This is a genomic window from Planktothrix paucivesiculata PCC 9631 (genome assembly GCF_900009265.2).
Taxonomy (GTDB): domain Bacteria; phylum Cyanobacteriota; class Cyanobacteriia; order Cyanobacteriales; family Microcoleaceae; genus Planktothrix; species Planktothrix paucivesiculata.
Genome location: NZ_LR735022.1, coordinates 132,371 through 190,041, shown reverse-complemented (window position 1 = coordinate 190,041; position 57,671 = coordinate 132,371). Strand labels below are relative to the sequence as shown.

Below are 57,671 nucleotides of genomic sequence, written 5' to 3'. Positions count from 1 at the left end.
TATCCTCTGCGTAAACCTGCCCCAAAATCAACTGTACCGACATTTCATCAATGGTATTTGGTACGGTTTGATTGGCATTGCCAGCCGCTTTCAGGGTATCCTGTAACAATCCAATGGCCGCTTCGGGACGTTTTTGTTGTAAGAATAAATTTGCTAAACCCTGTAGGGCTTGGATATCTCCGGGTTGACTAGCTAAAATTGTCCGATAGGTTTGGGCGGCACCCTCTTGATCCCCGCTATAGGCCTTCGCCTGGGCTAATAAGACACTGTAGCGCGTATCTTCCGGGTGTTTTTTAGACAGTTTTTCTAAAGGTTCAATCACATCCTTAACTTCGGCTTGTTTAAACTGAATTAGTTGTAACTTCGCCTCCAATAAACCCTTCAAAGCCGTTTCATTATCGGGTTCTCGCTGCAATACCAACTCATAACCGCGAGCTTGTGCTTGTAAATCCGATTGTTTCCCGGTTTGGGCTGATGGTGTTGTTGGGGTGGGAGTCGGTTGTTTCGACTGATTATTTTCCACGATCCCACCAATCAACGGCCCCATGGAAAATCCCACAAAGGCAATCACCGCTAAAACCAAGACCACACTAACGAACCCACGACGTTTATCTACCATGAAACTCAATCCTGTACCTATTAGGCCAACTTCCTTGCAGCTAATATGTTAACAGAAACAGTTGATGTAGAAAGCCGGGGGTTGATCCTATCCGCACCGAGATTAAGTAAAATAGGTAGGTTGACCCGTATTAATGTAATGGTCAGAGTAACGGTTGCCTCCTTCTCCAGAAGGGGTGCAAATATTGAAATGTCCTGATAGTGTTGATCCGTGACTTAATGTTTAGTATAAAGCCCTGGATCAATTTTTAGAGAAAAAGGGTTTTTGTTTTCTATGTCTTCGCTCCCATAAGGGATGTGTCTCCGCTAAGAGGTGTTATGAGTCCTTCTCCCAATCGTTCCTCTCGATCCAAACGTTCTTCAAGCTCAACTCCAGCTAGTGAGCCCGCCGTGAATATGTCTCAAGATGTCTCCATTGATACACCAAACGAAAGTGAAAGTGTTATCCTAGAAACCCCAGAAACCCCAGAAAATATCCCCCAGACGAGCCCTAGCACGTCTGAACCGGATCAAATCGATCAAACCGCAGAATTAGAACCCGACTCTCTCGACTCCATCGAGCGACTCTGGCAACATCCGATTCCGCCCCCCAGCGAAGCCCGTCAATATCGGGCGATTGGATTAGTTCATGGCCGATATATGGCTTCTGTGGATCAGTTTACCCAGGGAACCTTACTCACCAGTGAAGGTAAACTCCTGGATGCGGTGTTACTGGGTCGGGTCATGAGTTTAGTGAAAAAACATATTGACTTAGACCAAGATCATCTTTGGGTGGTTTATCCCCGTACACGCCAAGAAGAAGATAATCTGCACGTTCAAATTATGGGGGTTTGGGAACCCCAAACTCTCAGACCTGAGCCATCACCCGAGGATTCAACCGCCGTTACTTCTGAAACTGAATTAGCAGCATCGGAGGAGAAAAAGAGCCCTTTAGTGAATGTTCAGCAGGGCTATTTTTCTATCCGTGGCGAGGTGGTTTATCAATCTCAAGACGTTGAAAAGTATGTGATTGTTAAAATTCGCCAATCTCCCCGCAAAGATAGTGATAAACCTAAGTTTTTTAAACTGAAACTGATGGGAATTGCCGGGATGAGAGCCGTCGGTCATTTCTGGGATTTACACGTTCAGTTACAAGAAGATTATTTAGTCATCCAAGAAAGCCACGATATCGGCATGATTCCGACTAAAAAACGCAGACCTCCGTTCCAAAAAGGCGGCCCGAGAAGACCCTCCGGTCAAGGTCAGTTTAACGCGGGTTCTCGTCCTTATAAACCTAAATTCCCATCGGATGATGCTCCGCCTCCTGAGCGTCGAGAACCGATTCCTAAACCGTTAAAACGCAAATCTTCCTCGGAAGAAAGCTAAAATCAGATTTGTAGGGGCGGGTTCATCAAAATGCACGGTAATTAACAAAAATCTAAAAGAACTCGCCCTTACTTACCAGTTATTAGTTTCACTCTAAACTAATTTGAGAACCCCAAATATTTTGGGGTATAAAAGAACGATTATCAGACAGAGGAGCCACGGGTTCTGTGAGGGTAAAACTTCCAGACTCAATCCATTTTTTTAACTCTTGAGCAACTTCACGAGAACGGGAAATACTGGCTAGAGGGGCGGTTTTGATAGTTTTCCCTTCTATAGAAATTTTGCCTTTTTTCAGTTGGCTATAAGTGACTAAACCAAAGGTAGGGCGTACCCGCCGAGGAATCGCAAAATCAATCACAGGCGCCACAATATCTTGATCGGAAATGGCACAACGAACAATCACTTCTTGATTCAAAACGGGTAACGGAATTCCCACCCCTAACATTAATGAAGGGCCGTAATTATTGAAATAACAACCCCGTACCCAATAGGGATTCATTTGTTTTGCATCTCCAATTAATGCTAATGTCGCCGCCGGGCCGATGGGAGTCCGATTTTCTAAGCGTTTTTGCAAGGGAAAATGTTGGGTTCCTTCCCAAGTAATATAGCCAATTCCTCCTCCGATAAAAATTTTAGTCCCAATCCCAATTAGTTGTAAATCTGGATCGTTGAGCAGGGGATTTAAAGCGCCAGGATTAGAATATACCGCATTTCCTAAATAGGGTTGTAAGGGGCCAAGATAAGTGTAAAGTGGGCGATCGCCTCCATTAACTCCCACAATAAAATTTTGATACAGATTGCGAGGATTAAATAAATAAAATTGGTTAATCGTATCTCGGGTAATCGTGGTTTCAAAGGAATTGCGAGGATAGCAGTCAGAAACCACCCCAGAGGCTTTCAGATGAATCGATTTTCCCGCAATTAAATCTTCAATTACATGACCTCCACCGCGTTCTCGGGTCTCCTCGGCGTCGTCTATCATTTGTGCCGCCCCTAAATACAAATCCACCGCCCCAAAGCCACTATAGGCTGGAACCCCATCTAACCAACAGGTTTTAATATTAATTGGGGGGTCGGTATGACCTAAGTTAATCACAGCCCCGGAGCCCTCCATCGGTTCAAAAGTTCCGGTAGTGATCACATCAACCTGTTCAGCAATTTGGGCGATATTATCGGGGGTAACTCGGGCCTTGAGTTCTTCCACTGTCCAAACAACGGCACGGTTTTGAAGAATTTTATCGTTAATTTCAGTAATAGTTTTCATCAATTGCTTGTTTTTGAACTCTCCCTCATCTTTTTTTGCCAACTATTCCGGTTGTTGAGAATGTTGTCTAGCTCGCCAACTGAATAATAGGGCTAGAATCACCGAAGGTAAGCAAACGGCGACTAGGGCAATGGTTGAGGATGTGGGAATTGCCAGCAACGGGCCAACGAACTTAATCAAAACCGATAGTCCCAGGGACAAGAGTAGAACTTTGAGTAGAAATGTGATTTTGTTATCCATAGATGGCATTCTATAAAAATAGAGAGTGCGATCACAACTAGGCAGAAACCGGGTTTCTCACGCAAAAATATCGATTAAATGACTAAAATATTGCCGATAAACCGGGTTTCTTCGGTTTCGTGCGATCGCTCTTTCATAGTTTACTTGAAAAATACCCATGCAAAACCAAGACCCTGAATTATTAGAAAAAATTCGTCAACAGTTTGACTCAGCACCCTATCCTAGAATTCCCTTAGAAGACAACCCGAAAAATAACTATGAATTGCTATTTATCCATAATTTAGTCACTTCCTATTATTTAAAATATCAGAAGGTTATTAATACAGAGGGCAAAGTAATTTTAGATGCCGGGTGTGGAACCGGATATAAATCGTTAGTATTAGCCGAAGCCAATCCAGGGGCTAAAATTGTTGGGATTGATATTTCTGAACAATCGATTGAACTGGCTCGTCAGCGTTTAAATTTTTATGGGTTTGAAAATGCTGAATTTCATGTGTTGGCGATCGAAGACTTACCTCAACTCGGTTATCAGTTTGATTATATTAATGCGGATGAAGTGCTTTATTTATTGCCTGATATTGTAAGGGCATTAAAGCCGATGAAGTCGGTTTTAAAACCGGTAGGTATGATTAGAACTAATCTCCACAGTTTATACAGACGTTTTAATTTATTGAAAGCGCAGTCCCTTTTTAAACTGATGGGATTAATGGAAGGAACCCCTGGGGAAATGGAAATAACAATAGCCAGGGAGACAATTCAATCTTTAAAATATCAAGTGTTATTTAAATCACAATCTTGGGAAAAAGGCTTACAAGATAATGACGAATGGGTTTTAATGAATTACTTTTTACAAGGAGATAAAGGTTTTACAATTCCTGAAGTCTTTGAGATGTTAAAAAGGGCAGATTTAGAGATGATCAACATGGTCAATTGGCGACAGTGGGAACCCTTAAATTTATTTCAAGATCCAGAAAATTTACCTGCATTTTTAGCCCTTAGTTTGCCTGAATTGTCCATGGAAGAGCGCTTACATTTCTATGAATTGTTACATCCAGTTCATCGATTATTAGATTTTTGGTGTGGTCATCCCCTAGAGACAACGGTTGTAGATATTTCCGACTGGACGCAAACGGACTGGGAAACCGCAACGATTTATTTGCATCCGCAGTTAACAACTGACCAAGCCAAGCAAGACCTAATGGAATGTATTCGCACTCATCGACCCTATGAAATTAGCCATTATGTGAAGTTACCCACTCTTGTCCCCTTGCACATTGAGAGTCGTCGGGCTGGCTGTTTGCTGCCGTTGTGGGAGGGAAAACAATCGATGATGTCTTTAGTAGAGCGATGGAAACAGATCCAACCTGTAGATCCTGTTACCTTAGAATTGATTAATGATCAGATGGCTTTTGAGCAGGTAAAAGAATTACTCAGTGATCTGGAACGGTTTTTGTATATTCTGTTAGAGCGATCGCTTTAAAATGAATTAAAAAAAGGAAAAAAATTCCCGATCTCGACTGCTATAATTAACAGAAAAAACTATCATGGAAAATCACGATCCTGAATTATTAAAAAAAATTCGTCAACAGTTTGATTCAGCACCTTATCCGAGAATTCCCTTAGAAAAATCACCGAAAACTGATTATGAATTGCTGTTTATTCATAATTTAGTCACGCCTTATTATCTCAAATATAAAACAGTTATTAACACAGAAGGAAAAGTCATTTTAGATGCTGGGTGTGGAACTGGATATAAGTCCTTAGTCTTAGCCGAAGCCAATCCTGGGGCTAAGATTGTTGGAATTGATATTTCTGAGCAATCGGTAGAACTGGCTCGTCAACGGTTAGAATATCATGGCTTTGATAATACAGAATTTCATGTGTTGCCAATAGAAGACTTACCTCAACTCGGTTATCAGTTTGATTACATTAATCATGATGAATCTCTCTATTTATTTCCTGATATTACAGTCCCTCTGAAGGCAATGAAATCAGTATTGAAGCCAGAGGGAATGATTAGAACAAATCTTCATAGTGCATTTCAGCGAGTTAATTACTTTCGGGCGCAATCCCTATTTAACAGGATTGGATTAATGAATGGAAACCCGACGGAGTTAGAAATTAACTTCATCGGTGAACTAATGGAATCTTTTAAAAATCCAGTTTTATTAAAGTCCCAAACCTATAAGCCTGAAAAAATAAATGAAAAAGAATGGGTTTTAATGAACTATTTATTTCAGGGAGACAAAGGTTATACGATTCCTGATTTATTTTCAGCGCTGAGAACGGTTGATTTAGAGTTTATTAGTATGGTTAGTTGGCGACAGTGGGAACCCTTAGATTTATTTGAAGATCCAGAAAATTTACCTGCCTTTCTAGCCCTCAGCTTGCCCGAATTGTCTATCGAAGAACGCTTACATTTCTATGAATTGTTACATCCAATTCATCGGTTATTGGATTTTTGGTGCGGTCATCCCAATGATCATATGTCCGGTGTTCCGGTTTCAGATTGGGAGGATAGGGACTGGGAAACCGCAAGAGTTTATTTGCACCCTCAACTGAGAACTGTTCAAGCCCAGGAAGACCTGATTCAATGTATTACGACCCATCAACCTTATGAAATTAGCCAGTATGTCAAGTTGCCCACACTGGTTACTATCCATCTCGAGAGTAGTCGCGCTGCTTGTTTGCTGCCGTTGTGGGAGGGTGAACAGTCTGTCCTGTCTTTGGTGGAAGGATGGAAACAGATCCAACCGGTAGATTCTGTGACACTAGAATTGATTAGTGATCAGATGGCTTTTGAGCAAGTGAAAGAACTGCTTAGTGATCTGGAACCGTTTTTGTATATCCTGTTAGAGCGATCGCTTTAAAATGGATGTAAAAAAATAGTTCCTAGTTGAATTTAATGATAAAATTGATAATCTCTTTGTCAGCTTTTAATTAAGAAAAAAACATATTTTTACAGAAAAAACATTATGGAAAATCAAAATACTGAATTATTCAAAAAAATTCGTCAGCAGTTTGATTCAGCCCCTTATCCGAGAATTCCTTTAGATAAATCTCCTAAAAATGACTATGAATTACTGTTTATTCATAATTTAGTCACCCCTTATTATTTGAAATATAAAAAATTAATTAATACAGAAGGTAAACTAATTTTAGATGCTGGGTGTGGAACCGGATATAAGTCCTTAGTCTTAGCCGAAGCCAATCCTGGGGCTAAAATTGTTGGGATTGATATTTCTGAACAATCGGTAGAACTAGCCCGACAGCGTTTAAAGTTTAATGGGTTTGAAAATGCTGAATTTTATGTATTGTCAATAGAAGACTTACCTCAACTGGGTTATCAGTTTGATTATGTTAATGCGGATGAAGTTCTTTATCTGTGCCCGAATTTATTCAATTCGATGCAAGCGATAAAACAGGTTTTAAAACCACAGGGCATTATTAGAGCCAATCTACATAGTTTACATCAAAGAGCAAATTATTTTCGGGCGCAATCGTTATTTAAGATGATGGGAGTGATGGATGAATCTTCTCAAGAACTTAAGGCAGAGGTAGCCAGAGATACGATAAATTCTATCAAAAATGAAGTTTTACTGAAAGCTCAAACTTGGAATACGCCAGGTTATAAAAACGAAGAATGGTTGCTTGTCAATTACTTATTACAAGGGGATAAAGGCTATACAATACCAGAGGTTTTTGCTGTTTTGAAAGCAACTGATTTACAGTTTCTGAGTATGGTGAAATGGCAACAATGGGAACTAATGGATTTATTCAATGAGCCTGATCACTTACCTGGCTTTCTAGCCTTAAGTTTACCAGAAGCATCGGTGGAGGAGCAGTTACATTTATTTGAGTTGATTCATCCTGTCCATCGATTATTGGATTTTTGGTGTGGTCATTCTGAGCAGGAGTGTATTGTCCCGGTTGGTGAATGGACTGAAGCCAACTGGCAAACCGCACAAGTTCATTTACATCCCCAACTGAGAACCGATCAAGCTAAAGCAGACCTAATTGAATCTATCAAAACCCATAGACCCTATGAAATTAGCCAATATGTGAAGTTACCCACTCCCATACCTATTACTCTTGAGAGTAGTCGCGCAGCCTGCTTGCTGCCCTTGTGGAGTGGAGGACAGACGGTAATGTTCCTGGCAGAACGTTGGCAACACATCTATTCTGTAGATTCAGTTACCCTAGAACCTATTACTGGCCAGAGGGCATTACAGCAGGTCAAAGAACTCCTCACCCTTCTGGATGCCTTTCTTTATGTGCTTTTGGAGCGTTCAGGATCAAATTGAAAAAATTTTTTGTTGGGGTGATATGAACTTTCAATTAGGTGGGTAAGTTAGAACTACCAGATAAAAAGTTAAACATCCCCCCAAACGGAGAAAAGACTATGAAGACTGAATTTAAAGCTAAATTCCTGCAATACGTTTCTAATAGAAAAAAAGAAGAAGGTTTCACCTTAATTGAACTGTTAGTTGTTATCATCATCATCGGTATTTTGGCTGCGATTGCTCTGCCTTCCTTCCTCAGCCAAGCTAACAAAGCCAAACAATCCGAAGGAAAACAATATATTTCTTCCATTAACAAAGGTCAGCAAGCCTTCTTTGTGGAAAACAATGGTTTTGGATCTGATGTCACGCAACTAGGAATTGGCCTCAAAACACAAACCTCTAACTATGTTTATACAATCAGTGCGACTACAACCAGTAACGTCGGTAGTCTTGCTGCACCTATTAACACTTCAGCTTTGAAAGGGTATGCTGGTGGTGTTGGATTGGTGCTGGTTCCAGGCAGTGATGCCAAGACTGCTCAGAGTGTACTTTGTGAAACCACTGCCCCAGGAACTCCTGTTGCTACGACCAATGATGGAACTGTCGTAGGTTGTGCAGCTGCCATGACCGTCGTGACGAAATAGTAACTGTCAGTTTGAAGGAATTTCCTTGTTAAAAACAATAAGCAGGTGGAGTTGTTATTCCTACCTGCTTTGTTGTATGTATTTTTTAAATGATAGAATAGGATGATATGGTTGCTCAAGATTTACTAGCTATGACATCGGATTGGCAAGAAAAAGCTGAACAATTGTTATTAAAAAATAATTATACTGAGGCTGCAAAACTTTATGAACAAGCCATTGAAGTCCAACCGGAAATAAAATCTCATTATTGGTATTTAGGATTGGTGTTGCTATTGCAAGGGCAAGAAGCAGAGGCACAAACCACTTGGTTATTTGGGATGGCCGATGGGGAGCCGGAACAAATAGAGGAGTGGACTCAAGAATTAATTCAGGTCTTGGAAATCGAAGCCGAGCGACAACGCTTAGAATTAGAAGACTATGCCGTAGCTTGGGCTATTCGACAACATATCCGAGAAATTCAGCCGACGGATATTAATAATCTACTGCATTTAACCGGATTATCAATCTGTTTACGCACCTACACCGGTCGAGAACCGATTGAATTAGGTTTGCTGGAGTTGCTCAAACAAGAATCCGCAACGGTAGATTCAGAATTATTACTCGAAGTCATTAAAAGTGTTGTAGATAGTGCTCCCTTACTCACTTCATCCCTGAATTTAACAGAAGCCAGTTTAGTTCATATTCGGAACACCGATGTCTTTATTAATCAACTGATCATTCCTTTTGTGTATAAAATGGCTCACTCAGCCAAACAACTCAGTACCGCCGCCAAATTTACTGAACTGGGTTTGCGTTTAGCTCCTGAACATCCTGAATTACTCTGTTTTAGTGCTTCTGTCTATCAAGATAGCAACCGTTTTGACCAGGGAATCCAAGCTGCTAAACTCTATTTTTCCCTAACGAAAAATTTAGCCGAAAAATTTTTTGCTATCCACCTCATTATGCGGGGATTAATGAGTGCTGGGGGCTACTGGAAAGAATTTGTTGAAACCACGGAACAGCAAAAAGATTTATTAAAATTGTTATTAGAAGAACAGCCAACCGATTTATCGCAAGTGGAGACGATTAGATTATTTAATACAATGTTTTTTTCCCCTTACTTTGAAGATAATCCTCAAGAAAATACCAGGCTAAGAAGTGAAGTTTCTAACCTGGCTCAATTAAATATAGAAAACTATGCGAAGGAACAAATAGAACGATATCGCCACCGACAAACTACCCGTTTCCACCAGCCTGCTGTTGAACGACGCTTAAAAATCGGATATATTTCCCATTGTTTTCGTTCCCATTCCGTGGGTTGGCTGGCGCGGTGGTTATTTCAATATCATAACAAAGAAAAGTTTGAAATTTTTGGTTATTTTATTTGTTACGATCATTATAATTACAATCAAGTCCAAGATTGGTATGTTAATAATATTGAAAACGTTCGTAAATTAGAGTTCAGTGGTCTGGAAGCGGCTGAAAAAATTGATCAAGATGAAATTGATATTTTAATTGATCTTGATAGTCTGACTTTGACATCAACTGCTGAGGCTATGGCTGTTAAACCTGCACCTGTACAAGTCACTTGGTTAGGATGGGATGCGTCTGAAATTCCCACTATTGATTATTATATTGCTGACCCTTATGTGTTAACTGAAGACGCTCAAAGTTACTACAATGAAAAAATTTGGCGTCTCCCTCAAACTTATTTGGCTGTCGATGGCTTTGAAGTGGGTATTCCCAACGTTCGACGAGATCAGTTGGATATTCCCAGTGATGCGATTATTTATTTTGTGGCTCAACGGGGATATAAATATCATCCCCACACGGCCCAATTACAATTAGCAATTCTCAAAGCTGTTCCTAATAGTTATTTTATTATTAAAGGAGTAGCCGATCAAAAATCACTCAAAACTTTTTATTCTGAAATTGCTGACTCTGTAGGGGTAGATTGCGATCGCTTAAAACTACTCCCGTCGTCACCCACAGAAGCCGTCCATCGCGCTAATTTAGCCATTGCTGATGTGGTACTCGATACCTACCCTTATAATGGGGCGACAACCACCATGGAAACTCTATGGATGGGGATTCCGATGGTAACCCGAGTCGGACAACAATTTTCAGCCCGAAATAGTTATACCATGATGATCAATGCGGGAATTACCGAGGGAATTGCCTGGACAGATGAGGAATATGTACAATGGGGGATTAAGTTAGGAACGGATGAAAATTTGCGAAGTCAAATTTCTTGGAAATTGATCAAAAATCGACAAACGGCTCCGTTATGGAATGGGAAACAATTTACCCGGGAAATGGAGAATGCTTATGAACAAATGTGGTTAAATTATATTAATAATAAAACTTGAATTTGTAATTTATGCTTAAAATTTTGATAGTAGTAGGCGCGCCTCGCTCCTACAAAGGAATTGAGATATTTTTTTAAGACCAATAAATCTGTTAATTTTTTACTTAAACTACTCCAATGAATTTACTAAACGGGAATCAACAAGGGATTAAATATCTGGAAACAGGCGATTATGTTGCCGCTATAAATCATTATGAAGAACTGATTAATACTCAGCCAGAAATCACTTCCTCTTACTGGTATTTGGGTTTATTACTGTTGCTACAAGGACAGGAAGTTGAAGCTCAAACGACTTGGTTAGTAGCAATGGCGGAGGGAGAACCGGAAGAAATTGAACAGTGGACACAGGAATTAATCCAAGTTTTAGAAACGGAAGCCGAACGCCAACAGCTAATATTAGAAGATTATACAAAAGCCTGGGTAATTCGCCAGCATATTCGGGAAATTGATCCCACATATATTAATAATTTATTGCATTTAGTTCAATTATCTGCTATAGGTCAAACCTATACCGGTGAAGAACTAATTGAATGGGGAATTTTGGATTTACTGAAATCCGATCCTATTCCAACAACAGACATTAATCCTGAACTTTTACTTCAAGTTTTAGATAAAATTTGCCAGCAAGCACCTGAAAATCCTTTATCATACCAATTTGCTGAAACTTCTCTTAATTATATTACCGATATTCAATCTTATCTCAATTTTTTAATTCCATTTATTTATAGATTAGCTTACTCTCGACATCAAACAAATCTCTCGATTAAGTTTACAGAGCTAGGGTTAAGATTGCATCCTAAACATCCCGAATTACTCCGATGTCTGTCTATGTTTTATCAAGATATTGGGGAATATGCCAAAGGAATAGAAGCGGCGGAGTATTGTTACTCGATGGCGGAAGATTTCCCCGATCAAGTTTATGCGAGATTTTTATTACTTCGAGGTTTAATGAGTGCAGGTGGACGCTGGAAACAGGTCTGCTCGGTGATGGAAGATTACCACTCCCTGCTAACTCGGTTAGTCACAGAAAAGCCAACTTTTTCCTATGATTTAACGGTGGGTTGTTTTACCACAACTTTTTTCTTTCCCTATTTTCAAGATAAAATCCAGGAAAATTTATTAATTCGGCGCGAAGTTTCGCAATTTCTTCAGTCTAATATAGAAAGTCAAATTCCGCAGGTTATAGAGCAATGTCGTCAGTGGAAATCTCGGCCTAAAACCTCTAACTCTACGGAAAAACCCCTAAAAATTGGCTATGTTTCTCATTGTTTACGCGGTCATTCTGTTGGTTGGTTAACTCGGAGTTTATTTGAACACCATGATCGAGAAAAATTTGTTATTCATACTTATTTATTGGCGGCTTTAGATCAACCCGATGAATTGCAAAGCTGGTTTATTAATAAAAGCAATAAAGCCCATCAATTAGGGTTAGAAGGAAGGGAAGTCGCCCCAAAAATTTATGAAGATGAGATTGATATTTTAGTGGATCTTGATAGCTTAACTTTAAGCTCTACCTGTGAAACCTTAGCCATTAAACCAGCACCCATTCAAGTGACTTGGTTAGGGTGGGATGGGTCTGAAATTCCATCTATTGACTATTTTATTGCCGACCCTTATGTGTTACCTGAAGATGCTCAAAATTACTACAGTGAAAAAATTTGGCGTTTACCTCAAACCTATATTGCGGTGGATGGTTTTGAAGTCGCTGTTTCTAATATTCGTCGAGATCAGTTAGATATTCCTAATGATGCTATTATTTATTTTACGGCTCAACGAGGATATAAATATCATCCAGATACGGCTAAATTACAGTTACAAATTTTAAAGGAAGTTCCTAATAGTTATTTCCTGATTAAAGGCATGGCCGATCAAGAATCCTTAAAAACATTTTATGCTGAAATTGCTGAATCGGTGGGGGTAGAGGGCGATCGCTTAAAACTCCTACCCTTATCAGCCACAGAAGCCATCCATAGAGCTAATTTAGCCATTGCTGATGTGGTACTCGATACCTATCCCTATAATGGGGCGACAACCACTATGGAAACTCTGTGGATGGGGATTCCATTGGTAACAAGAGTCGGGCAACAATTCTCAGCCCGAAATAGTTATACGATGATGATTAATGCCGGAATTACAGAGGGTATTGCTTGGACAGATGAGGAATATGTGGAATGGGGAATTAAGTTAGGAAAAGATGAGAATTTACGCCAACAAATTGCTTGGAAATTAAGGAAAAATCGACAAACGGCTCCGTTGTGGAATGGGAAAAAATTTACCCGGGAAATGGAAAATGCTTATGAACAAATGTGGTTAAACTATATTGAGGGTAAAAATTAATTCAACGATAGTAGGATTTTTTGTAACCTATAGCAATCCTATTTGAGTTGTGTCCAAAATTCCTGGGCAATAGGGAACAGGGAATACTTCTGGCTGTTTCATGTCAGTATTAAAATGTTACAACCTATTTAGGATTACTATAGTTAACAGCCAATCGTTGTACCGTAGTAGATTGTAGATTTATATAAGTTCAATATGGCAAAAGTATCCCCTCAAACTTTGATGATTATTTTCAACCTGCAACGACGTTTAGTTGAATTGATAGATCAAGCAAAAACAGCCGAGTATAATTTGTTTGAAGCGTATGGTGAGACGGAGGAAACAATTCCAGAATTGGAACAATTACAAAATGGCGCAGAGCGTCTGAGAAATCCTTATTCACGTCTAGCTACTCTGACATTAGCGATCGCTGAGGCTCAACCTATTGCTCCTACTGCTATGATCAATTTATTGAGTCAAACTATTGAACAAGCTTCAGTAACGGCTGATGCGGTGGAAGCAACCACTCAAGAAAGTAAAAGGATCTGGAACCTACCATGAATAAACCACGCACAATACCTGATGCAGAGACAAGAGCACGTTCTGTTGCAAACTGGCGGGAGGCTATTTGCAAAATTGACGCTGTTACCCTCGCACTGGATGAATTAATTGCTATGGTGGAAGAACATAACCGTCACAGTCCACTCACTTTATACCGATTAGCTAAGTGCAAGGGTGAAGCGGTGGAAAACAAGAGTGAGACTTAATGTTAAAGAATACTTTTTAAAAAAGTCAGCCATGAAATCAATTTCGGTCGTAGAGATGTTCCATTTAACGTTTCTACGACCAGTTTTAAAGGGTTAATAAAGGCAAGTTTTTAGTGTTCTAAATCATAAATTGGGATGATTTCTGCTCCGACAGATGCGATCGCATTTTGATTTTCAGCATTTAACTTAATTCGACCCTGGAGTTGAGAACATAAAGCAGACCACTGGCTAGAATTTAGCTGACCTATTAAAACAATTTCTACACCTTCATCAAGCTCTAATTCTTCTTCCATTAACAAATTCATCATCACACTAGACAATGCTAAATTTGCATCTTCATCTGATAGGTTTTGATGATCAATGAGTAAGGTGATCTGGCTGCACTTGGAATGAGTTGTTAGCGTTTTAATTATACTTGTTAATTCAGGACAAAGCACTTCTTCCGGCTGGCTCCAATCGGGAAAAACAACTAAATTAATCTCTCTCAGGTTTAAACGCAGAAGTGTGGCATCAATTAAAGCAGAACTAATAATATTAGCCATTTTTGACCAAGAAAACTTCCGTATTTGTTCCAATCCCTTCGCCCTCAAAATATTACGGGATTTGAGTTTTTGTACCTCGCAAAGTGCATCAGTCATGGCATCAATATCATCATCTTTAATATAAATTGCTGCCTCTCCTGCCACTTCTGGAATCGAGGCATTTGCACAAGTAATAACCGGACAACCACAGGCTAAAGCTTCTGCAATGGGCATTCCAAAGCCTTCATATTTAGAGGGATAAACTAGGGCGGTGGCTCCTGAATAAGCGACCCTGAGTTCTTCATCACTGAGGTACAAAGAATGAACTGTACTACCTGCTGCTAACTCTCGATATTCGTGTCCTAATAAATAACCTGCTCCTGTACAGATCACATCAAATGCTGATTTGCTATAAAGTTGAGAAAACCCTCGAAAGAACAAAACAGCATTTTTATAATCACTACCGGCTCCAACTAATAGAAAATAGGGTTTATTAATTCCATATTTAGTTTTAAATTGAATAATTTCTCCTGGGGGTGCCGGATAGAAAGTCTGAGAAATTCCGCAGTGAGCAACCGTAATTTTAGAATTGATATTTGGAAATAATTTAACTAGGTCATTTGCCGTACTTTCTGAAATGGAAATATAAGCTGACGCATGGGCAATTCCTAGATGTTTTTCCCGCCACATCGGTTCATCTAGGTTCGCCCCTAAAATTTCAGGAATCATATCATAGGCTATAAAAACCGATGGTGTTGATAGGGGCGTTGTATAGTAAGTTGAAACAAATAAGTCTGCTGCTTCTTGATCACAAACTTCTTGAAGCATCTGGCGGTCAACTTCTGTTTTAGAATAGTCATAGGCTGGAACGGAAAGATACCTAATTCCTGCTATTTTGGGGGCTGTTTCTGCTCGATCTAAAACAATAATATTTTGACCAAATCCGTTAACTGCCCATTCTAAAAATAACGATTGCCAAACCCGGGCTATTCCGGTTTTAAACATTTGGAAAAAGACCCCATCAATCATAATATTCAGAGGGCTATTTAACCTTGATGTCTCTAAATTGGAGGACAAGGATGATTCTGTATTAATGCTGTTTACTGAATTAGAGGGAAAATATTTTTCCAGAATATTGTTAAAGTCTTGGCTAATTAAAGATGATTTTTCTACTTTTTTAAGTTGCTGACGGGATAATTGTTCAAACGGGTTACAAGGTAATTCTTTTTTTGTTAATAAATGTAATGAACTGCCATTAGAGTAAAAGTTTAAATCATATCGCTCTGCTAAAATTCTCAGAGAATGATGGGTATAAATTGAAATATGTTGACCTTCATGTAAAACATAATACCACCAGTCATTCGGTTTGGGATTGCTAACCGGGAGTAGCTCTGTACTCAATAAAATAGTTGAGGATATTTTTAAGAGATTTTCTAACTCAATACTAGGATTAATCAGATGTTCAAAGACTTCAAAAGCTGTTACAATTTCAAAGCTATTATTTTCAGCCGCATCTAAATTAATCTCGAAACTTTGAGCAAACAAATTATTACAAAATTTATCAAACCAATAAAAATCAAAACCATTATCTCTCATTAACCTAACAAATAATCCATATCCGGCTCCATAATCTAAAAATTTGCTCTGATGGTCAAAAAAATTAAAAATTAGTTTACTGGTAACATCAGAAAACATTAAGTTTCTGAACACCAACCCAACATCACTCATCGCTATTGCATTAGAATATGCTTCTTCTAACCAGTAAGGTTCTTCAGTTTGAATAAATCCGCAATTTGAACACTGGAAATAACTAATATCATACTTATTGAGAATTTGAGCCGTAGCAAAATAATTCGACTGAGAATCACAAACTTTACATTTCATAAATAATATTGATAAATTTGCTTAAGATTATGAGTTATCTTAGAGTTTCCCGATCTAAACTATAACTAAATTTTTATTTCTAGTTGATCAAAACTACTTTATTTCTAAGATACCCGATGCGACTGTAAAAACGATCACGTTCCCTCTTATCTTAATTGAACTTATTGATTAGGACAAGCTTTCATTATATTGTATAAACTCTGTTTAACATTGCCAAGCACTGCTATGGATAAGCAACACTTTCTTCAGGAATTACCCAAATAGGTAGGGGTTTTCCTCCCATAGATGAGATTGCAATTTTATCTTCATGCTCTAAAATTATCCGGGCAGTTAAACGAGAGTATAAAGCCTGACTTTGTACATCGCTTAATCGTCCGGTCAAAAGAATTTCTAATCCTTCGGTTATATCTACTTCCGTTTCCATGAATAAATTCATAAAGATACTAGATAAAATTAGATTCGCATCTTCATCAGAAATATTATGACTATTTAGATATACTGTAATTGAATTTTTGTTAGGTAGAGAAGCCACTAATTTAAATAGATTAGCTAACTCTAAATAAAGCGTTTCTTCAGGTTGCTTCCAATCTGGAAATGCAATGTAGTTTTTGTCTTTTAGCTTCCACAATTCCCAATGATTATTTTTTAACTGAAGACCCCGCCAATCGAGTAACTGTTCTAAGGGAAACTGAGGCATTTGCTCTGCATCAACAGCGTCAAGACCAGCTAAGTTTTCAGACTCTAAACGAATGCGACCTTGAGCAACAGACAGTAAATTGCTCCACTGAGGTTGAGTTAATTGACCCACGAGGGTAATATCTGGCCCCTGTTCTACATCTAATTCATCTTCCATCAACAGATTCATCATCATACTGGATAACATTAAATCTGCTTCTTCGTCACTGATTTTTTGATGATCAATCAACAGTTTAATTTGAGCTTTATCAGGGTGATTAACCAGGGTTTTAATAACAGCACTTAACTGGGAATATAGTTGATCTTCTTCTTGAGTCCAATCAAGGAATAAAAGCAGATTGATTTCTTTTAATTTGAGGTGACTAATATTCTCATATAATATAGAACCAAACATAATAGCCTCAGTCAAATTATTAGATTGAGTGTTACGCATCACAACAGTAGGATGTTGCAAGGGAAAACTCATCGGTTTTGTGGGTAAATTGGCAAATGGGGATTGATCTGTTGTATGGGTTGCATCTTTCCTAAAACCAATATTAGAAACCAAATTAACATGGGGAAAAATCGTTAAGCCTCCATGAACCCAACACGCAAATGTCCAAGCATGATCCCAGGTATTATATCCTTCATAAGCAGCTTGAAAAACTTCTTTACATTCAGCGACGTTTACAGCAGAATGTTCTAGTATTTTTTCTAAACCGTTGCTATCTCTTATTTCTGGCCACAATTTCATATCCAAATCATAGAATTTCCAGGCTCTGCGCCAAGTCGCCCAACCCCAGAGATGATTATATCGAGAAAAGTAGTAGCTTACCTGTTGATTATTTTGTCGAGATTGAAAGTTATTTCCTGAGATTGTCATGATGTTGGGCTCATGACGATAACGTTCTAATAATTCTTCACAAAATCGGAAAAAGGTAACATCCGGTAAGCAATCATCTTCGAGAATAATGGCTTCTTCAACGGTGTTAAATACCCAAGTTAATCCACTCGAAACCCGATGACGACAGCCTAAATTAATCTCAGAATAGTTGGTTAAAACTTCACAATCCCAATCCACCTGATTAATAATCGCTCGAGTCGCGGCACATTTTTCGGCTTCACCGACGACATTCAATCGAGGGCCATCAGCAATAACTAGAAGTTTTTCAGGTTGAATCTGACGAATCACATTAAACACTTGCTGTGTTGTGTCTGGTCTATTGAAAATCATTAAACAAACAGGAGTTTTTAGTTTTGGTTTTTGTTCACTTTTAAAGATAGCTGTTACTGGATAACTCGCCCCTGGTTTTATTGCTTCTGCATAAATTGACTCATGCTTTCTGGACTCTAAATCTAACCCTGGTTCAAAATCTCTGAGTTTCACATTTTCAAATCCACCATGAGCAATGACTTTTGGTAAATTTTCTTCATCAAAAAGATAACGATGATGACCGTCCATATAAGCAATATAGTTAATAAAATCTATTTTGGAATGATAGTGATAAGCCGGTGTATAAAGACAATATTTTTGAGGATCAAATTGTTCGGGATTTTCATAGGATTCTATATAGATTCTGGCGTTAGGAACAGCAATTTTAAAAAATCCTCTTGGTTTCAATATCCGATAACATTCGGACAGAAAGTTAACCATCGGATCAGGAAAAGAAAAGTGTTCAAGTAGATGGGATGAATAAATTTCTTCTACACAGTTATCAGGAAAAGGTAAGGGTTGTGATAAGTCCATACATAAATCACTTTTAGGATCTAAATCCATTGTGATCCACCCCTCCATTCTTTTTTGTGAAGAACCTAACTCAATTTTAATAGGTCTTCCGCTTTCTAAAAGAAACTTAATTAAATGCTGGTTTTTTGAAGCAATCTGTGATAGAAAGTTACTCATTCGTTAAACCCTCTTTACAATTTATAAATCTAATAATTAGAATTTGATCTGAATTTTATTGAGCTTGATTCGGTTTTGGATTCATGACGTGAAAACATCCTTTACCCAAAAGAGATTTTTTCTGGCTGGGAAGTTCCTGATTATCTAAAATATCAAGTTTTTTAAAGAATAGTGAAGTACAGTTTTTATAGGTATAGCAGGGAATTAGTCCCCAGAAATCTAAACGTTTATAACCTTCAGATGCTAATAATTTAACTGAGGGATCGTAATTATAATCATCTGTATTATCAAAAATGATTAGACCCGTTTCTTTGATATGATTTAAACTAAGTTCTAAACATTGGTTTCGATTGGCTCCATCCACAATAATAACATCAAAATAATCTAGGGGAAATTGTTTGATCATTTCCGCATACTCCGTTTCATTCTCTTTTAAAAAGAGTTGCACATTATTAGGCATTTTAGAGTTAATTTCTTGAAACCAATTGGGATCATTTTCAATGGAAATCACTTCTAAAACTCGCTCAGACCACCATAAGGTAGATTGACCGGCGCCAAATTCAAATACTTTAAAATCCGGCCTAACTTTATCTTCTAAAAATTCAATCGTCGGATAAGTATACCAGGGAATCGGTCGATTATCTTGGGTTACAGGTTTACTCTGATACAGTGAATTAAGCCACCCCGATGTCAGGAGATAATTAATTCCTGGGGAAAGATTAGCTGCAACCTCATACCAATTTAACGATAAAATTAGGCTGTGAGCTAGAGGAATCGAGAAACCTCTTTCTACTAACTCTGGATAATCTAAGAGTAAATTTCTGCCTAAATTCGCTGCTTCTGTAAATCTTTTAGCCTGAAAACATTGGTGTGCTAGTTGTAATTTAAATATTTTTTGCTCCTCATTTATAGTAGATAATAATTTATATTTTTCTGTATTTCTAATTGTTTCTAACGTAATTGAAGGGATTATTTTCAACCATTCATTGAGTTGCTTTTCGTCAACATTACTTCCTAAAATTTTGTAATTAACTGTTATAATAGCGTTAAACCATTCTTCAAAATTTTCTGGACTAATTAGGCTAATATCTAGCTGTGTTTCTAATTGTTCATCTCCTTCTAACAGTAAGTTCATCATTACACCTGATAAATACAGGTCAACCTCTTGACTAGAAATACCATTGTAATCAATAAGGACAGATAGATTACCTCTGTCATGATGTTGGAGAAATATTTTTGTTATTGTTTCCAGTTCCAAGAAAAGATCTGATTCTGCTTGTGTCCAGTTTAACAAAACTAAAAAATTCATAGACTAGGAGGATTTTAAAGATCGCTGTTTACAGTATACTATAATACCCTGTTGTTTTCGGAAAATGATCATTTTCGTTTGATTATAGTTTTTCCGATGTTCTGCTCTATACTCATTGATCTTTCGAGGGTAGAGTAAAACCTGGGACTCAATAATTGCTAAGGTGATTAATATGTTAGAATAAAATTAATTGATTTTTTATGATTCAATAACCCACTTACATTTTCTCTAAAAAAATGAAATATCTAAATTTATTTAAAAAATTATCACCCATCAATCAAAATCAAAATTTACTGGAGCATGGATCAATATTATTTAAAGACTTACAGCCATTTTCGGCGATTTTAGAAAACGAAGAATTAATTATCTTTTGTGTTCTATTAAATTGGGCAGTTGATGATTTAGAAGATGAGGAAATTTATTGTCAACTTGGGGTAAATTCTTTTAGCACTTTAATTGCTGCGTTAGTCAACCACCCTGACTGCATGGCTTATGCAGTTGATTCATTCTACCAGCAAAACAATTCAAGCAATTATGAAAATATAGTTGATAATTTAGATAATCTCAACTTAACTGAACAAGTCTTTCTCTTTGATCAAGATCCCGAAGAATTTTTATTAGAATTAAAAACTGTTGATTGTGAAAATAAAATTGGGTTATTTGTCTATGATTGGAAAAAAGATTATCGTTCTGTTCTGTATAGTTTATTGTTAATAAAATCCTTTTTATCTGATCAATCTTTAATAATTATTGAGGGAGTTAACCATCCATCTGTGCAGCAAGCGATCGCAGATTTTCTCAGTGTAAACCCTGAATTTATAATTGAGGAAGAATTTTTATCTCAGTCTTATCAATCTATTTTTGTTGGCAATGGAAGGGTTGTTTTAAGTCGAGATATTAATAGAAATATCAGCCTAGAGTCATCGGTTGTATTTAATTACCGTCAACCTCAAATCATTGAAAGAATTTCACAAATTGAGCAATTAGAAAACTTGTTAGAAACCATTTATCAAGAGGCTGTAAAATTACACCACGAATATAAATTTACTCAAGCTGAAAATAAATATAAAATAGTTTTAAACTGGAATAAAAATCATATGGAATCTTGGATTAATTTAAGTCAATTATATTATCAAAGTGAAGATTATCAGCAGTCTTTACAAGCAAGTTTTCAGGTTATTAAAGTCGATTCTGAAAGATTTGAAGGCTACTATAACTTAGGTCAATGTTTGGAAAAATTGAATCAAATTGCACAAGCGATCGCAGCCTACCAAAAAACAATCGTATTAAAACCTGATCATATTGATGCCTATAATAACTTAGGAAATCTCTTAACGCAACAGGGGCAATTTATAGAAGCGGAAACCCTTTACCGCCAGGGAATTAATGTTAACCCCAATCATTTTGGCAGTTACTTAAACTTAGGTAATCTTTTTCTATTGCAAAATCAAATAGAATCAGCCTTAGAAAACTATCAAATTGCTTTAGAAATTGTTCCTAATAATCCTGATATTCTGTACAATTTAGAACTGGCTAAAGAACAGCAAAAAAATCCCGCATCTTATTGTAGCAGTTTTGGCGATCGCTTGTATGAATTAGGGAATTATCAAGGAGCGATCGCCCAATATCAAAAAATACTTAATTTACAACAGCAAGAGGTTAATACTTATGAAAAAATTCATCAATGTTACTGGAATTTAGGAGAATATGATAGTGCAATTAATATCTTAAAAACAGCCCTAGAGCTTTATTCTCAATTTGCACCTCTCCACTTTACCCTCATTACAAATCTTCTCTATGAGGGAAGAACAGAAGAAGCCACTACACAAGCGAAAATTGCCTCGGAATGTTTACCTAAAGATTATACTTTTACATTACTGAAAAATTTAATAGTTCCGATGTTTTATCACTCCGTTGAAGAAATTAGTTATTATCAAGAACAGTTTAGAAAAGGATTAAAAACCTTAATTGAAACCACGAATTTTAATGATCCTGAAACCTTAGAACAGGCGTTTTTAGGAATGGGAAGATTTACTAATTTCTACCTAGGTTATCAAGCGAGAAATATTATAAAAGAACAACAGATTTATGGTAATTTCCTCCATCAAATGATGTCAGCAAAATATCCCCAATGGGTTCAAGCGTTAACCCTACCAACAGTTGAGGATAAAATCAGAGTAGGATATGTTTCTAATTATTTGCATTGTTATAGTGGGTCACTTTGGTTAACCGGTTGGTTGCGGTATGCTAATCATAATCAGTTTGAAATTTACTCTTATTATACTGGCAATTCTCCCGATCCAGTTACGGAACAGTTTCGACAATATAGCTACAAATTCTATCATATTCCAGACAATTTAGAAGCGGTTGCCGAACAAATTTTTAAGGATAAACTACATATTTTAGTCTATCCAGAAATTGGTATGAACCCCCCAACAATGGAACTCGCCGCGTTGCGTTTAGTGCCGATTCAATGCACCGCTTGGGGTCATCCCGTAACCTCGGGACTACCCACTATTGATTATTTTCTTTCTAGTCAATTAATGGAACCGGAAAACTCCCAGGAACATTACTCAGAAACCCTAATTTTATTGCCCAATATTGGGGTTGCTTATCCCAAACCACAAGATATTCCAGCCTTAGTTAAAACCCGTTCAGATTATGATTTACCCGAGGATGCGGTGATTTATTTATGTTGTCAAGCACCGTTTAAATATTTGCCTCAATATGATTATATTCTACCAGAAATTGCGGTAAAAGTTCCTAATGCTAGGTTTTTATTCTTCCGAGGAACCCTATTAAATGCTCGGTTGAAACAAGCATTTGCTCATTATGGGTTAAATGATCAAGATTATTGTTTACATCGAAACGTCCCTGAAAGGTTTGATTATTTGATGTTAAATTTGCTTTCTGATGTGTTTTTAGATACCTTTACTTGGTCGGGAGGAAATACATCTTTAGAAGCGATCGCCTGTAATTTACCCATTGTAACTTGTCCTGGGGAATTCATGCGCGGACGTCATGCTGATAGTTTCTTAAAAATGATTGGTTTAACCGAAACCATTGCAGAAAATGAAGCCGAATATATTAAAATTGCGGTTAAATTAGGATTAGATCCCGTAGGGCGCAAAACACTTTCTGAACAAATGAGCGATCGCCATCATCTGATTTTTGATGATCAAGTTTGTGTCACTGGGTTAGAGGAATTTTATCAAACCGTTATTGGGCTTTAGCCCTCTCCTATTGGGGCACTCATCCCAATAACTTTCATACTTCAAGAAACCGTGTTTCTGCATAACTCCTGATTATTCTAACTGTTCAGCGAGTTGTCTAAGCCAATTGATAAATTCTCGGAGTTCAAAGTTAACTTGATGCCAAACTGAAGGGTAATTTTCAACAAGTTTTTCTAGCCTGTTTGGATCTAATTCAAAACCATACAAATTTATAACAATATGCCTAAAACCTAGATACTCATTTAACATAATAACTGTGTCTGAAGTCAAAATGGCTGGCAACCCTTCTCTTTCTACACTCATTCTATTTAAAAGTCTTTTATGCCAATCAAAACTTGAGGGTAAAGAACCATTTAGTTCAGAAACAATGAGTTGAAAAATCCGCTCACAACCCGTATAAAAGTTATGTAACTTTAAGGCTAGACTTTCATGAAAAATTGTAGCCCGGTCTGGATCATTTTGAACTTCCTGATAGACTTGCGCGATCGCTAATTCCAACCTTCCTAAACGTTCTAACTCAATTTCAATATCAGTCGCTAGTTCTCTAATTTTACTTGCTGACATTGGCTTCATAAACACATTCTCCTGTGGCTAAAACCCTTTCTCGAAAGTGAGGTTCCAAGTCTTCTAGGGGTTTTAAATCAACCCATCTGGATGTTAAGTTATTAGCGATCGCAACGGCTGTAAAATAATCCCTTTTTGGTACTCCTTCTACCGCTAAATCAATATCAGAGTTTTCATTGAATTTTCCTCGAACTAAAGAACCAAACAGAATAATTTTTTTAATAGAAAATTGTTCTGTTAATACTTTAACAATAGCTTGAACTTCTGTTCTGGCTTGTTCTGTTCTAATTTGATCCTCTAACTGTTGCTGTTTTTGCTGTTTTATCCAGTAGTCTAAATGTTTCATAACTGGAATTTATTTTTTATTTTGCTGTTTTAATTCAGTTAATGAATTTTGATAATCCTGTCGATCAGGATATAGTTTGACCAACTTTTCTAAGGGTTCAATTGCTCCTTGAATATTATTTTGTTGTAACCTAACATTCAATAAACCTTCCAACGCCGTCGGGTTATTGGGTTCCCGTTTTAATACGGTTTCATAGCCTTTTTCTTGCTTTTGTAATAAAGCGGTTGCAGATTGTTGTTCAGTGGTTTGATTAACTTCAGGTTGTTTTTCAAATCCACTTTTAAACACTTTTGCTAATCCGAATATGCTACTACCAAAAAAAGCCAGCAGTGATAGGAACATAATCACTTTTTGTACCTGTTTCAAGCGTTCCATTCTGCGAATACGCTCTGCTCCATATTGTTTTTCTAATGATTGCTTTTCAGTGGGATTCATTGCTTATACCTTCCTCTGATTGTAGATTAGTTGGCTTTTTAATCGTACCTATTGTCAGAATACCCAATTTGATCTCAAAACTAATCAGAACTGGGTTCGGGTAATTCGCCAAACTGTTGACGGTAGCGGTTGAGTAAGGTTTCTAACTCCTGGGAACGCCGCCCGGCTTCTTCGGCTTGGCGTTGCGCTTCTTCAGCTTGACGCCTGGCTTCTTCGGCTTGACGCCCCGCTTCTTCAGCTTTTTGTGCGGATAATTCATCAACTGTGGGCAGAATTTCACCCTCTGGAGTTGCCCACCTTAACCATACGGTTTCGACGGTTTTATAAACCCCTGACCATCGGACTAAGGATAAGCCTAATTGTTGACTGAATAATCGATTAAATTGATCGGGAAAAATAGGTTGATAACTGCCATTAATTAAGATAAATCCTGCCAAATCATCCGGCTTAAAGGGGTCAAACCAGAAATATTCAGGAACTCTAACTTGATTTTGATAAATGATTTTTTTGTTAGTTTTATCTTCTTGGGCGGTAATAGGAGATAATAGTTCAATGATCACATCAGGAGCTTTTCCTTCTTCCCAAACGACCCAACTTTTTCGTTCTTTTTTGGGAACTCCTAATACGGCAAAAAAATCAGGGCCTTTGAAGTCTTGGTTCCGCACTTGGGCTAAACTAAAATAGAGGAACATATTGCCCCCAACATAACCATCTTCTCGCGGTTCTAACCAAGGAATTAATGGATCAATTAGTAGATCCATTTGCATTTTATGGCGTTGGGTTTCCATGGGGACTCCATCGTCATAGGGTAGTTCGTCTTGAGTGGGCGGTAATGTTAACCCATTTAGCAGTGTTTCTGGTGACATTGCCCTCAATTAATCAATAGATTAATGATTTTTAAGATATTATATCACAATAGTTTGTTGTTGCGCTTGGGTGCTAAGAGGGTGCTAAAGACCAACAACTAGCTGAGGTTAGATTGTTTTTGACTTTTAATTAATACATTCGCAAACCAAGGACTAATTAATAAGATCAATAACATTCGAGTCATTTGCATTGCTAAAACAATTCCGGCATCTCCTCCGAGTTGAATTACCGTTGCAATCATCGCCGTAATTCCTCCGGGTGTGGAACCCAATATGGCCGTCATGGTATCAACTTGGGTAATTTGATGGAAAATATAACCCGCACCTAAACAAAATAGAATCAAGAGCAGAACTAAAAAAAATTCAATTAAAACAGCCTTCCAGAGTTTTTTAGCATTCTGCCAGTCAAACTTTAAACCCACGGAAAATCCGACAAATAATAAGCCAATAGTAAAGAGCAAAGGAGGCATTTTAATCGAATAGGGAACTGTCCAAAAGACCATTAAACTAACTAGAAATGGCCCCAGAAACAAGGCTGAAGGTAAATTTAACTTTTCCCCTAAAACGATTCCTAATGCTGCACAACCCCCCAGAATTCCCAGGTTGTAAAGTATAGGTAAAGTAGGTGAAGCGTCGAGAGGAATAGAGACCACCGACCCAATAGCCACATCCCCCCCAAACCAGAAGCCGACAAGGGCAGGAATAATTAAGGCCACTAACAGAATTCGCAGATATTGTAACAGGGCAACGGCGATCGCATCAGCCCCCATTTCCTCACTCATGGCAATTAAGCTGTAACTCGCTCCAGGAACACAACTGAGGAACCCCGTCGCCCGGTCAATTCCACCCCAACGCCCTAAAAAATAACCATTTAAAATACTCATCCCCCCAGTCACCAGAATACAGAGCATCAGGGGGAAGGCGTAAGTCGCCATTAACCCGATCGTCTGGAGTGAAAAGCCCGTAGCTGTTGCGATCGCCACAATAGCTTGACCCACAATAAAAAAGATCGGGGGTAGAGGTTGGGGTTTCCCCTGAAATGCCGCATAAAAAATCCCCACAATCATTGGCCCAATTAACCATCCCACGGGAACTTGTAACCACGCAAATAAATAACCCACCCCCACGGCCAGCATAAACTGAGGTAGGAGTTGGGTGAGCTTGGGCAAAGTTTGAGATAATTCTTGCCTTAAATGAGTCAGGGTATTTTTATAGTCTGTATTCATTGAATAGAGGCGATTTTTGATTAAAATTCTATGGCTTTGGAATCGATTTCAGGGTAGTTAACGCTTCCTCAACGTGACGCGAAAAATCTAGCATAGAATCAAACAGATGTCGCACTACGCCGTCCTTATCAATAACATAGGTAACGCGACCCGGGAGCACCCACATCGTCGCTGGAACACCATAGAGTTGACGCACTTTATTTCCGGTATCGCTCAACAAAATAAACGGCAGATTGTATTTTGTGGCAAACTGTTGATGAGATTGGGCCGTATCCGAACTAATGCCAATCACTTCCGCCCCGGCATCTGTAAAAACTTGATAACTGTCTCTAAAGGCGCAGGCTTCGGCGGTACAGCCCGGGGTATCATCCTTGGGATAGAAGTAGAGGACAACGGATTTTTGACCCCGAAAGTCTTTAATACTCACTGATTCGCCCGTTTGCGAAGTTAAGGTGAAATCAGGAGCCAGATCTCCTATTTTAACGGCCATATTTATGATAACCCTGTATGATTTGGTGAAATGTGAACGTTTGTTATGATAGCGCGGACAGGCAGACTGTGCGACCCAAGGAGGATTTTTTTCAGACTATTGAACAAATTCTCTAAAATATTAACCCCAAATTACCATTTTACCCATGAAAACTTTATTAATTTATCCTCAATTTCCGTCCACATTTTGGTCGTATGAAAAAATCCTAGAATTAGTTGATCGCAAAGTCTTATTACCGCCCTTGGGATTAGTAACCGTGGCGGCAATTTTACCTCAAACCTGGGAATTCAAATTAGTTGATCGCAATATTACGGCCGTCACCGAAGCCGAATGGGACTGGGCAGAATTAGTTATTCTTTCGGGAATGATTGTCCAGAAAGTAGATTTTATTGCCCAAATTCAAGAAGCCAAAAGACGCGGAAAATTAGTCGCCGTGGGTGGCCCCTATCCCACTTCTGTCCCCCATGAAATTGAAGATTCCGGGGCAGATTTTCTGATTTTAGATGAAGGGGAAATTACCCTACCTATGTTTGTTGAAGCTGTGGAAAAAGGGCAAACTTCCGGGGTATTCCGCACCGAAGAAAAACCCAGTGTCACCTCAACTCCGATTCCCCGTTATGATTTATTAGAATTAGATGCCTATGATTCCATGTCGGTACAATTCTCGCGAGGATGTCCGTTTCAATGCGAATTTTGCGACATTATTGTGCTGTATGGTCGCAAACCCCGCACCAAAACCCCAGAACAATTATTAAAGGAATTAGACTATCTTTATGAATTGGGATGGCGGCGATCAATTTTCATGGTGGATGATAATTTTATTGGGAATAAACGTAATGTTAAATTACTGTTAAAAGCCCTAAAAGTTTGGCAAGCTGACCATCAATATCCCTTCCGGTTTAATACCGAAGCTTCTATTGATTTAGCTGATGATGGTGAATTAATGGACTTGATGGTAGAATGTTATTTTGATGCGGTATTTTTAGGGATTGAAACCCCCGATGCCAGTAGTTTAGAAATGACTAAAAAATATCAAAATAACCGCAGTCCCTTATTAGAAGCAGTAGATAAAATTATCCGGGCTGGCTTACGTCCAATGGCGGGATTTATTCTGGGATTTGATGGGGAAAAACCCGGGGCGGGCTCTCGAATTATTGAATTTGTCGAACAATCTGCGATTCCTACGGCTTTATTTAGTATGTTACAAGCCTTACCGAATACGGCGTTATGGCATCGTTTAGAGAAAGAAGGACGGTTAATTAATCCCCAAAAATTTGATATTAACCAAACTACTTTAATTAATTTTGTTCCCACCCGTCCCGTTGAAGAAATTGCCCAAGAATATATTGAAACCTTCTGGCAATTATATGATCCCGAACGCTATTTAGCACGTACCTATCGCTGTTTCCTCAAGTTGGGTGCGCCCAAATGTCATCCTCCGGGTAAATTCCCCAGTTGGATTGATTTAAAAGCCTTAGCCACTGTGATTTGGCGACAGGGAATTAAACGCCAAACTCGCTGGAAATTTTGGGGGTATTTATTCAATATTATCAAACATAATCCCGCCGTCTGGGATCAGTATTTAACCCTCTGCGCCCATAACGAACATTTCTTAGAATATCGGGAAATTGTCAGAACCGAAATTGAACAACAGTTAGCAGAATATCAAGCCCAAAAAGCTGAAGTGAAAACTAAAGTTCCGGTTTGAAATTAATTCAGATGTCTGTTAGTCTGGGTGAAAAATTAAGTCTGAAATATGCCTGATCGAATCCTCCTAAATCCGATGTTTTAGGGGGATTGATTAAGTCCCTTAGTCCCGATTAATCAGAGGATAATAAGCGTTCTAAAATCTTGACAATAGCCACAATTTGCTCAGAATCATATTCCCAACGTTTTAAGAAGTCTTGATAGGTTCCTTCTCCGGTTTTGGCAGTTTTGAATAAGTCTTGAAGTTGCGATCGCAATAAAGGGCAATTCAACTGTAGAATTAAACCCGTAGACCGTTGAACTACTCGTTGTGAACTGTCCTGCATTTCCAGGTTATTATTTCGATGATGATACACGACCATTGCCGAAGACATCGCCACATTTTTAACCAGTAGGTCTGACACAATTTCGGGCGAGGTTTCTAAGGCTTGAATAATAGGATCGATCGGCTGATCAAAACAAGTGCGACCATCGGTTAAATAAGTTACAAAAAAACCCCTAGCCCCATTATGAGTTTTGACTAACTCCGTGATCGTTCTTTTAATTTCAACTTCCGATAAGGAGTTATCTGCCAGTTCATTTAACAATAGTTCAGTAATTTCTATGCCTTGATCAAAGGTAATATTTTCGGGAACGAATATAGAAGATAAATTGGCCATAAATATTGTTTGATGAAGATTTTTATCACACCTAAAACCCTAAAATTTATCAATGTCCTTCGACTAAATCTTGATATTCTTCTACGGATAAAGCATCATCTAAATCACTAGCATCCCTGATTTTAACTTTAATTAACCATCCCGATTCATAGGGGTCATCGGATAGAATATCGGGGGCATCTTCTAGGGTTGTATTACATTCAATAATGCTGCCACCGATGGGGGAAAATAATTCTGCGACCGCTTTTACCGACTCAACGGTTCCAAATCGTTCGCCCTTCTGGGTTTCGTCCCCTACATTGGGTAATTCTACAAAAACAATATCTCCGAGTTGCTGCACCGCAAAGCGAGTAATCCCAATGGTAGCAATTTCGCCATCAAGTTTGACATATTCATGGGTATCTAAATATTTCAGATCTTCGGGATACTCTGCCATAATGACTCCTTACAGTTGATTGACTCTATTAATTGTTCACATCTTCTATTAAACTACAAAATTAGGATAAAAAGTGGTTTAGCTGGTAAATATTATGATGAATCGCCAGACTTTGATCAAACACTTTGTTATTGGTGAGTTTTCCTTTAAACGAATGATCCGTTTTCCAATTATTTTATATGTCGCGGTTGGAGTTTGGGCGTATTTCTATTCAGAGCGCTTGATTTTTATCCCCCCACCTTCTAGTTATGCACTGACGCCTGAATTGCTGACCCTAAAAACCACTAAGGATGTCAATATTACGGCGTTATATTTACCGAATCCTAAAGCTAAATATACGATTCTTTATAGTCATGGCAATGCTGAGGATTTAGGAGATAGTCGCTTTTTATTAGAACAATTTCGTCAGAGGGGATTTGCCGTTTTTTCCTATGATTATCCGGGTTATGGAATGAGTCAAGGGAAACCCTCGGAACTCGGTACTTATCAAGCCATTGATGCTGCATATAATTATCTCACACAACAGTTAAAAATTCCTCCCGATCAAATTATTGCCTATGGCCGTTCTGTGGGTGGGGGGCCATCGGTGGATTTAGCATCCCGTCAACCCCTGGGGGGTTTAATTCTTGAAAGTACATTTCTGAGTACCTTTCGGGTGAAAATAGATTTGCCCTTATATCCTTTCGATAAATTTGCTAATCTTCGCAAAATTTCTGCCGTTAAAGTTCCGGTTTTGGTAATTCATGGAACTGTTGATCAGGTGATTCCATTCAGTCACGGACAACGATTATTTGCAGCGATCAAGACTCCTAAATTATCCTTTTGGGTGGAAGGGGCTGATCATAATGATATGAGTCAGGTAGCAGGCGATCGCTATGAACAAATATTAAAAGAGTTTATCCAATTGATTGATAGTAAGCCATCTGAGAAGGGCCAAGTTGATCCGGCGACCATCAAATAGATAATAATTAAAACCCTTACACCTTATACAGTCCAGGGACTATAACTATTATCTATATTTAGTATTTGGTAAAGCGGGTGGCGGGAATCGAACCCGCATTAATAGCTTGGAAGGCTATAGTTTTACCACTAAACTACACCCGCGTTGTCTGTCACAATTTCTAACTATAGCATAAACTTCAGAAATGTAAACCCCAGTTCTCAAAGTTTTTTTGAGGACTGGGAAATACTACCACCAAAACGACCTAAGACAGCGACGATTCAACGGTTTGCTTAGGTTTGAACTGCACCGCCAGATAATTGAGAGCCTGTTTGACAAAAGACTGTAACAAATTGGCCTGTTGATTTTGCTGGAATACGGTTTGTAGGCTTTTCTTGAGACTATCCCAATTCAAACTGGGATTGTCAGTCGCTTCTAACAGCAGGGACTGGGCTTGGAAATACTCAATTAAACTCAACCCGGCAATTCGGGTTAAATAAGCCGCGCTCACCCCCTGTACCAAACTTCCGGCGATAAAGGTCGCGGTATTCGTTTTCAATAACGAGGTTAGGGTTTGGGTGGAGATTTCCACAAATCCTAATTTCAACATCTGGGCGCTAATAGTTGTGGCAACCTCTTGACCTTGTTTCAGGGAGAATTTCTGCTCATAAATTGCCCCCAAATCCATCACCAATTGGGCATTAACGGCCGCCGTTGCTAACATATCCAAGGCCGGAACCGGATTAGCAATCGTTGCCGCCGCTGCAATCCATTGATATTTTTCAATCAAGGGTAAAGCCTGTTCTCGACGGAATTGGTTGTAAATTTCTTTGGCTTGCCGTTGCAATTCTAAGGCTTCCCGATGGGTGGTTGCTAATACTAATGTTTGTTGTTCTTGACTTAAAATAGAATTGAGACGATTGACTACAGAATCAAGGATAGGTAATTGCGGTTCTAACCATTCTTGAACTGTGCCATCATCTTGATGTTGACGCACTTTTAGCTCACCGGGAGAGGCGGCGATCGCCACAATATCTTCCGAGGACAATACCCCCGCTAATGTGGTTTTCAACTGCTGTAAAATCATCGGTTGATCGCCGACTAAATATTGATCTTGTTTATTCCAAACTAAAATTAAACGATGGTGATTTGCCACCCATTCCGATATTACTTTAAACTCAGGATAGGTTAAATCTCCGGCGGTCACAAATAAAACCAGATCTGCCAAGATTAAATCGGGCAGCGCCCCATCAAGTTCCGGGGTGGAAATTTCCATCAAACTAATCGTCTGAGGGTTTTGGGATAGCCAGTCGGACTCTAACCGTTGTAACAAGGCGGTTTTTCCCGTGCCTTTGTTGCCCGCAATGGCGACCCGTAGGGCTGGGCGTTGCAGTTGGCTGTTGAGTTGATTCCCTTGCTGTTCTAGGGCTTCTAAACGGCTATTTTGAGTGGGGGATTCGGTGATCAAACGAGCGATCAGGCTTTGGGTTTGGGCGATCGCTTTTTCCACTTGCTCCTGATTTAAAGGTGTTACAGAGGCTAACTCCGGCAAAGGCTCGGTTTTTTGTTGCTTAAACCACCATAGTCCGGCACTTCCCAAGGCTAAACCGAATAGCACGATTTGTCCGAATTCAGAAGCGGACTGTTGAACACTTCCCAACAACCACAGACCCAAAGAAAGTCCGACTCCCCCGATTAAAACTGGACGCTCCAATTTAACTGCCATTTTATCCTCCGCCAACGCATCAATTAACCCTTATTTCCATGGTACTTCGACTCGGGCAAATTGTGGAATTTTCGTTAAAAATCATCACAACGGATCGGCTTGTCAGCATTCGGGAACTTAATGATTTAAACGAGCTATATTAAGTATTTTTTAAGAACCAATTTACCTTAATAAATCAGTTGAAAAAAGTTATTTAAACATTTGTTAACCTAAGATTTACCCCCATTTCTAAATATTGACTAAATTTTTTACAATTTTAACCATTCAGAATTACAATAGAGATTAAGTCTAACTTATACCCACCTGGCCTCAAATCATGTCCAAACCTAAAAAAACAGAGCCAAAAATTACCAAAGACATTAATCTTCAAGATCCTCAATATTACTTTAGTCGGGAACTCAGTTGGTTAGAATTTAACCGTCGGGTCTTAGCAGAAGCCTTAGATCCCCGAACTCCTTTATTAGAAAGGTTAAAATTTTTAGCTATTTTTAGTTCTAATTTAGACGAATTTTTTATGGTGCGAGTGGCTGGAATTAAACGGCAAATTGAAGCCCAAGTTAATAAAGTTACCGCCGATGGTCGGACTCCACAAGAACAACTGAATGCAATCCATGAACGCCTGTTACCCATGGTAACTGAACAGCATCAATATTTTGAACAACAAATTAGACCTGAATTAGCTCAAAATGGGATTCATTTATTAAGTTATATCGATCTAAATCAAGAACAAAGAACTTATTTAAAAAATTATTTTGATGAGGGAATTTTTCCGGTTTTAACCCCCTTAGCCATTGACCGCAGCCATCCCTTTCCCTATTTATCTAATCTGAGTTTAAATTTAGCTGTTGTTCTCAGAAACCCTGAAACCAAAGAAGAATTATTTGCCCGGGTAAAAGTTCCGAGTTCTTTACCTCGATTTATTTCCTTACCCAAGGAATTACGAGTCCAAGAAAATGGAGAATTTTCTCCTTGGGTTGGTATTCCCATTGGTCAAGTCATTGCCCATAATTTAGAATCCCTATTCCCGGGTATGGATATACAAGATTATTATATTTTTAGGATTACTCGGGATGCGGATTTAGCCGTGCAAGAAGATGAAGCGGATGATTTATTATTAGCTATTGAACAAGAATTACGCAAACGTCGAGTCGGTGGGTCTGTGGTGCGTCTGGAAATAAATAGTTCAATACCCGACTATTTACGGGATTTATTAGTCGATGAATTAGAGTTAGAACCGGAAGATATTTATACCGTGGATGGGTTGATGGGGTTACGGGATTTAATGTCTTTTCTGAGTTTACCCTTACCCGAATTAAAGGATAAACCTTGGACTGCCGTTTTACCCCGTTGGATGAAAGACAGTGAAGATGTGATTCCGTCTAATTCAGAAACTGATGAAAAGGATATTTTTGCAATTTTACGCCAAAAAGATGTCTTAGTTCATCACCCTTACCATTCATTTTCCGCCACCGTTCAAGAGTTTATTAATCAAGCCGCCCATGATCCCAATGTCTTAGCAATTAAAATGACATTATATCGCACTTCCGGGGATTCTCCGATTATTACTGCTTTAATTAACGCGGCGGAAAATGGCAAACAGGTTGCCGTTTTAGTGGAATTAAAAGCCCGATTTGATGAAGAAAATAATATCCAATGGGCAAAAAAATTAGAACAAACGGGGGTTCATGTTGTTTATGGTTTAGTGGGTTTAAAAACTCATACTAAAATTGTCATGGTTGTACGTCAGGAACAGGATAAAATTCGCCGTTATGTTCATATTGGCACGGGAAATTATAATCATAAAACAGCTAAACTATATACGGATTTGGGATTATTAAGTGCCTGTCCAGATTTAGGAGCAGATTTAACGGATTTATTCAATTTCTTAACCGGATATTCTCGCCAACAGTCCTATCGTAAACTGTTAGTTGCTCCGGTGAATATGCGAAAACAATTTTTAGGGTTAATTCGTCGGGAAATCGAACAGGCAAATCAAGGGAAAACTGGGCGAATCGTGGCTAAACTTAATTCCTTAGTTGACCCGGAAATTATTGCTACATTATATGAGGCATCTCAAGCGGGAGTGGGGATTGATTTAATTGTCCGGGGAACCTGTAGTTTGCGCCCGGGTTTAGAGGGAATTAGTGATAATATTAAGGTGATTAGTATTATCGGACGATTTTTAGAACATTCTCGAATTTTCTATTTTTATAATGGTGGACAGGAGGAGGTTTATATTGGTTCAGCAGATTGGATGTCTCGCAACTTAAATCGTCGGGTTGAAGCGGTGACTCCGATTAAAGATCCTGATATTGCTAAGGAGTTAGAAGAAATTTTAGGGATTATGTTATCTGATAATCGCAAAGCCTGGGATTTACAGCCCGATGGTCAATATATTCAACGTCATCCCGCAGAAAATAGTCCAGAGTTAATCGCCCATGATATCTTTATGGAAAATGCTTTAAAAAGTTAGAAATCATGAATTATTGGTTAATTAAATCAGAACCGGATGTGTATAGTATTGCAGATTTAAAAGAGGATAAAACTTCGATTTGGGATGGGGTGAGAAATTATCAAGCCCGGAATTTCCTCAAACAAATGCAAATCGGAGATTTAGCGTTTTTTTATCATTCTAATACTAAACCTCCGGGGATTGTGGGATTAGCTAAAATCATTGAAAATAACCTAACTGACCCGACCCAATTTGATGTTAATAGCCCCTATTTTGACCCTAAAGCAACGCTAAATTCTCCCCGATGGTATACGGTAAAAGTCGAATTTGTGGAACAATTTTCTGCTATTATTAGTTTAGAGAATCTCAAACAAATCTTTAATCCTGATGAATTTGGCGTTGTTAAACGGGGAAATCGTTTATCTGTTATGCCTGTTTTACCATCCGTTGCTGAGAGAATTTTAAGGTTGAAATAATTACGAATTACGAATTACAAATTACGCATGGGTAATTAACTGTGATGACGGGTCGCGGGCGGGTTTTGTTAGATATTTGTTAATCACCTAAATCTCGATGAACTCGCCCCTACAACTGATGATTGATTATTTGGGGATTGCAGAAAATCTCCAAACCGGTTACAATAATGTAGTATACTAACATTACACTTTTAAATCTTGAGGCATTGATTCAAACAGAAACCTTAGAACTACTGGAATGGCAACGGTTATGTCGTCATTTATCCACCTTTACAGCGACTAAACTGGCTGCGGTGGCGGCGCAGCATTTACACATTCCCACGACCCTTGACCAAACCCGGCAACTCCTCGCCCAAACTCAAGAAACCTATCAATTAGAACTGCGACAAAATGGTTTAAAATTTGAAGGAATTGAAGATATTAGTGTTTATTTAGAACGGGTAGAACGCCATGGAATCTTATCAGGAAATGAACTATTGGCCATTGCCACAACTTTAGCCGGAGCCAGACAGTTACGGCGGCTGATTAATAATCATTCCGACATTCCGATAATCACAGAATTAGTCTCAGAATTAAGAACCTATCCCGAACTAGAACAGGAAATTCATCGCTGCATTGATGAGCGGGGAGATGTGGCAGACCGAGCTAGTATAAAATTAGGACAAATTCGGGGACAATTACGAAGTATTAAAGATCGGGTTTATGGGATTTTGCAACATATTATTCAACGCAAATCTAACGCCGTTCAAGAACAATTAATTACCCAAAGAAGCGATCGCTTTGTCATTCCGGTTAAAGCTTCTCAAAAAGATGTGATTCCCGGGATTGTTCATGATAGCTCAACAACAGGGGCGACCTTATATATTGAGCCAAAAGCCACCATTGAGCTTAATAACCAACTCCGACAAATTCAACGACTAGAAAAGGCTGAAGAAGATATTATTTTACAGGGATTGAGTGAACAAGTTGGGGCAGTTAAACCCGATTTAGAACGATTATTGGCGATTGTCACAGCCCTAGATTTAGCCGTGGCTAAAGCCCGTTATAGTCTGTGGTTAGAAGCCAATCCTCCCCATTTTATTAATTTAGAATCATCCGAAGATTCAACTTCAAACTCTATTAATTTAAGACAACTTCGTCATCCTTTATTAGTTTGGCAACAACAACATGAACAGGGATTTCCCGTTGTTCCCATTGATGTTGTCGTCCATCCAAAAATTAAAGTTGTAGCGATTACCGGGCCGAATACTGGAGGTAAAACTGTTACTTTAAAAACCATTGGATTAGCGGCATTAATGGCAAAAGTCGGGTTATTTATTCCCGCCAGAGAACCCGTTGAAATTCCTTGGTTTGATCAGGTTTTAGCCGATATTGGAGATGAACAATCCATTGAACAAAATCTATCCACATTCTCCGGTCATATTCGCCGAATTAGCCGAATTTTAGCAGCGATTAATCCTCAACCTGAAATCCGTTCATCGAGTTTAATTTTATTAGATGAAGTAGGCGCAGGAACTGATCCCACCGAAGGGAGTGCCTTAGCGATCGCCCTTTTACAATACTTAGCTAATCATGCCTTATTAACCATAGCAACTACTCACTTTGGAGAACTGAAATCCTTAAAATATGAAGATGAAAGATTTGAAAATGCCTCCGTTGAATTCGATGAACAATCCCTACAACCTACCTATCGATTATTATGGGGAATTCCCGGGCGTTCTAATGCCTTAACCATTGCCAAACGGTTAGGATTAAACCCAGAAATTGTCGAACAAGCGGCGGGTTATGTGGGGGAAAGTTCCGAGGAAGTCAATCAAGTTATTGCCGGTTTAGAAGCTCAACGCCGTCAACAGGAAACCAAAGCTCAAGCGGCGGGTCAACTGTTAAAAGATACGGAACGTTTGCATCAGGAATTAGCTCAAAAATCAGCAAATTTAAAAGAACGAGAACGGGAGTTAAAACAAATTCAAGAAAAGGCAATTCAAGAAACATTAATTCAAGCCAAAGCTGAAATTGCAAAAGTGATTCATCGCTTACAACAAGGGACACCAACAGGTCAAGATACCACCCAAGCAACGGAAGCTTTAAACCAAATTGCCGGGCAGTATTTACCCTCTAAAAAAGCTACCCCAAAACTTCCCCCAGAGTTTAAACCCAAGGTGGGCGATCGGATTAGAATACCCCGTTTTGGTCAAACCGCAGAAGTGCTAAATGAACCCACACCAGAAGGTCAAATTACCGTCAGATTTGGGATGATGAAAATGACCGTGGGTTTGGGAGAAATTGAATCTTTAGACGGATTAAAACCCACGATTCCTAAACCCGCAGAACGGAAAAGAGAACCCATTCCCGAAAAAGAAACCAAACCCGAAAGACCTATTGTTAGAACCTCTAATAATACCATTGATCTGCGGGGAAAACGCATTTCAGAAGCAGAAAGTGAACTTGATCGAATGTTAGGTCAAATTCATGATTTTGGGGCAATTTGGATTATTCATGGGAAGGGAACGGGACAACTGAGAAAAGGAGTTCACGAATTTTTAGAAACCCATCCTTTAGTAGAGCGATTTGAATTAGCATCCCCTAATGATGGCGGTATTGGTGTTACAATTGCTTATTTAGGGTAATAGGAATTAGCTCAAAGTCCCCCTTTTTAATGTGGATTTAGGGGGATCTTCTCGGATATAATAGGAAATCTTGAAAATGCTAAATTCAGATTTTATTAATGATCAAAAATCTAATCCAAATAGATATGATTTAGAACCGCAACCCCAACCCCAACAATGGGGAAAAATCACGGTTCAAATTCAGATATTATTATTGGCAATTGAAGCCCTGATTGGTATTCCTTTAGAAACTATTTTACAAGTTGGAAACCTATTAAAATTAGAGCCGAATGTTCCTGATAAAATTAAATTATTAGAAAAAAAATCAGAAACTAATCCCTTATCCGTTGAAGAAATGCGATCGCTGGTTCTGATTATTTGTTATATTGCTCAACAGGATCAAATTTTAATTCGCCGAGCCTTGGGTTTAGTCGAACAAATGGCACAACAAAAAACAGATTTTCGTCAAGTGACTTTGCTGCGGGACTATTTAGACACATTTAATCAAAGTTATCAACAGTGGATGACCCAACATCCTCAATCCCCCCTAGACCGTGACACCCTAGCCATTAAATTACTAATTGACTTATTATTTTATAGTAAACCTGATAGCCATCAACAATTATGGTTAACTTTAATAGAGTCCCCAGTTTAATCCATTGTTAACGGTTCACCATTATGATGATTATTCGACGCTATACTCCCCCCACTTGTACCCTAGAAGTCCAGGCGAAACGTCCTTTCATCTCTCGCCTGAAACAACAACCCATTTTAGAACAGTTTAAATTTAAACTCTGCTTTGATGATCCCCGTTTACCCGATGCGGATCATGTTACCATTGAGGGCGATCGCAATCAACTAGAAACCCTCTCTCAAGTCATTAAAAATTATATTCAAAATTTTCTGAATTTCGCCCCCAATTCAACCCGTGAACCTGCAACAGTTTCCCTAAAATCTTCCACTGAAAACACCCCATCCTTTGTTCTTTTTGACGAAACCAACTCAGAAATTAAAATTAAACCCGATGGCTTATTATACCATGACTTATTCTTAGGAAACTTAGCTAAAAATCCTACCGATATATTTATTCATTTAAGCATTTTACAACTATTTGATCTGTCGGCTGCTTTAGAAGAATATATTACCGAATCCCCAAATTTATCCAATCTAAAATCCCTAGAAAAAACCAGCCCCGAATGGTTAAAAACAATTTTATTTATTGCTATTTCTATTGGCTGTTTAACTGGGACAATTAGACTAATCAATCTCTATCGACAACCCCAAAATCAAACCGCCCCCAAACCCTCACAAACCGTTAAAATTCCGCCCCCAAATCTGGTTCCCTTACCCCCTCCACCCACCTTGGCGCCGCTTCCCGTCNGCTTATTATACCATGACTTATTCTTAGGAAACTTAGCTAAAAATCCTACCGATATATTTATTCATTTAAGCATTTTACAACTATTTGATCTGTCGGCTGCTTTAGAAGAATATATTACCGAATCCCCAAATTTATCCAATCTAAAATCCCTAGAAAAAACCAGCCCCGAATGGTTAAAAACAATTTTATTTATTGCTATTTCTATTGGCTGTTTAACTGGGACAATTAGACTAATCAATCTCTATCGACAACCCCAAAATCAAACCGCCCCCAAACCCTCACAAACCGTTAAAATTCCGCCCCCAAATCTGGTTCCCTTACCCCCTCCACCCACCTTGGCGCCGCTTCCCGTCCCGTCTGCCCCTCCGATTCAGATTAAGGTTGCTCCCAATTTCCCCCCCGTCAATACGCCCCCCCTGCCCATTCCCGCCCCTCTGTTTCCGAACCCGACAACCCCCCAAGCCATACCCGACCTGCAACCCGCACCCGATGGGTTCGTTATTATTCCCCAGGACTCTCCGGTGACAGATGGGTATGTACCCCCCGCACCGCCGCCCTTAACGGCCACCGTACCCCCGTCCCCACCCCGCCTAGCCGTGGCTCCTACCCAAGTCGCGCCCCCCTCTCCCCCGGTAATTTTTGCACCCCAAACGATTCAATTACCCACCTTAAAAAATGCGGCTCCTCCGGTGATTTTAAATGTACCTTCTGCGGAAAATTCCTCAAATTCTTCGCCAGAAAATTCCGACCCAGATGAACAGAATTATTTGGCTCAACTGGATAAACGCCCGCCCACAATTGCCGCCACTCGTCAACAGGATACCACCCTCTTTGATCAAATTCCGCAAGTGAGTGAAGTCAGAAACTATTTTCAAAAAATCTGGTATCCTCCCAAAAATTTAAAACGCACGTTGCAATATAGTTTAAAACTCAATGCCGATGGATCTTTGCAGAGTATTATCCCCGTGGGTCAACCTGCGGTTAATCGTCAAAAACAATTGGATTTTCCAGAAATCGGGAAACCTTTTGTTTCTCCTTTGGCATCAGGAAAAATGCCTAAAATTCGTTTGGTTTTACAGCCGGATGGGAGTGTTCAGGCGTTTTTAGAATCGTTGAATTAATTAATCCTAATTGTGTTTTGAATTTCCATTATCTGCCTTTTTTTAGCACTTAGTAAGTTGTACAAATAGTAGGTTTAGCTTGCTAAATCCCGAGAGAGATTGAAAAAATCGAAAAAAATGTTAATTTTATTGATATTAGTTATGGTTTGGTCAACACCATTCAAAAATCAAGTGTAAAAAGTGCTTTTTTATTAAAATTTATGCTGAATGATTCTCAACTAACAGATTTTTATCAAGTCGGTGGCAGTCTTACTTCTGACGCACCAACATACGTCAAAAGACAAGCAGATGAGGATTTATATCAAGCTTTAAAAGCGGGAGAATTTTGTTATGTTTTCAATGCACGACAAATGGGGAAATCTAGCTTGCGGGTAAAAACAATGCAACGCCTACAAGCAGATGGTATTAGATGTGCTGCAATTGATTTAACCGCCATTGGAACTTCAGGGATTACTTTAGAACAATGGTATGCAGGAATTATTGATAGTCTTGCCAGCAGTTTAGATTTATATAATACCTTTGATCTCGATACTTGGTGGGAGAAAAATCAACGACTATCTTATGTTAACCGATTACATAAATTTATTGAGACAATATTATTGCAAAATATCAATCAAAAATTAATTATTTTTATTGATGAAATTGATAGCATTCTCAGCTTGAATTTTTCAGTTGATGATTTTTTTGCTTTAATCCGTTCCTGCTACAATCAACGACCAGATCTCCCCACTTATCGTAATTTATCTTTTGCTATTTTAGGAGTAGCAACACCCGGAGATCTTATTCAAGATAAAACTCGAACCCCCTTTAATATTGGTAAAGCAATTAAGTTAAATGGATTTCAGATTCATGAGGCTAAAAATTTAATAACAGGATTAACTGGAAAAGTTGAAAATCCTGAAGCCGTGATTCAAGAAGTATTAAATTGGACATCAGGGCAACCATTTTTAACTCAAAAGCTTTGTTATTTAATTGAAAAAAATTTACCATCTTTAGCGTCCGAACTGGAAAGAGAATGGGTTGCTAACCTTGTTTATAATCATTTCATTAAAAATTGGGAATCCCAAGATGAACCGGAACACTTACGAACCATTCGAGATCGTCTCCTTTATAATAAACAGCGAGCAGGACTACTTTTGGGATTTTATCAAAAAGTTATAACACAAGAAAACTTTATCAATTATAACTCTAGTGAGGGATTAATTAAAAAAACAGATGAAATTAATAGGCATGGAAGTTTAGAAGAAACAGAATTAAGATTATCAGGATTGGTCACTAAAAAAGGTGAAAAGTTAACTATTTTTAATCAGATTTATAGAGAAGTTTTTAACCTGAATTGGATTAGGCAAGAATTAGGAAAATTAAGACCTTATTCTGAATCGATTGAAGCTTGGTTAGCTTCAGATAGCCAAGATGAGTCTCGACTTTTACGAGGTCAAGCCCTTCAAGATGCTTTAGTTTGGACAAAAGGAAAAAGTTTAAGTGATATGGATTATCAGTTTCTTTCAGCCAGTCAGCAAAAAAATTTAGAAGTTCAACAAGAAGCTCAAGTAATTTTATCAGAAGCCAAACAAAAAGCCGAACATTTGTTATTAGAAGCCAGAGAAATTATCCGATTAGAACGTCAATCTTCTGAAGCCTTACAAAAATTTCCAAACGCTCAATTAGAAGCCTTGATTTTAGCAATTAAAGCCGCAAAAGATTTAAAACAATTAGTTAACAATATTCCATTAGGAGACTATCCAACACTACAACCTTTAGTTGCACTTCATAAAATTCTTGATGATATTAGCGAAAGAAATCACTTTCCCAGTCAAGACGCTTTACGATGTGTTTGTTTTAGTCCAGATGGTCAGTTGTTAGCAACCGCTACATTAAAGGGTATGGTTCAACTCTGGAATTTACAAGGTAAAAAAATCAAACAGTTCTGCCATTCAAGTGCAATTTGGAGTATTGATTTTAGTCGTGATGGTGAGTTGTTAGCCATTGCTGATGATGATGGCGTTAATTTATGGAATTTAAAAACTCAAGAAATTAACCGACTTTATCATGGTATTTCTGTAAGAAGCTTACATTTTAGTCCTGATCATCAATTCTTAGCTACCGCTTCCCTAGATGGTCAAGTTTGTTTATGGAATTTAGAACGAAATCAAATTAAACAATGGCATTATCCAAGTGCATTAACAAGTATTAGTTTTAGTCCCAATAGCCAATTTTTGGCAGTGGCTTCAGAAGATCATACTACTCGTTTATGGAATTTACAAGGTGAAGAAATTCAATTATTTTCTCATCAAAATCAAATAACTAGCCTAAGTTTTAGTCCATCTGAGCAATTCTTGGCGACAGCTTCGGTAGATGGTATTGTTCATCTATGGAATCTGCAAGGTGAGGAAATTAAACAGTTTTATCATCAAAACTGGGTTATGAGTGTGCAATTTAGTCCTGATGGTCAATATTTAGCCACAGCTTCTGGGAATGGAAATGCTTACCTCTGGAATATAGAAGGTCAAGAAATTCAGCAGTTTCCTCATCAAAACTGGGTAACAAATTTAAGTTTTAGTCCTGATGGTAAACAATTAGCAACAACTTCAGTGGATGGGATAGCACGCCTTTGGGAAATCCAACATCAAAAAGTACAGCCTTTTTTCTCTCAAGGCCCAATCAGAAGTGTTACTTTTAGTCCAGATTGTCAGTTATTAGCTACTACAACCTTAGCTACTACAACCAGTAAGGGGTTTCTACATTTATTTAATCGTGAAAGTGAAAAAATCCAACAGTTTCATCATCCCATTTGGTTAACCAGTGTAAGTTTTAGTTATGATAGTCAGTTCATAGCCGCAATTTCTGGGGATGGAATTGCTTATTTATGGAATCTTCAGGGTCAAGAACTTCGACAATTTTCTTGTGAAAGTCCGCTAGTTTGTTTAAGTTTTAGTACCAGTCAGTATTGGTTAGCCATTGCTTCAGTCAATGGAACAGTTCACCTCGTAGATTGGCAGGGTCAAGAACTGCAAAAATTTCACCATCCCAGTTGGGTATGGGGGATTAAATTTAGCTCAGATGGTCAATTAATGTCTACAATTTCAGGTGATGGCATTGCCCGTTTATGGAATCTTCAAGGGCAAGAAATTCAACAGTTTTACCCTCCCCAAAAAATTAGAATGATGAGTTTTAGTACAGATAGTGATTGTCTAGCTACTACCTCAGAAGATGGTTTAATTTGTCTCTGGACTTTTCAAGGTAAAGAGATTCAAAGATTTTACAATCCTCCTACTTCTCCAATTATTAATCTGAGTTTTAATAGCCAATTAATGGCTACAGTTTGTGAAGATGGTATTGTTCGATTATGGACATTAGAAGGTCAGGAACTTCAACAATTTCGCCTGAAAAATCCAGCGTCTTGTGTTAATTTTAGCTCAGATGGAAGTTTATTAGCGATCGCTTTCACTGATGGTACAGTAAGGCTATGGAGAGGATTAGAAGATCAGTTAGCTGCGGGATATCAATGGTTAGAAGATTATTTATTACAATATCCTAAAACGTTTTCGTGAAGCTATGTATCAACTTTCCTAATCTGTGGCACACTAAGTAAGAAAAACCTGGGTTCAATAATCTTGCTCATGATTTTATACAATTAATTCAGACTTGCTATATAATAGTTAATGGCTTAAAACGGTTCATACTGCGGAGGTAAAATATGGCAGTTTTACAGTTAGAAGACGGAACAGTTTACACTCAACTCGATGAAATTCAGCGAGAATTAGCTGGTCTGAATATTCATTTAAACCATTGGTCTGTCGGTACAGATTCAGAATTATTTAAATTGTTGAATCAACCTGCATTAAACGATAACGAAAAAGCAGAAGTTCTGCAAAGTTTAGATCAATATTTTGAAGAATTAAAACAAACAGCAGGTTATCAGTCCCGGGATTTAATTGTCCTTAACCCCGATACTCCTAACCTAGAAACATTATTGGCAAAATTTGAACAATGTCATATTCATACGGATAATGAAATCCGTTATATTATTGATGGAGAAGGAGTATTTGGCTTTATTCGTCCCGATGGCAGTCAAGTAGAATTAACCGTTGAAGCTGAAGAATATATTAATGTTCCGGCTCATACAGAACATTGGTTTTATTTAACAGAAACTCGACGAATTAAAGCGGTTCGTTATTTCACCACAACCGAAGGTTGGACTCCTGAATATACCGATACTGAAATTAGAATTTTTTCCAGAAGACCGAAAAAAACCTTAGCTTTGAATTAATTTGTAGAGACGTTGTATACAACGTCTCTACTTCAATGATAACAATTACTAGAATAGAAAACCATGACCATTGAAGTTGATTATCGTTTTCCTCCTAATATTGATGCGTTGCGTCAGGCTAAAGTCATTGCTATCGGACAAACCGCCGGAACTTGGGATGAAAGATTTAGCCATCGGGAAGATAATTTGCGATCGCATTTAGCCGAAGTTATTAATATTAAAACCGACGAACAAGGTTATAGTATTGCAACCGTTAGATTTCCAGAAATTAACGTGGAAAATGATATAGCCAGTTTACTGACGATGATTTTTGGCAAATATTCTATGGCTGGAGTTGGTAAAATAGTTGCGGTCAGACTCGATAAAAATTATGGTCGGGTTGCAAAATTTGGCATATCAGGAATTCGTCAACAATTACAAGTTTTTGATCGTCCCTTAATTATGGCAATCTTTAAACCCGCCCTGGGACTATCAGCCCAGGATCATGCTACAATTTTAAAAGAAGTTGCAACAGCCGGATTAGATATTATTAAAGATGATGAAATTATGGGGGATTTAAACACCGCCCCCACCCTGGAAAGATTAAGAGCTTGTCGTCCAATTTTAGACCAAATTAAACAAGAAACCGGGCGCACCGTTTTGTATGCTATTAATGTTACTGGAAACGCCCAAACCCTATTAGAAAAAGCCCGAATTTTAGTTAAAGAAGGGGCAAATGCCCTATTATTAAATGTTCTCACCTACGGTTTTTCGGTCTTAGAAGCCCTCGCCACCGATCCAGAGGTGAATGTTCCAATTTTCGCCCATCCTGCCTTGGCGGGGGCGTTATGTGCCTCTGGGGATACGGGTTTTTCCTATTCCGTAATTTTGGGAACCTTAATGGCCCATGCTGGGGCGGATGCGGTCTTATATCCCGCCCATTATGGCAGTTTACCCTTTGATCCAGGGGAAGAAAAGCGGATTTGTGAGCAGTTGCGATCGCGGAATGTGTTTCCTGTCCCTTCGGCGGGAATTCACCCCGGAATTGTTCCCAAAGCCCTATCGGACTACGGGAAGGACGTAATTCTGAATGCCGGGACGGGGATTATGGAACATCCAAACGGCCCAGGAGCGGGGGTTAATGCCTTCTTCCAAGCCCTCGACTGGTATCAACGGGGTCTACCCTTTGATGTTAAGGAAATGCCCCCTGGTTCTCTTAAACAGGCGATGGAAAAATGGGGATGAAAGACCAATTTGTAATTCTTAATTCTTAATTCGTAATTCATCATGAACACCGATCTCCGTCAATCTTTAATATATGCGTCTCGCCAATTTCATCAACTGGGTTGGATGGCAGGGACGGCTGGAAATCTTTCGGCTAAAATGCCGGATAATAGTTTTTGGATTACTGCTAGTGGTAAACAAAAAGGTAAATTAGTGACAGAGGATTTTGTTAGAATGTCTCTCACTGGAGAGATATTAGAAAATCCCGATCCGAATAATAAACCATCGGCAGAAACCAGTATTCATCAAGCCATATATTCCTTGTTTCCCGAAGCAAATGCCTGTTATCATGTGCATTCGGTAGAAGCCAAATTAGTCTCAAATTTTATTGATCATGAGCAACTACCTTTACCGCCTATTGAGATGTTAAAAGGGTTGGGAATTTGGCAAGAAAACCCTAAAGTTTATCTACCCGTTTTTGAGAACTATTTACAAGTACCTCGAATTTCTGAAGATATTATTCAACGGTTTAAACAAACTTCTCCTGATGTTCCAGCATTATTAATTAGAAATCATGGGGTAACAGTTTGGGCAGATTCTCCAGAAGCCGCAGAAAACCATATTGAATTAGTAGAATATATTTTCCGTTATATTGTGGCGGCTCGTCAAGCCGGATTGAATATTCAACATTAATAGGAGGAATTACGAATTACGAATTACGAATTACGAAGGGGGAATGGGTAATGGGTAATGGGTAATAGCAAGAGTTTACCTCCCCTGCCTCCACTGCCTCCCCTGCTTCCCATGCCTCCCCTGCTCCGCCAAACTGATCCAAAACAATCAGTCAATATTAATAGTTTGTAACCCTTCATTCACCGTAATTGCAATTTTGCCAACGGTGCGGCCCATCTCACTATAGGTATGGGCTTCGGCTAGATCATTTAAGGGATAAGTTCGATCAATTACCGTTTGAATTTTGCCCGCTTCAATTAAATCTCGCAAGGCGTCTAAATCTCGGCAACTCGGTTGAGCTAGGACTAATTTTGATTTTTTACCCGCAAAAAATAAAGTTTGTAAGGTGGCTCCCATATTATCAATTGTGGGCAAAGTTGAGATATAAATTCCATCGGATTGTAGAATCTTTTCGCAATTAAAAAAGGACTGTTTCCCCACCGCATCAAAAATAATATCGTATTGAATGTCCTGTTGGGTAAAATCCTCTTGGGTGTAATCAATCACCGTATGGGCTCCCAAACGTTTAACAATATCAACATTAGAAGTCCCACAAACCCCCGTGACTTCGGCATTTAGGGCCACAGCAATTTGCACAGCAAAGGTTCCCACACCGCCGGACGCCCCATTAATCAAAACCTTCTGTCCGGGTCGCAGTTGACCTAAATCTAATAACCCCTGCAACGCCGTCAGTCCAGCTATAGGAACCGTCGCAGCCTCGGCATAGGTCATATTTTGAGGTTTATAGGTCAAATTCCCAGCAGGCACAGCGACATATTCCGCATAAGCACCCCCAAATAACGGGTTAACGAAGGTATAAACCTGATCTCCCACCCGGAAGCGCGTCACCTGAGAACCGACTTCCACCACTTCCCCCGCTAAATCCGAGCCTAAAACCTTGGGGAAATTGTAGCCCGATAGGGGTTGCAATAATCCCTGTCTAATTTTCCAGTCCACAGGATTAATACTACTGGCATGAATTTTGACTAAAACTTGATCTGGTTTAATTGTTGGGGTCGGAATATCTTCATAACGAAGAACATCGGGCGACCCATATTGATGAATAACAATAGCTTTCATAATCAATTAATTAGGGATTAACACCCGTTAGCTTAACACAAAATTATAGAACTGGGGATAAATAGAGTCAGTGTAAATCCGTCCTAAAAAATAAGATTTTTGACAATAGGCAATGGGCAATAGACTGATGATTGATCACGAATAAATAATTTATAATAATTGGTTTTTAAGATTTGATTTAACAATATAATGCAAACTCAAGTAGATAAAAAATATTTTTTTTACTGAATTAAGCGTTGTAAATCGGATAAATTTTAACTATGATGGAATTGTAGAAAAAAACTTTGACAAATCCTATCAATTCAATTTTTATGGATATTCAGTTAATCAATATTGGTTTTGGTAATATTGTCTCTGCTAATCGGGTGATTGCCATTGTCAGCCCTGAATCAGCCCCGATTAAGCGGATTATTAATGATGCTCGGGAGCGAGGACAGTTAGTTGATGCCACCTACGGACGCAGAACTAGGGCGGTGATTATCACGGATTCTAGCCATGTTATTCTCTCAGCAATTCAGCCGGAAACCGTTGCCCACCGCTTTGTGACCACCAAAGACGGCAATTCCCGCGATGATTAACGGATTTGTTATGTATTCCCCTTGGTTTCCATTGGCATAGCATGAGAAGATAGAAAGATTCCGATTCAATTCCTTGAATCCATCAGCAGGTTCAAGGGAAAATCAGGGATTCCCTATTACTTTGTTTGCAACCGTCTAACGTGATTAAAATATCATGAAAAAAGGCCGATTAATTGTGATGACAGGCCCTAGTGGGGTCGGAAAAGGAACATTGGTTCGTTCCCTATTAAAAGATCATCCTGAACTCCATTTATCCGTTTCTGTTACCACTCGTTCTCCCCGCGAGGGTGAAATCCATGGACAAGAATACTATTTTGTTGATCGTGTTCATTTTCAAAACATGATCGAAGCAGGAGAATTATTAGAATGGGCTGAATTTGCCGGGAATTGTTATGGAACTCCCTTAATAGCAGTTAAGGAAAAAATTGAGGCGGGAATATCGGTTTTATTAGAGATTGAGTTAGAAGGTGCTCGACAAATTCGTTCCACTTTTCCCTCAGCTTTACGGATTTTTATTATGCCCCCTTCTATTGATGAATTAGAACGGCGTTTACGCGGTAGAGGTCAGGATTCTGAAGATGCCATTCGACGGCGTTTAATGCGAGCTAGATCGGAAATGGACGCGGCTAATGAGTTTGATTTTGAAGTGATTAATGATGATTTGGATTTTGCCTTAAAACGCCTAGAATCCGTGTTATATTCTGCTGTTTAATCCCAAAAATATGCCCCAGGAAGACCCGCTCAAACCCGATTCTTTAAATGTGATGGCAAGGGATATCAAATCGGCTGAATCCTATGCAAATTTAGGGCGTTTGCATGATCAGCAAGAACAATGGCAAGCCGCGATCGCCAATTATCGTCAGGCGATCCAATTAAATCCCCATTGTTCTTGGTTTTATCACCATTTAGCGGATGTTTTTTTGAAACAAGAACAATGGCAAGATGCCATTATTAATTATCGCTATGCAATTGAACTTAATCCTGATTTTTCCTGGTCTTATCATAATTTAGGCAATGGATTATTAAAATTAAAACATTGGGAAGAAGCGGTTCATGTTTATCGAAAAGCGATTCAATTAAACCCCCATTTTCATTGGTCATATTGTAATTTAGCAGATGTTTTATTTCAGCAAAAAAAATGGAATTTAGCGATTATTAATTATTGGAAAAGTTTGGTGATTCTGCATCAAACCAATCAAGAACAGGATTTTGTATTAATTGCGACTAAATTAGGGGAAGTCCTAGAATATCATTTACCTGAAAAGTTTGATTTAGCGATCGCTCATTATCAAAAAGTGATTCAAAATCAGCAACAGTATCCTGAATATCAAAGTATTATTCAATTTTTAAGTCAAAATCAAAGCGCGTGGCTGAAAATTGCCGATTTTTTCCAACAAAAACATCTGATCAATGCCGCTTTAATACTATATAAAATGGCGATAGAATTTTATCCTGATCAAATTTTTATTTCAGAAAATTTTAATACTCTATTGCAGAAAAAAAACGACTTAGAAGCAGCAATTCATTTACAACATCAAAATATTGATAAAACTTCCCAAAAATGGTCTAAATATGATCAAGGTCTAACAACTGATATCAGTACCAATAATTTTGATATTCCCTTAGCAACCTATCAACAACTAGAACCCTTTATTTTTAGTACCGATATTGATTTTGACTTAAACCAATTAGATCAACTCTTTGAAGCCGTCAATTGGATGACTAGGGATCACAAACACATGAAAATCGCCCTAGAACACAGTTTTTTAGTCGTCACCCTGTGGTTTGTTACCCCCACCCAAAAACAATTAATCGGGTTTACTCGGGCTGTTTCCGATCATGTTTATAACGCGACTCTTTGGGATGTGGCGATTCATCCTAAGTTTCAAAATCAAGGATTAGGAAAGTCTTTAATTCAGTATACCTTAGAACAGCTACAATTGCAAAATATTGAAAATATTACATTATTTGCCGGGAATAAAGCGGTTAATTTCTATCATAGTTTGGGGTTTATTACTGACCCGAATGGGATTAAAGGAATGTTTTGGGTTTCATGTTAATTAAGGGATAAAAAGACAACCACAAAGACAAGAAAAAATGTCTATTAAAGTTGATAGTGCTACAGTGCTATAGTGTGTATAAATCAGTTGTATAAATGTCTTAAAATACCATTGATTGTATATGCCAATTGTTTTGATCTAATTATGACCTATAATAGATTTAAGTAACTATCCTCAAAAACCGATGAAATACAATGATCTCATCACGATTGAACCCGGAAAACGCAGTGGTAAGCCTTGTATTCGAGGAATGCGAATCACTGTTTACGATATCCTAGAGTATCTAGCCAGTGGTATGACAGAGACAGAAATTTTAGAAGATTTTTCAGAACTAACATCAGAAGATATCAAAGCTTGCCTTGCCTTTGCAGCCGAACGGGAAAGATAATTTTGACACTATAATTCAATTTGGCAATAGCGAAGTAGAAAGCATATTGGTATTAGCTTAGTCTAATCGCATACCGCTATAATTTTAATCTTAACTTACACTTTTTACTCTGCAATGAAAATTTGCTCAACAGTTAAATTAAGATCGGGCAATAGCTGAGAAATAATCCTTTGTTGACCTATAAAAATAGTATTCTGATAACTTCCATTTATCAACAAATTAACAATAACTTGCTCCGTTAAAGGATCAATAATCCAATATTCAGAAATCCCAAACTCCGCATATTCAGTCATCTTTTTAATATAATCTCGGTTTTCGTTATCTTCCCCAGGACTCACAACTTCTACTACTAATAAAGCCGGAACTTCCAGAATTGCTGATTTTTTAAATTGTCGTAACTGTCGCCAATCTTCCCCTTGAATAATAGCAATATCTGGTTGTCGGGAGCGACTTAATCTAGTTCGTATCCCCACATCTCCCTGTTTTACTTTTAAGTCTAACCCTAGTCTTTTTACCTCAGCTTTGAAGGTATCATAGAGCAATTCAACAATATCAGAATGAATCGGACTTGCAGGTGTCATCGGAATTAACACCCCATCTTCAAGTTCATAACAATTATCTGTTCCGTCATTATAAGTTAAATATTCTTCAAACGTTAATTTTACAGGGGTTTGAGTCATGTTGTTACCTCAACTTTGTAACATCCCTTTGCTATTCATTATTAAGTATAACATTGTTGGACTTAGGCTCCTCAGTGCTAAGAGTGCTAAAGCCCAACAATAAACTATCTTCTGATTAATTTTTTATTCTTCTTTCTCCATAACGTAATAACATATTAATACTCGCCAAACGATTTGCCCAACTAGAGACTTGATAGGGACGTTCTAAGGCTTGTAAACGCATAGAAGTTTGGAATTGTTTTTGGAAAGTTGCTAACTTTTGTTGAGCGATTCCTAAAGTTTGAGTAGAAGGATTATCCTCTAACTGTTTTAGGGTTTGTGCTAACTCCTCCGCTTGAATACTCAAAGATTTTAATTCCTCATCTCGTATCCAAAGTTGTTCATTTCCTAACAGAAAACTCCATTCTCTTTTTAAGGCTAAATAGCGATCATGCGCCGCAGCAAAGGGCTGGCGATAGGGAATGGGAGGTTGAGTTTTTGAGGAATTATTTTGAGTTCTATGCAAATAGTTTTGGAGATTATTACCAATACTTTCAGCGGCAAAAATTGAATATCCACCTGTTGGTAAATCCCGTAAGGATTGTAATTGATCAATCGCCACAATTTCCGGCAAATTTAATAACTTAATCGAGGGACTAATTAACGCCGACCCTAACCGTTGTTCCTGGGTTAAGGGCTGAGTAATACGTTGTAAACGGTTAGTATCCATTGCATAGGTCATCGGAACAATTAAATCCACATAACCGTTTTTAGCCCAAACTTCCCATTGTTGTTGAATTTTCATAATCCTTTCCTGTTCAGGATTAGAAAACACCGCCACCGATAAAATAACATTAGGTTTTTGTTGCTTCAAAAATTGCGAAACTTCTGCGACAAAAGATGTCACCTGTTGGGTTTTAAATTGTAGCCATTGATTCCACAATTGATTATTCTTGGGAGTAATATTAACCGGATCAACTCCTGTTAATTGTTGGAATTGTTCCCGTCCAGCTTTCCCATATCCATAGGTGTAACTACCGCTTGGATCTTGGAACGGATAGCGAATATAATCTAACTGCAACCCATCGACATTATAGGCGGTAATTTCATTAATTAAACGCATTAAATAAGCCCTAGCTTCTCGGTTGGCTGGGTCGAGATAAACTTTGTGATCGCGGGGATTTCTTAACTCCCCATAATTGTTAATATTGATCCAATCAGGATGGGCTTGAATTACCGGACTTAAAAAACTACTTGGTTGTCCTAAAAGTTGATTATGGCGATCATTTCCCACCGCAAAAACCCAGATCCAAGCGTGTAATTCCATACCCCGTTGGTGAGCTAATTTCACCGCCGCTTCTAAGGGGTTCCAACCCTGTATTAAGGGGTTTTGCGCGGGCGCAACTCGACTGGGATAAATTGGATAACCCGCATTAATTGTTTCAAAATAAACCGTATTAATTCCCGCCGCCGCTAACCGATCAAAAACCTGCGCCAGTCCCGCCTCATTTCTGGCTTTAACAATGGTTCCTCTGTCTAACCAAACCGCCCGAATTTCTGCCCCTAATCGTTCTCCTTCTGTGGGATAATGTTGCCATAATTGTTGACGAGTTTCTAACCATTGTTGGCGAGCTTCCATCCAATTTTGTTGAGCGACTAATTGGGGAAAATTCTTAATTAATTCTCTGGCTTTGGTAATAATTTGATCGGATTTTTTAAAGTTTGCACTGGCTAGACTTCCTCCGGTTCCTGCGATTAATTGAGTGGATGCGACTTGTAAATTAATCGGAATATTACCGGAATTTGAGGCAATTAAAGCATTTTCAAAACGTCCCAATAAATCTATTAATTCCTGACGCATTGCGATCGCCGTTAATTCCTCAATGGCTTGATTTCCGGGCTGCACTTCTAAGCCCGCCGGGGCCGTTTGTTCGGAAGGGTCAATAAAACTACTGGGAACGCTTGGAGTATTGGGCAATGTCCGAGTCGCCGTTAAGCTAGGAGCGGGGGGCGTAGTTGAACGGGGGGGGGAAACCGCAGCCTGGGGAACTATCACAGGTGTCACCGGACGAGGAGCGGGGACAGCAGCCGTTGGCCGTACCCTCGGTGTGGTGGGTTGGGGCAGGGGTACGGGAAGGGGTATAGAAGCCGAACGAGCGACTGTTGGGGGCATTGTAGGAGCCGGACGGGTGGCTGCTGTCGGGGTTGGAGGAGCCGGAGGGGTAGCTGTTGGGGGCGGGACGGTTGCCGTGGCGATGGGAGTTGTTGTCGGGTTTCCAGCTAAACCATGACGACTGACCGCCGCTTGTAACCAAGCAATATCAACATCAGGGGAGGATTGATTTCCCCAGCGCCAGCCTAAATAGGTGGCTTTTTGAGTAGTAATAACGGCCGGAGAACTGCCACTAGCTTCCCAAATTCCGGCGGTATAACTTTCTAAGGTAGTGGGAATTAAAACCCCCCCTTCAACGGCGTTAGAATTGGGTTGATTTGGCCCCCAAGTTGTTAGGGAAGGGCAGATAGGATCTTTAGTTCGACAGCGATTTTTAGCGATTTGGGGTTTAGCGGGAACTGTCAGGGGAAAAGCCCAATAGGAACCTAAAATTGATCGCAACAATTGACGAACTAACGGGGTAGATTTTTCTCCGACTGGGCCGCTGGCAATCACCTGTCCGCCTTGTTTTGCCCACTCTTGTAGAACCTTGGCTTGTTCGGTTTTAATAACAGTTATATTAGGGATGAATAAAACTCTAATTCCCTGAAGATCGGCGGGGCTTTTGATATTGTTTAAATCCAGGGTTTGATAAGGGATTCTACTAGCTTTTAACCGTTGTTCAATGCTATTCCATTCTGTGGTTTGTTCGGGTTCACGAATTACGCCCAATGGTTGATTGATTTGGCTTAAGGAAGTTAGGGGAATTGATAATTGTAAGATTGTACTGGCAAGAGTTCCAAGAATAATCTGTTGGAAAAACGTTTGCGATCGCCGTTGAACCATTGGTTTATATTAGTTTTTTAATGATACAATCAATTCAGGTGAACTAGCATAAATAGACAGAATTATCAAGCCTTTTTTTGGGCTAAACCTTGAATTCCGCCGAATTCTCTCTCTTTCCAACTCCACACCTCAAAAATTGGACGAGGATTATAGAAATCTTCAATATTCTACCAGGGATCTGTAGGAGCGGGTTCAAAAAAATCCCGGAAACCCCGTTTCTGATTCCGTGCGGATTTTTTGCTAATGCCAAAAAATTGAGATACAATTATAAAATATTTTTGAATTGTATATTAATAAAAAATAATGAATGACTTAGAACCGACGGTAAAAGAACTCAATAATTTACTAGAACATCATGATCACGAACATTCTAGCCATCCCCATATTCATAGTGAAGAATCTTTGAGAAAGATAGTCAATCGTCTATCTAGGTTAGAGGGACATATTCGAGGTGTCAAAACCATGGTACAGGAAAATCGCCCCTGTCCTGATGTATTAATCCAAATTGCCGCGATTCGAGGAGCTTTAGATCGGGTAGCTAGAATTATTTTAGATGAACATTTGAGTGAATGTGTGGCTCGCGCGGCGCAGGAAGGAAATATTGATGTGGAAATTGAAGCCTTAAAATCAGCATTAGATCGTTTTTTACCCTAAACCCTAAATCAGTCATCAGTCATCAGTTAACAGTCATCAGTTAAGAGTTTATTACCCATTACCCTGTTACTGAGCGAAGTCGAAGTATTACCTATTCGTAATTCGTAATTCGTAATTCTCATTCCCCATTCCCCTAAGTTTAATTATGAAAAATAAGATTATTTTTGGTTTAATTTGGCTTGGATTTACGCTGTATGCGTTTATATTTGCACCACCAGATCAGCCCGAAACTTTGGATTTAATTAAAAATCTGTCAACGGGTAACTGGACGGGAATTAATCCATTAATTATCGCCCTATTTAATATTATGGGAATTTGGCCGTTAATTTATAGCTGTGTTCTATTTATTGATGGACATGGGCAAAAAACGCCGGCTTGGCTATTTGCAACTTTATCCTTTGGGGTAGGTGCTTTTGCGATTTTACCTTACCTGGCTTTACGCCAACCTAACCCTCAATTCTTAGGAAAAAAATCAGGGTTTATCAAAATATTAGATTCTCGAATTACGGGACTATTATTAACAATAGGAACAATTACACTGGTTATTTATGGTTTAACTCAAGGCAATTGGGCGGATTTTATTCAACAGTGGCAAACCAGTCGTTTTATTCATGTTATGAGTCTTGACTTTTTATTATTAAGTCTTCTGTTTCCAGTTTTATTAACAGATGATCGGGCTAGACGAGAAATGAAAAATTCTGTAATATTTGAGTTGGTTAGCTTAATTCCTTTATTTGGGGCACTATTTTATTTAACGACAAGATCACCTTTGAATGCTCAAACTGAGTGATAAGAATTATTTTGATTCCCTGTTCCCTTCTTTAAATCATCAAACTGAGTGATAAGAATTATTTGGCCGATCTTAAAATTCTTACAATATCATCTATAATACACTTCCAATATTCTCAATTGAGTCTATTCTCCGTTTCCCGTTTTCGACAAAACCATGAACAAGCGTCTAGCATCTTGGAATTCCTATTTTCCTCTCATCCTAACTAGCTTTCTGATGAGTGCTTGTGGAGGTGAACCCCAAGCGGCGGCTCCTCCACCCGTCACGGTCAGGTTAGCAACCGTAGGTATGAGTAATGTTAGAGATACCAGCGAATTTAATGCTAGGGTCGAAGGGATTCAAAATGCGGTGATTCAACCCCGGGTGAATGGCTGGGTGAAACAGGTCTTTGTTCGTTTAGGCGATCGCATCTCTCAAAATACCCCCTTAATTGAAATTGACGGACGCCAACAACAGGCGAATTATGAAGGTCAATTAGCCGGGGTTGAGTCTAGGATGGCACAATTAAATAGTGCTAGAGCTAATCTGGACGCCCAACGATCGGAATTGCAGCGAATCCAAGCCCAACTGACTTATCAATCCCAAGAAGCTGATTTACAAGATGCTCAACAAACCCTAGCCGCCGAAAAAAATGAAAAACAGCGATTAGAGTATGAATTAGAATATACCTCCGTCGCGGATGAGCTCAAAACCGCCCAAGAGAATGTGCAGGTAGGGCTTAAAGAACGGGAGCGCCGACGGGCAATTATGGACGAGCGGAAAAAAGCTTATGATCGGTATCAACAACTGTATGAACAAGGAGTGATTTCCTCAGAAATCTACGATCAAAAATTAAGAGACTATCAAGCATCTCAAGCGGATTTTGCGGCTCAAGAACGGGAGATTATGTCCCTCCAGGCAAAAGTTAGAACCGCCCAACAAAACCTAGAACGTCAAATTTCCACCTTAAGCACCCAAATCAAGACCCAACAAAGACGGGTGGATGCTTCTCAAGCCAAAGTTGAAAGTGCCTCGCAGAATTATAGTCGTGAGGTCTCCACCCTCAAGGCTCAAATCGCCAGTCAACAAAAAGTAATTCAAGCTCAAGAAGCCGAAGTACAAAGACTCCAGCGCGATATTGACCAAGCTCGGTCAACGGCAACGGCGGGACAAATAGAATTGGGATATTATCAAATCAATGCTCCGATTGATGGGATAGTCGGGGAGGTACTGGTCAAAGTTGGGGATTTTGTCGATAGTCAAACCACTATTACTACGATCCGACAAAATGATTTATTAGAAGTTAAAATCAATATTCCCATTGAACGCCTCTCTCAAGTTAGAGCCGGAACTTTAGTCGAGCTTAGATCTCAAGAAACCGGAGCATTAATCGGAACTTCCCAGGTCTCCTATATCGCCCCCAGTGCCGGGACAGGAACCCAAACCATTTTAGTCAAAGCCCTTTTCGATAACCGCAATA

46 protein-coding genes and 1 tRNA gene (2 of these 47 running past the window's edge) are annotated in these 57,671 nt (G+C 38.8%); 28 read left to right on the top strand and 19 right to left on the bottom strand.

Features of this window, described 5'->3' with window-relative positions; translation table 11 throughout:
• Window positions 1–619 carry the 5' portion of a tetratricopeptide repeat protein gene (locus PL9631_RS19435; RefSeq protein WP_083622877.1) on the bottom strand. The gene continues 290 nt to the left of window position 1, outside the view, so only the first 619 of its 909 coding nucleotides appear in the window; the start codon lies at window positions 617–619; the stop codon falls past the left edge of the window.
• Between the two features lie 317 nt (window positions 620–936).
• Here PL9631_RS19435 and PL9631_RS19430 point away from each other — a divergent pair, with 317 nt between their 5' ends.
• A complete protein-coding gene (locus PL9631_RS19430) occupies window positions 937–1,983 on the top strand; it encodes a hypothetical protein (RefSeq protein ID WP_083622875.1) in 1,047 nt (348 codons plus the stop codon).
• 88 nt (window positions 1,984–2,071) lie between these two features.
• Here PL9631_RS19430 and PL9631_RS19425 read toward each other — a convergent pair whose 3' ends face one another.
• Window positions 2,072–3,247 carry a homocysteine biosynthesis protein gene (locus PL9631_RS19425; protein WP_083622873.1) on the bottom strand — a complete coding sequence of 392 codons (1,176 nt, stop codon included), beginning with the start codon at window positions 3,245–3,247 and terminating at the stop codon, window positions 2,072–2,074.
• 42 nt (window positions 3,248–3,289) lie between these two features.
• The gene (locus tag PL9631_RS19420; RefSeq protein ID WP_083622871.1) at window positions 3,290–3,487 is read right to left on the bottom strand and encodes a hypothetical protein; all 198 of its coding nucleotides are present in this window, start codon (window positions 3,485–3,487) and stop codon (window positions 3,290–3,292) included.
• Window positions 3,488–3,644: 157 nt separating this feature from the next.
• Between PL9631_RS19420 and PL9631_RS19415 the strand changes: the two genes are divergently transcribed.
• The 8 genes from PL9631_RS19415 to PL9631_RS19380 all read left to right on the top strand — a co-directional run bounded on the left by PL9631_RS19415 (window position 3,645) and on the right by PL9631_RS19380 (window position 13,844).
• On the top strand, window positions 3,645–4,967 hold the full coding sequence (locus tag PL9631_RS19415; protein ID WP_083622869.1) for a class I SAM-dependent methyltransferase: 1,323 nt from the start codon (window positions 3,645–3,647) through the stop codon (window positions 4,965–4,967).
• A gap of 64 nt (window positions 4,968–5,031) precedes the next feature.
• Window positions 5,032–6,357, top strand: a complete 1,326-nt coding sequence (locus PL9631_RS19410; RefSeq protein WP_083622867.1) for a class I SAM-dependent methyltransferase — start codon at window positions 5,032–5,034, stop codon at window positions 6,355–6,357.
• 105 nt (window positions 6,358–6,462) lie between these two features.
• Window positions 6,463–7,791, top strand: a complete 1,329-nt coding sequence (locus tag PL9631_RS19405) for a class I SAM-dependent methyltransferase (protein ID WP_083622865.1) — start codon at window positions 6,463–6,465, stop codon at window positions 7,789–7,791.
• Between the two features lie 98 nt (window positions 7,792–7,889).
• Window positions 7,890–8,414 (top strand): type IV pilin-like G/H family protein, encoded by a 525-nt coding sequence (locus PL9631_RS19400; protein WP_083622863.1) that lies wholly within the window; start codon window positions 7,890–7,892, stop codon window positions 8,412–8,414.
• A gap of 107 nt (window positions 8,415–8,521) precedes the next feature.
• Window positions 8,522–10,762: an O-linked N-acetylglucosamine transferase, SPINDLY family protein gene (locus tag PL9631_RS19395; RefSeq protein ID WP_083622861.1), complete on the top strand. Its 2,241-nt coding sequence runs from the start codon at window positions 8,522–8,524 to the stop codon at window positions 10,760–10,762.
• Between the two features lie 116 nt (window positions 10,763–10,878).
• On the top strand, window positions 10,879–13,098 hold the full coding sequence (locus PL9631_RS19390) for an O-linked N-acetylglucosamine transferase, SPINDLY family protein (protein ID WP_083622859.1): 2,220 nt from the start codon (window positions 10,879–10,881) through the stop codon (window positions 13,096–13,098).
• Window positions 13,099–13,293: 195 nt separating this feature from the next.
• Window positions 13,294–13,638, top strand: a complete 345-nt coding sequence (locus PL9631_RS19385) for a hypothetical protein (RefSeq protein ID WP_083622857.1) — start codon at window positions 13,294–13,296, stop codon at window positions 13,636–13,638.
• Window positions 13,635–13,844, top strand: a complete 210-nt coding sequence (locus PL9631_RS19380; protein WP_083622856.1) for a hypothetical protein — start codon at window positions 13,635–13,637, stop codon at window positions 13,842–13,844. Before PL9631_RS19385 ends, PL9631_RS19380 begins: the two co-directional genes overlap by 4 nt.
• A 110-nt stretch (window positions 13,845–13,954) precedes the next feature.
• On the opposite strand, the gene PL9631_RS19375 is transcribed toward PL9631_RS19380, so the two are convergent.
• The 3 genes from PL9631_RS19375 to PL9631_RS26275 all read right to left on the bottom strand — a co-directional run bounded on the left by PL9631_RS19375 (window position 13,955) and on the right by PL9631_RS26275 (window position 19,965).
• Window positions 13,955–16,249, bottom strand: coding sequence for a methyltransferase domain-containing protein (locus tag PL9631_RS19375; RefSeq protein WP_083622854.1), 2,295 nt, complete (start codon window positions 16,247–16,249; stop codon window positions 13,955–13,957).
• A gap of 223 nt (window positions 16,250–16,472) precedes the next feature.
• Window positions 16,473–18,827 (bottom strand): class I SAM-dependent methyltransferase, encoded by a 2,355-nt coding sequence (locus tag PL9631_RS19370; protein ID WP_083622852.1) that lies wholly within the window; start codon window positions 18,825–18,827, stop codon window positions 16,473–16,475.
• 55 nt (window positions 18,828–18,882) lie between these two features.
• On the bottom strand, window positions 18,883–19,965 hold the full coding sequence (locus PL9631_RS26275; protein WP_231516790.1) for a class I SAM-dependent methyltransferase: 1,083 nt from the start codon (window positions 19,963–19,965) through the stop codon (window positions 18,883–18,885).
• 407 nt (window positions 19,966–20,372) lie between these two features.
• Between PL9631_RS26275 and PL9631_RS26270 the strand changes: the two genes are divergently transcribed.
• Window positions 20,373–23,369 carry an O-linked N-acetylglucosamine transferase family protein gene (locus PL9631_RS26270; RefSeq protein ID WP_083622850.1) on the top strand — a complete coding sequence of 999 codons (2,997 nt, stop codon included), beginning with the start codon at window positions 20,373–20,375 and terminating at the stop codon, window positions 23,367–23,369.
• 72 nt (window positions 23,370–23,441) lie between these two features.
• Here PL9631_RS26270 and PL9631_RS19355 read toward each other — a convergent pair whose 3' ends face one another.
• The 6 genes from PL9631_RS19355 to PL9631_RS19330 form a co-directional block, all read right to left on the bottom strand.
• Entirely contained in the window at window positions 23,442–23,942 is a 501-nt protein-coding gene (locus PL9631_RS19355) for a ribonuclease toxin HepT-like protein (RefSeq protein WP_083622848.1), read from the bottom strand.
• Window positions 23,920–24,279 (bottom strand): nucleotidyltransferase family protein, encoded by a 360-nt coding sequence (locus PL9631_RS19350; RefSeq protein ID WP_083622846.1) that lies wholly within the window; start codon window positions 24,277–24,279, stop codon window positions 23,920–23,922. The genes PL9631_RS19355 and PL9631_RS19350 overlap by 23 nt, the downstream gene beginning before the upstream one ends.
• Window positions 24,280–24,288: 9 nt before the next feature.
• Window positions 24,289–24,714 carry a tetratricopeptide repeat protein gene (locus tag PL9631_RS19345; RefSeq protein ID WP_083622844.1) on the bottom strand — a complete coding sequence of 142 codons (426 nt, stop codon included), beginning with the start codon at window positions 24,712–24,714 and terminating at the stop codon, window positions 24,289–24,291.
• An 80-nt stretch (window positions 24,715–24,794) separates the two neighbouring features.
• Window positions 24,795–25,580, bottom strand: a complete 786-nt coding sequence (locus PL9631_RS19340) for a Uma2 family endonuclease (protein WP_083622842.1) — start codon at window positions 25,578–25,580, stop codon at window positions 24,795–24,797.
• 98 nt (window positions 25,581–25,678) lie between these two features.
• Window positions 25,679–26,806, bottom strand: a complete 1,128-nt coding sequence (locus PL9631_RS19335) for an AbrB family transcriptional regulator (RefSeq protein WP_083622840.1) — start codon at window positions 26,804–26,806, stop codon at window positions 25,679–25,681.
• 28 nt (window positions 26,807–26,834) lie between these two features.
• A complete protein-coding gene (locus tag PL9631_RS19330) occupies window positions 26,835–27,296 on the bottom strand; it encodes a peroxiredoxin (RefSeq protein WP_083622838.1) in 462 nt (153 codons plus the stop codon).
• A gap of 145 nt (window positions 27,297–27,441) precedes the next feature.
• Between PL9631_RS19330 and PL9631_RS19325 the strand changes: the two genes are divergently transcribed.
• A complete protein-coding gene (locus PL9631_RS19325) occupies window positions 27,442–29,004 on the top strand; it encodes a B12-binding domain-containing radical SAM protein (protein ID WP_083622836.1) in 1,563 nt (520 codons plus the stop codon).
• 112 nt (window positions 29,005–29,116) lie between these two features.
• Here the strand turns inward: PL9631_RS19325 and PL9631_RS19320 are convergent, their stop codons facing one another.
• Together PL9631_RS19320 and gcvH are read right to left on the bottom strand one after the other, a co-directional pair.
• On the bottom strand, window positions 29,117–29,662 hold the full coding sequence (locus PL9631_RS19320; protein ID WP_083622834.1) for a hypothetical protein: 546 nt from the start codon (window positions 29,660–29,662) through the stop codon (window positions 29,117–29,119).
• A 49-nt stretch (window positions 29,663–29,711) separates the two neighbouring features.
• Window positions 29,712–30,098: a glycine cleavage system protein GcvH gene (gcvH, locus tag PL9631_RS19315; protein WP_083622832.1), complete on the bottom strand. Its 387-nt coding sequence runs from the start codon at window positions 30,096–30,098 to the stop codon at window positions 29,712–29,714.
• A gap of 97 nt (window positions 30,099–30,195) precedes the next feature.
• On the opposite strand from gcvH, the gene PL9631_RS19310 reads away from it, so the two are divergent.
• On the top strand, window positions 30,196–31,059 hold the full coding sequence (locus PL9631_RS19310) for an alpha/beta hydrolase (RefSeq protein ID WP_083622830.1): 864 nt from the start codon (window positions 30,196–30,198) through the stop codon (window positions 31,057–31,059).
• A 72-nt stretch (window positions 31,060–31,131) separates the two neighbouring features.
• On the opposite strand, the gene PL9631_RS19305 is transcribed toward PL9631_RS19310, so the two are convergent.
• A tRNA-Gly gene (locus PL9631_RS19305) sits at window positions 31,132–31,202 on the bottom strand.
• Window positions 31,203–31,303: 101 nt separating this feature from the next.
• Window positions 31,304–32,764 carry a slr1306 family protein gene (locus PL9631_RS19300; protein ID WP_083622828.1) on the bottom strand — a complete coding sequence of 487 codons (1,461 nt, stop codon included), beginning with the start codon at window positions 32,762–32,764 and terminating at the stop codon, window positions 31,304–31,306.
• 316 nt (window positions 32,765–33,080) lie between these two features.
• Here PL9631_RS19300 and ppk1 point away from each other — a divergent pair, with 316 nt between their 5' ends.
• From ppk1 to mtnB, 9 genes are all read left to right on the top strand, one after another.
• Window positions 33,081–35,237, top strand: coding sequence for a polyphosphate kinase 1 (ppk1, locus tag PL9631_RS19295; RefSeq protein ID WP_083622826.1), 2,157 nt, complete (start codon window positions 33,081–33,083; stop codon window positions 35,235–35,237).
• 5 nt (window positions 35,238–35,242) lie between these two features.
• Window positions 35,243–35,692, top strand: coding sequence for an EVE domain-containing protein (locus PL9631_RS19290; protein WP_083622825.1), 450 nt, complete (start codon window positions 35,243–35,245; stop codon window positions 35,690–35,692).
• 206 nt (window positions 35,693–35,898) lie between these two features.
• Window positions 35,899–38,319: an endonuclease MutS2 gene (locus PL9631_RS19285; RefSeq protein ID WP_083622823.1), complete on the top strand. Its 2,421-nt coding sequence runs from the start codon at window positions 35,899–35,901 to the stop codon at window positions 38,317–38,319.
• A 76-nt stretch (window positions 38,320–38,395) separates the two neighbouring features.
• Entirely contained in the window at window positions 38,396–38,953 is a 558-nt protein-coding gene (locus PL9631_RS19280) for a DUF3038 domain-containing protein (protein ID WP_083622821.1), read from the top strand.
• A 23-nt stretch (window positions 38,954–38,976) separates the two neighbouring features.
• Window positions 38,977–40,800, top strand: a complete 1,824-nt coding sequence (locus PL9631_RS19275; protein WP_083622818.1) for a DUF4335 domain-containing protein — start codon at window positions 38,977–38,979, stop codon at window positions 40,798–40,800.
• Between the two features lie 200 nt (window positions 40,801–41,000).
• Window positions 41,001–44,351 carry a WD40 domain-containing protein gene (locus PL9631_RS19270; RefSeq protein ID WP_156090633.1) on the top strand — a complete coding sequence of 1,117 codons (3,351 nt, stop codon included), beginning with the start codon at window positions 41,001–41,003 and terminating at the stop codon, window positions 44,349–44,351.
• Between the two features lie 146 nt (window positions 44,352–44,497).
• Window positions 44,498–45,070, top strand: coding sequence for a 1,2-dihydroxy-3-keto-5-methylthiopentene dioxygenase (locus tag PL9631_RS19265; RefSeq protein WP_083622814.1), 573 nt, complete (start codon window positions 44,498–44,500; stop codon window positions 45,068–45,070).
• Between the two features lie 63 nt (window positions 45,071–45,133).
• Window positions 45,134–46,294, top strand: coding sequence for a RuBisCO large subunit C-terminal-like domain-containing protein (locus PL9631_RS19260; protein WP_083622811.1), 1,161 nt, complete (start codon window positions 45,134–45,136; stop codon window positions 46,292–46,294).
• A 42-nt stretch (window positions 46,295–46,336) separates the two neighbouring features.
• The gene (gene mtnB / locus PL9631_RS19255) at window positions 46,337–46,966 is read left to right on the top strand and encodes a methylthioribulose 1-phosphate dehydratase (RefSeq protein WP_083622809.1); all 630 of its coding nucleotides are present in this window, start codon (window positions 46,337–46,339) and stop codon (window positions 46,964–46,966) included.
• A 147-nt stretch (window positions 46,967–47,113) separates the two neighbouring features.
• Here the strand turns inward: mtnB and PL9631_RS19250 are convergent, their stop codons facing one another.
• Entirely contained in the window at window positions 47,114–48,085 is a 972-nt protein-coding gene (locus PL9631_RS19250) for an NAD(P)-dependent alcohol dehydrogenase (RefSeq protein ID WP_083622807.1), read from the bottom strand.
• A 311-nt stretch (window positions 48,086–48,396) separates the two neighbouring features.
• Between PL9631_RS19250 and remA the strand changes: the two genes are divergently transcribed.
• The 4 genes from remA (at window position 48,397) to PL9631_RS19230 (ending at window position 51,111) form a co-directional block, all read left to right on the top strand.
• Window positions 48,397–48,663 (top strand): extracellular matrix/biofilm regulator RemA, encoded by a 267-nt coding sequence (gene remA / locus PL9631_RS19245; protein WP_026786051.1) that lies wholly within the window; start codon window positions 48,397–48,399, stop codon window positions 48,661–48,663.
• 154 nt (window positions 48,664–48,817) lie between these two features.
• Window positions 48,818–49,375 carry a guanylate kinase gene (gmk, locus tag PL9631_RS19240; RefSeq protein WP_083622805.1) on the top strand — a complete coding sequence of 186 codons (558 nt, stop codon included), beginning with the start codon at window positions 48,818–48,820 and terminating at the stop codon, window positions 49,373–49,375.
• Between the two features lie 10 nt (window positions 49,376–49,385).
• Window positions 49,386–50,723, top strand: a complete 1,338-nt coding sequence (locus PL9631_RS19235; protein WP_083622803.1) for a GNAT family N-acetyltransferase — start codon at window positions 49,386–49,388, stop codon at window positions 50,721–50,723.
• Between the two features lie 184 nt (window positions 50,724–50,907).
• Window positions 50,908–51,111 carry a DUF433 domain-containing protein gene (locus PL9631_RS19230; RefSeq protein ID WP_083622801.1) on the top strand — a complete coding sequence of 68 codons (204 nt, stop codon included), beginning with the start codon at window positions 50,908–50,910 and terminating at the stop codon, window positions 51,109–51,111.
• A 104-nt stretch (window positions 51,112–51,215) separates the two neighbouring features.
• Here PL9631_RS19230 and PL9631_RS19225 read toward each other — a convergent pair whose 3' ends face one another.
• Entirely contained in the window at window positions 51,216–51,791 is a 576-nt protein-coding gene (locus PL9631_RS19225) for a Uma2 family endonuclease (protein ID WP_083622800.1), read from the bottom strand.
• A gap of 115 nt (window positions 51,792–51,906) precedes the next feature.
• On the bottom strand, window positions 51,907–54,768 hold the full coding sequence (locus tag PL9631_RS19220; RefSeq protein ID WP_083622798.1) for a family 10 glycosylhydrolase: 2,862 nt from the start codon (window positions 54,766–54,768) through the stop codon (window positions 51,907–51,909).
• 303 nt (window positions 54,769–55,071) lie between these two features.
• On the opposite strand from PL9631_RS19220, the gene PL9631_RS19215 reads away from it, so the two are divergent.
• From PL9631_RS19215 to PL9631_RS19205, 3 genes are all read left to right on the top strand, one after another.
• Window positions 55,072–55,422 carry a metal-sensing transcriptional repressor gene (locus PL9631_RS19215; protein ID WP_083622797.1) on the top strand — a complete coding sequence of 117 codons (351 nt, stop codon included), beginning with the start codon at window positions 55,072–55,074 and terminating at the stop codon, window positions 55,420–55,422.
• Window positions 55,423–55,567: 145 nt separating this feature from the next.
• Window positions 55,568–56,212 carry a DUF2834 domain-containing protein gene (locus PL9631_RS19210; protein ID WP_083622796.1) on the top strand — a complete coding sequence of 215 codons (645 nt, stop codon included), beginning with the start codon at window positions 55,568–55,570 and terminating at the stop codon, window positions 56,210–56,212.
• A 156-nt stretch (window positions 56,213–56,368) separates the two neighbouring features.
• Window positions 56,369–57,671 carry the 5' portion of an efflux RND transporter periplasmic adaptor subunit gene (locus PL9631_RS19205; RefSeq protein WP_083622794.1) on the top strand. It continues 335 nt past the right edge of the window, so the window shows 1,303 of its 1,638 coding nt (coding positions 1–1,303); it begins with the start codon at window positions 56,369–56,371; its stop codon lies off the right edge, out of view.

What these genes read in the sequence shown, in the direction of transcription:
- PL9631_RS19370 (WP_083622852.1), bottom strand. Translation starts at nt 18,827, where the DNA reads ATGAGTAACTTTCTATCACAGATTGCTTCAAAAAACCAGCATTTAATT.
- PL9631_RS19395 (WP_083622861.1), top strand. Translation starts at nt 8,522, where the DNA reads ATGGTTGCTCAAGATTTACTAGCTATGACATCGGATTGGCAAGAAAAA.
- PL9631_RS19355 (WP_083622848.1), bottom strand. Translation starts at nt 23,942, where the DNA reads ATGAAGCCAATGTCAGCAAGTAAAATTAGAGAACTAGCGACTGATATT.
- PL9631_RS19260 (WP_083622811.1), top strand. Translation starts at nt 45,134, where the DNA reads ATGACCATTGAAGTTGATTATCGTTTTCCTCCTAATATTGATGCGTTG.
- PL9631_RS19330 (WP_083622838.1), bottom strand. Translation starts at nt 27,296, where the DNA reads ATGGCCGTTAAAATAGGAGATCTGGCTCCTGATTTCACCTTAACTTCG.
- PL9631_RS19405 (WP_083622865.1), top strand. Translation starts at nt 6,463, where the DNA reads ATGGAAAATCAAAATACTGAATTATTCAAAAAAATTCGTCAGCAGTTT.
- PL9631_RS19430 (WP_083622875.1), top strand. Translation starts at nt 937, where the DNA reads ATGAGTCCTTCTCCCAATCGTTCCTCTCGATCCAAACGTTCTTCAAGC.
- remA (WP_026786051.1), top strand. Translation starts at nt 48,397, where the DNA reads ATGGATATTCAGTTAATCAATATTGGTTTTGGTAATATTGTCTCTGCT.
- PL9631_RS19300 (WP_083622828.1), bottom strand. Translation starts at nt 32,764, where the DNA reads ATGGCAGTTAAATTGGAGCGTCCAGTTTTAATCGGGGGAGTCGGACTT.
- PL9631_RS19225 (WP_083622800.1), bottom strand. Translation starts at nt 51,791, where the DNA reads ATGACTCAAACCCCTGTAAAATTAACGTTTGAAGAATATTTAACTTAT.
- PL9631_RS19325 (WP_083622836.1), top strand. Translation starts at nt 27,442, where the DNA reads ATGAAAACTTTATTAATTTATCCTCAATTTCCGTCCACATTTTGGTCG.
- PL9631_RS19210 (WP_083622796.1), top strand. Translation starts at nt 55,568, where the DNA reads ATGAAAAATAAGATTATTTTTGGTTTAATTTGGCTTGGATTTACGCTG.
- PL9631_RS26270 (WP_083622850.1), top strand. Translation starts at nt 20,373, where the DNA reads ATGAAATATCTAAATTTATTTAAAAAATTATCACCCATCAATCAAAAT.
- PL9631_RS19350 (WP_083622846.1), bottom strand. Translation starts at nt 24,279, where the DNA reads ATGAAACATTTAGACTACTGGATAAAACAGCAAAAACAGCAACAGTTA.
- PL9631_RS19425 (WP_083622873.1), bottom strand. Translation starts at nt 3,247, where the DNA reads ATGAAAACTATTACTGAAATTAACGATAAAATTCTTCAAAACCGTGCC.
- PL9631_RS19390 (WP_083622859.1), top strand. Translation starts at nt 10,879, where the DNA reads ATGAATTTACTAAACGGGAATCAACAAGGGATTAAATATCTGGAAACA.
- PL9631_RS19250 (WP_083622807.1), bottom strand. Translation starts at nt 48,085, where the DNA reads ATGAAAGCTATTGTTATTCATCAATATGGGTCGCCCGATGTTCTTCGT.
- PL9631_RS19290 (WP_083622825.1), top strand. Translation starts at nt 35,243, where the DNA reads ATGAATTATTGGTTAATTAAATCAGAACCGGATGTGTATAGTATTGCA.
- mtnB (WP_083622809.1), top strand. Translation starts at nt 46,337, where the DNA reads ATGAACACCGATCTCCGTCAATCTTTAATATATGCGTCTCGCCAATTT.
- PL9631_RS19415 (WP_083622869.1), top strand. Translation starts at nt 3,645, where the DNA reads ATGCAAAACCAAGACCCTGAATTATTAGAAAAAATTCGTCAACAGTTT.
- PL9631_RS19320 (WP_083622834.1), bottom strand. Translation starts at nt 29,662, where the DNA reads ATGGCCAATTTATCTTCTATATTCGTTCCCGAAAATATTACCTTTGAT.
- PL9631_RS19265 (WP_083622814.1), top strand. Translation starts at nt 44,498, where the DNA reads ATGGCAGTTTTACAGTTAGAAGACGGAACAGTTTACACTCAACTCGAT.
- PL9631_RS19385 (WP_083622857.1), top strand. Translation starts at nt 13,294, where the DNA reads ATGGCAAAAGTATCCCCTCAAACTTTGATGATTATTTTCAACCTGCAA.
- gmk (WP_083622805.1), top strand. Translation starts at nt 48,818, where the DNA reads ATGAAAAAAGGCCGATTAATTGTGATGACAGGCCCTAGTGGGGTCGGA.
- PL9631_RS19280 (WP_083622821.1), top strand. Translation starts at nt 38,396, where the DNA reads ATGCTAAATTCAGATTTTATTAATGATCAAAAATCTAATCCAAATAGA.
- PL9631_RS19220 (WP_083622798.1), bottom strand. Translation starts at nt 54,768, where the DNA reads ATGGTTCAACGGCGATCGCAAACGTTTTTCCAACAGATTATTCTTGGA.
- PL9631_RS19340 (WP_083622842.1), bottom strand. Translation starts at nt 25,580, where the DNA reads ATGTCACCAGAAACACTGCTAAATGGGTTAACATTACCGCCCACTCAA.
- PL9631_RS19410 (WP_083622867.1), top strand. Translation starts at nt 5,032, where the DNA reads ATGGAAAATCACGATCCTGAATTATTAAAAAAAATTCGTCAACAGTTT.
- PL9631_RS19345 (WP_083622844.1), bottom strand. Translation starts at nt 24,714, where the DNA reads ATGAATCCCACTGAAAAGCAATCATTAGAAAAACAATATGGAGCAGAG.
- PL9631_RS19380 (WP_083622856.1), top strand. Translation starts at nt 13,635, where the DNA reads ATGAATAAACCACGCACAATACCTGATGCAGAGACAAGAGCACGTTCT.
- ppk1 (WP_083622826.1), top strand. Translation starts at nt 33,081, where the DNA reads ATGTCCAAACCTAAAAAAACAGAGCCAAAAATTACCAAAGACATTAAT.
- PL9631_RS19375 (WP_083622854.1), bottom strand. Translation starts at nt 16,249, where the DNA reads ATGAAATGTAAAGTTTGTGATTCTCAGTCGAATTATTTTGCTACGGCT.
- PL9631_RS19270 (WP_156090633.1), top strand. Translation starts at nt 41,001, where the DNA reads ATGCTGAATGATTCTCAACTAACAGATTTTTATCAAGTCGGTGGCAGT.
- PL9631_RS19310 (WP_083622830.1), top strand. Translation starts at nt 30,196, where the DNA reads ATGAATCGCCAGACTTTGATCAAACACTTTGTTATTGGTGAGTTTTCC.
- PL9631_RS26275 (WP_231516790.1), bottom strand. Translation starts at nt 19,965, where the DNA reads ATGATGAACTTACTGTTAGAAGGAGATGAACAATTAGAAACACAGCTA.
- PL9631_RS19230 (WP_083622801.1), top strand. Translation starts at nt 50,908, where the DNA reads ATGAAATACAATGATCTCATCACGATTGAACCCGGAAAACGCAGTGGT.
- PL9631_RS19420 (WP_083622871.1), bottom strand. Translation starts at nt 3,487, where the DNA reads ATGGATAACAAAATCACATTTCTACTCAAAGTTCTACTCTTGTCCCTG.
- PL9631_RS19235 (WP_083622803.1), top strand. Translation starts at nt 49,386, where the DNA reads ATGCCCCAGGAAGACCCGCTCAAACCCGATTCTTTAAATGTGATGGCA.
- gcvH (WP_083622832.1), bottom strand. Translation starts at nt 30,098, where the DNA reads ATGGCAGAGTATCCCGAAGATCTGAAATATTTAGATACCCATGAATAT.
- PL9631_RS19215 (WP_083622797.1), top strand. Translation starts at nt 55,072, where the DNA reads ATGAATGACTTAGAACCGACGGTAAAAGAACTCAATAATTTACTAGAA.
- PL9631_RS19400 (WP_083622863.1), top strand. Translation starts at nt 7,890, where the DNA reads ATGAAGACTGAATTTAAAGCTAAATTCCTGCAATACGTTTCTAATAGA.
- PL9631_RS19335 (WP_083622840.1), bottom strand. Translation starts at nt 26,806, where the DNA reads ATGAATACAGACTATAAAAATACCCTGACTCATTTAAGGCAAGAATTA.